The organism is Micromonospora lacuserhaii (assembly GCF_036902735.1).
In the GTDB taxonomy this organism is placed as follows: Bacteria; Actinomycetota; Actinomycetes; order Mycobacteriales; family Micromonosporaceae; genus Micromonospora.
The window spans coordinates 1-55,165 of record NZ_JBAKHO010000027.1 but is presented as its reverse complement, the minus strand read 5'-3'; the positions used below and the strand labels follow the sequence as shown (position 1 = coordinate 55,165).

The 55,165-nt window shown below is 74.1% G+C and carries 56 protein-coding genes, 10 tRNA genes, 1 pseudogene and 1 riboswitch (1 of these 68 cut by a window edge); of the genes and pseudogenes, 30 read left to right on the top strand and 37 right to left on the bottom strand.

Annotated elements, in window-relative coordinates; genetic code table 11:
• Positions 1-49 carry the 5' portion of a spore photoproduct lyase family protein gene (locus V6U81_RS17905; protein WP_334490783.1) on the bottom strand. 1,145 nt of this gene lie to the left of the window's left edge, so only the first 49 of its 1,194 coding nucleotides appear in the window; it begins with the start codon at positions 47-49; its stop codon lies off the left edge, out of view.
• 59 nt (positions 50-108) lie between these two features.
• Positions 109-732, bottom strand: coding sequence for a phosphatase PAP2 family protein (locus V6U81_RS17900; RefSeq protein WP_334490781.1), 624 nt, complete (start codon positions 730-732; stop codon positions 109-111).
• A 74-nt stretch (positions 733-806) separates the two neighbouring features.
• On the opposite strand from V6U81_RS17900, the gene V6U81_RS17895 reads away from it, so the two are divergent.
• Together V6U81_RS17895 and V6U81_RS17890 are read left to right on the top strand one after the other, a co-directional pair.
• Positions 807-1,181, top strand: coding sequence for a BlaI/MecI/CopY family transcriptional regulator (locus tag V6U81_RS17895; RefSeq protein ID WP_334490780.1), 375 nt, complete (start codon positions 807-809; stop codon positions 1,179-1,181).
• Positions 1,178-2,098 (top strand): M56 family metallopeptidase, encoded by a 921-nt coding sequence (locus V6U81_RS17890; protein ID WP_334490778.1) that lies wholly within the window; start codon positions 1,178-1,180, stop codon positions 2,096-2,098. Before V6U81_RS17895 ends, V6U81_RS17890 begins: the two co-directional genes overlap by 4 nt.
• Positions 2,099-2,136: 38 nt before the next feature.
• Here the strand turns inward: V6U81_RS17890 and V6U81_RS17885 are convergent, their stop codons facing one another.
• Positions 2,137-3,021: a phosphotransferase enzyme family protein gene (locus V6U81_RS17885; RefSeq protein WP_334490777.1), complete on the bottom strand. Its 885-nt coding sequence runs from the start codon at positions 3,019-3,021 to the stop codon at positions 2,137-2,139.
• Positions 3,022-3,352: 331 nt separating this feature from the next.
• Between V6U81_RS17885 and V6U81_RS17880 the strand changes: the two genes are divergently transcribed.
• From V6U81_RS17880 to V6U81_RS17830, 11 genes are all read left to right on the top strand, one after another.
• Positions 3,353-3,425: transfer RNA gene (locus V6U81_RS17880), tRNA-Trp, on the top strand.
• 134 nt (positions 3,426-3,559) lie between these two features.
• Positions 3,560-3,633: transfer RNA gene (locus V6U81_RS17875), tRNA-Glu, on the top strand.
• Positions 3,634-3,646: 13 nt separating this feature from the next.
• Positions 3,647-3,718: transfer RNA gene (locus V6U81_RS17870), tRNA-Gly, on the top strand.
• Between the two features lie 166 nt (positions 3,719-3,884).
• Positions 3,885-5,084 (top strand): RtcB family protein, encoded by a 1,200-nt coding sequence (locus tag V6U81_RS17865; RefSeq protein ID WP_334490775.1) that lies wholly within the window; start codon positions 3,885-3,887, stop codon positions 5,082-5,084.
• 38 nt (positions 5,085-5,122) lie between these two features.
• A tRNA-Arg gene (locus tag V6U81_RS17860) sits at positions 5,123-5,195 on the top strand.
• Between the two features lie 22 nt (positions 5,196-5,217).
• A tRNA-Gln gene (locus tag V6U81_RS17855) sits at positions 5,218-5,289 on the top strand.
• Between the two features lie 5 nt (positions 5,290-5,294).
• Positions 5,295-5,367 (top strand) — tRNA-Leu (locus V6U81_RS17850).
• Positions 5,368-5,379: 12 nt separating this feature from the next.
• Positions 5,380-5,454, top strand: a tRNA-Leu gene (locus tag V6U81_RS17845).
• 7 nt (positions 5,455-5,461) lie between these two features.
• Positions 5,462-5,537: transfer RNA gene (locus V6U81_RS17840), tRNA-Glu, on the top strand.
• Positions 5,538-5,542: 5 nt separating this feature from the next.
• Positions 5,543-5,615: transfer RNA gene (locus V6U81_RS17835), tRNA-Arg, on the top strand.
• Positions 5,616-5,630: 15 nt separating this feature from the next.
• A tRNA-Cys gene (locus tag V6U81_RS17830) sits at positions 5,631-5,704 on the top strand.
• Between the two features lie 107 nt (positions 5,705-5,811).
• On the opposite strand, the gene V6U81_RS17825 is transcribed toward V6U81_RS17830, so the two are convergent.
• The 12 genes from V6U81_RS17825 to V6U81_RS17770 form a co-directional block, all read right to left on the bottom strand.
• Entirely contained in the window at positions 5,812-6,306 is a 495-nt protein-coding gene (locus tag V6U81_RS17825) for a hypothetical protein (RefSeq protein WP_334490773.1), read from the bottom strand.
• A 126-nt stretch (positions 6,307-6,432) separates the two neighbouring features.
• Positions 6,433-7,389, bottom strand: a complete 957-nt coding sequence (locus V6U81_RS17820; RefSeq protein WP_334490771.1) for a cyclase family protein — start codon at positions 7,387-7,389, stop codon at positions 6,433-6,435.
• Positions 7,390-7,493: 104 nt separating this feature from the next.
• Positions 7,494-8,993: an MFS transporter gene (locus tag V6U81_RS17815; RefSeq protein WP_334490770.1), complete on the bottom strand. Its 1,500-nt coding sequence runs from the start codon at positions 8,991-8,993 to the stop codon at positions 7,494-7,496.
• A gap of 64 nt (positions 8,994-9,057) precedes the next feature.
• Entirely contained in the window at positions 9,058-9,660 is a 603-nt protein-coding gene (locus V6U81_RS17810) for a TetR/AcrR family transcriptional regulator (RefSeq protein WP_334490768.1), read from the bottom strand.
• Between the two features lie 120 nt (positions 9,661-9,780).
• Positions 9,781-10,704 (bottom strand): Gmad2 immunoglobulin-like domain-containing protein, encoded by a 924-nt coding sequence (locus V6U81_RS17805; protein WP_334490767.1) that lies wholly within the window; start codon positions 10,702-10,704, stop codon positions 9,781-9,783.
• The gene (locus tag V6U81_RS17800) at positions 10,701-12,116 is read right to left on the bottom strand and encodes an ATP-binding protein (protein ID WP_334490765.1); all 1,416 of its coding nucleotides are present in this window, start codon (positions 12,114-12,116) and stop codon (positions 10,701-10,703) included. The genes V6U81_RS17805 and V6U81_RS17800 overlap by 4 nt, the downstream gene beginning before the upstream one ends.
• Positions 12,117-12,127: 11 nt before the next feature.
• Positions 12,128-12,808, bottom strand: a complete 681-nt coding sequence (locus V6U81_RS17795; RefSeq protein ID WP_334490763.1) for a response regulator — start codon at positions 12,806-12,808, stop codon at positions 12,128-12,130.
• Positions 12,809-12,906: 98 nt separating this feature from the next.
• Positions 12,907-14,616 carry an AMIN-like domain-containing (lipo)protein gene (locus V6U81_RS17790; protein ID WP_334490761.1) on the bottom strand — a complete coding sequence of 570 codons (1,710 nt, stop codon included), beginning with the start codon at positions 14,614-14,616 and terminating at the stop codon, positions 12,907-12,909.
• 52 nt (positions 14,617-14,668) lie between these two features.
• Positions 14,669-16,963 (bottom strand): FtsX-like permease family protein, encoded by a 2,295-nt coding sequence (locus V6U81_RS17785; RefSeq protein ID WP_334490759.1) that lies wholly within the window; start codon positions 16,961-16,963, stop codon positions 14,669-14,671.
• A complete protein-coding gene (locus tag V6U81_RS17780; RefSeq protein WP_420884042.1) occupies positions 16,960-17,679 on the bottom strand; it encodes an ABC transporter ATP-binding protein in 720 nt (239 codons plus the stop codon). Before V6U81_RS17780 ends, V6U81_RS17785 begins: the two co-directional genes overlap by 4 nt.
• 14 nt (positions 17,680-17,693) lie before the next feature.
• Positions 17,694-18,218 carry a PadR family transcriptional regulator gene (locus V6U81_RS17775; protein ID WP_334490758.1) on the bottom strand — a complete coding sequence of 175 codons (525 nt, stop codon included), beginning with the start codon at positions 18,216-18,218 and terminating at the stop codon, positions 17,694-17,696.
• Between the two features lie 87 nt (positions 18,219-18,305).
• Entirely contained in the window at positions 18,306-18,917 is a 612-nt protein-coding gene (locus V6U81_RS17770; RefSeq protein WP_334490756.1) for a biliverdin-producing heme oxygenase, read from the bottom strand.
• Positions 18,918-19,173: 256 nt separating this feature from the next.
• On the opposite strand from V6U81_RS17770, the gene V6U81_RS17765 reads away from it, so the two are divergent.
• Positions 19,174-20,925, top strand: coding sequence for a M28 family peptidase (locus tag V6U81_RS17765; protein WP_334490754.1), 1,752 nt, complete (start codon positions 19,174-19,176; stop codon positions 20,923-20,925).
• A 115-nt stretch (positions 20,926-21,040) separates the two neighbouring features.
• Positions 21,041-21,454, top strand: coding sequence for a type II toxin-antitoxin system Phd/YefM family antitoxin (locus V6U81_RS17760; RefSeq protein ID WP_334490752.1), 414 nt, complete (start codon positions 21,041-21,043; stop codon positions 21,452-21,454).
• Between the two features lie 74 nt (positions 21,455-21,528).
• Here V6U81_RS17760 and V6U81_RS17755 read toward each other — a convergent pair whose 3' ends face one another.
• Complete coding sequence (locus V6U81_RS17755) at positions 21,529-22,491, bottom strand: anti-sigma factor RsbA family regulatory protein (protein ID WP_334490750.1); 963 nt, start codon at positions 22,489-22,491, stop codon at positions 21,529-21,531.
• Positions 22,488-23,318 (bottom strand): MEDS domain-containing protein, encoded by an 831-nt coding sequence (locus V6U81_RS17750; protein WP_334490749.1) that lies wholly within the window; start codon positions 23,316-23,318, stop codon positions 22,488-22,490. The genes V6U81_RS17755 and V6U81_RS17750 overlap by 4 nt, the downstream gene beginning before the upstream one ends.
• Before the next feature lie 95 nt (positions 23,319-23,413).
• Between V6U81_RS17750 and V6U81_RS17745 the strand changes: the two genes are divergently transcribed.
• Entirely contained in the window at positions 23,414-24,313 is a 900-nt protein-coding gene (locus tag V6U81_RS17745) for an alpha/beta hydrolase (protein ID WP_334490748.1), read from the top strand.
• On the opposite strand, the gene V6U81_RS17740 is transcribed toward V6U81_RS17745, so the two are convergent.
• Positions 24,291-25,598, bottom strand: a complete 1,308-nt coding sequence (locus tag V6U81_RS17740; protein ID WP_334490746.1) for an MFS transporter — start codon at positions 25,596-25,598, stop codon at positions 24,291-24,293. The two genes, V6U81_RS17745 and V6U81_RS17740, sit on opposite strands and share 23 nt — an antisense overlap.
• A complete protein-coding gene (locus V6U81_RS17735) occupies positions 25,595-26,170 on the bottom strand; it encodes a helix-turn-helix domain-containing protein (RefSeq protein ID WP_334490744.1) in 576 nt (191 codons plus the stop codon). The genes V6U81_RS17740 and V6U81_RS17735 overlap by 4 nt, the downstream gene beginning before the upstream one ends.
• 182 nt (positions 26,171-26,352) lie before the next feature.
• Between V6U81_RS17735 and V6U81_RS17730 the strand changes: the two genes are divergently transcribed.
• A complete protein-coding gene (locus tag V6U81_RS17730; protein ID WP_334490743.1) occupies positions 26,353-27,198 on the top strand; it encodes a hypothetical protein in 846 nt (281 codons plus the stop codon).
• A 19-nt stretch (positions 27,199-27,217) separates the two neighbouring features.
• On the opposite strand, the gene smpB is transcribed toward V6U81_RS17730, so the two are convergent.
• On the bottom strand, positions 27,218-27,709 hold the full coding sequence (smpB, locus tag V6U81_RS17725; RefSeq protein ID WP_334490742.1) for an SsrA-binding protein SmpB: 492 nt from the start codon (positions 27,707-27,709) through the stop codon (positions 27,218-27,220).
• 159 nt (positions 27,710-27,868) lie between these two features.
• Here smpB and V6U81_RS17720 point away from each other — a divergent pair, with 159 nt between their 5' ends.
• Positions 27,869-28,408, top strand: coding sequence for a DinB family protein (locus V6U81_RS17720; protein ID WP_334490741.1), 540 nt, complete (start codon positions 27,869-27,871; stop codon positions 28,406-28,408).
• Here the strand turns inward: V6U81_RS17720 and V6U81_RS17715 are convergent.
• On the bottom strand, positions 28,345-29,091 hold the full coding sequence (locus V6U81_RS17715; RefSeq protein ID WP_334490740.1) for a S8 family peptidase: 747 nt from the start codon (positions 29,089-29,091) through the stop codon (positions 28,345-28,347). The two genes, V6U81_RS17720 and V6U81_RS17715, sit on opposite strands and share 64 nt — an antisense overlap.
• A gap of 198 nt (positions 29,092-29,289) precedes the next feature.
• Between V6U81_RS17715 and V6U81_RS17710 the strand changes: the two genes are divergently transcribed.
• Entirely contained in the window at positions 29,290-29,961 is a 672-nt protein-coding gene (locus V6U81_RS17710) for a class I SAM-dependent DNA methyltransferase (RefSeq protein ID WP_334490739.1), read from the top strand.
• A 66-nt stretch (positions 29,962-30,027) separates the two neighbouring features.
• Entirely contained in the window at positions 30,028-31,926 is a 1,899-nt protein-coding gene (gene htpG / locus V6U81_RS17705; RefSeq protein ID WP_334490738.1) for a molecular chaperone HtpG, read from the top strand.
• A 43-nt stretch (positions 31,927-31,969) separates the two neighbouring features.
• Here the strand turns inward: htpG and V6U81_RS17700 are convergent, their stop codons facing one another.
• Both V6U81_RS17700 and V6U81_RS17695 read right to left on the bottom strand, forming a co-directional pair.
• The gene (locus tag V6U81_RS17700) at positions 31,970-32,845 is read right to left on the bottom strand and encodes a peptidoglycan-binding domain-containing protein (protein WP_334490737.1); all 876 of its coding nucleotides are present in this window, start codon (positions 32,843-32,845) and stop codon (positions 31,970-31,972) included.
• A 1-nt stretch (position 32,846) separates the two neighbouring features.
• Positions 32,847-32,975, bottom strand: a complete 129-nt coding sequence (locus V6U81_RS17695) for a hypothetical protein (protein WP_334490736.1) — start codon at positions 32,973-32,975, stop codon at positions 32,847-32,849.
• A 379-nt stretch (positions 32,976-33,354) separates the two neighbouring features.
• Between V6U81_RS17695 and V6U81_RS17690 the strand changes: the two genes are divergently transcribed.
• The 3 genes from V6U81_RS17690 (at position 33,355) to nhaA (ending at position 36,638) form a co-directional block, all read left to right on the top strand.
• Positions 33,355-34,101, top strand: a complete 747-nt coding sequence (locus V6U81_RS17690) for a hypothetical protein (RefSeq protein ID WP_334490735.1) — start codon at positions 33,355-33,357, stop codon at positions 34,099-34,101.
• Between the two features lie 141 nt (positions 34,102-34,242).
• A riboswitch (cyclic di-AMP (ydaO/yuaA leader) is annotated at positions 34,243-34,416 on the top strand.
• Positions 34,415-35,098: a transglycosylase family protein gene (locus V6U81_RS17685; RefSeq protein WP_334490734.1), complete on the top strand. Its 684-nt coding sequence runs from the start codon at positions 34,415-34,417 to the stop codon at positions 35,096-35,098. (Overlaps the previous riboswitch by 2 nt.)
• A gap of 211 nt (positions 35,099-35,309) precedes the next feature.
• A complete protein-coding gene (gene nhaA, locus V6U81_RS17680) occupies positions 35,310-36,638 on the top strand; it encodes a Na+/H+ antiporter NhaA (RefSeq protein WP_334490733.1) in 1,329 nt (442 codons plus the stop codon).
• 65 nt (positions 36,639-36,703) lie between these two features.
• Here nhaA and V6U81_RS17675 read toward each other — a convergent pair whose 3' ends face one another.
• The 11 genes from V6U81_RS17675 to V6U81_RS17625 form a co-directional block, all read right to left on the bottom strand.
• The gene (locus tag V6U81_RS17675; protein ID WP_334490732.1) at positions 36,704-36,868 is read right to left on the bottom strand and encodes a hypothetical protein; all 165 of its coding nucleotides are present in this window, start codon (positions 36,866-36,868) and stop codon (positions 36,704-36,706) included.
• Between the two features lie 17 nt (positions 36,869-36,885).
• A complete protein-coding gene (locus V6U81_RS17670) occupies positions 36,886-37,092 on the bottom strand; it encodes a helix-turn-helix domain-containing protein (protein ID WP_107256509.1) in 207 nt (68 codons plus the stop codon).
• On the bottom strand, positions 37,092-37,526 hold the full coding sequence (locus V6U81_RS17665) for a DUF2975 domain-containing protein (protein WP_334490723.1): 435 nt from the start codon (positions 37,524-37,526) through the stop codon (positions 37,092-37,094). Before V6U81_RS17665 ends, V6U81_RS17670 begins: the two co-directional genes overlap by 1 nt.
• Positions 37,527-37,634: 108 nt before the next feature.
• On the bottom strand, positions 37,635-38,714 hold the full coding sequence (locus V6U81_RS17660; RefSeq protein ID WP_334490722.1) for an ABC transporter ATP-binding protein: 1,080 nt from the start codon (positions 38,712-38,714) through the stop codon (positions 37,635-37,637).
• On the bottom strand, positions 38,711-39,481 hold the full coding sequence (locus V6U81_RS17655) for an ABC transporter permease (protein WP_334490815.1): 771 nt from the start codon (positions 39,479-39,481) through the stop codon (positions 38,711-38,713). The genes V6U81_RS17660 and V6U81_RS17655 overlap by 4 nt, the downstream gene beginning before the upstream one ends.
• A gap of 74 nt (positions 39,482-39,555) precedes the next feature.
• Entirely contained in the window at positions 39,556-40,335 is a 780-nt protein-coding gene (gene modA, locus V6U81_RS17650; protein WP_420884041.1) for a molybdate ABC transporter substrate-binding protein, read from the bottom strand.
• A gap of 2 nt (positions 40,336-40,337) precedes the next feature.
• The gene (locus V6U81_RS17645; RefSeq protein ID WP_334490720.1) at positions 40,338-40,763 is read right to left on the bottom strand and encodes a TOBE domain-containing protein; all 426 of its coding nucleotides are present in this window, start codon (positions 40,761-40,763) and stop codon (positions 40,338-40,340) included.
• Between the two features lie 154 nt (positions 40,764-40,917).
• Positions 40,918-42,963 carry a M4 family metallopeptidase gene (locus V6U81_RS17640; RefSeq protein ID WP_334490719.1) on the bottom strand — a complete coding sequence of 682 codons (2,046 nt, stop codon included), beginning with the start codon at positions 42,961-42,963 and terminating at the stop codon, positions 40,918-40,920.
• Between the two features lie 434 nt (positions 42,964-43,397).
• Positions 43,398-44,084, bottom strand: a complete 687-nt coding sequence (locus V6U81_RS17635) for an SDR family NAD(P)-dependent oxidoreductase (RefSeq protein ID WP_334490718.1) — start codon at positions 44,082-44,084, stop codon at positions 43,398-43,400.
• 37 nt (positions 44,085-44,121) lie between these two features.
• Positions 44,122-45,051 carry a diacylglycerol/lipid kinase family protein gene (locus V6U81_RS17630; RefSeq protein ID WP_334490716.1) on the bottom strand — a complete coding sequence of 310 codons (930 nt, stop codon included), beginning with the start codon at positions 45,049-45,051 and terminating at the stop codon, positions 44,122-44,124.
• Between the two features lie 121 nt (positions 45,052-45,172).
• Entirely contained in the window at positions 45,173-46,168 is a 996-nt protein-coding gene (locus V6U81_RS17625) for a helix-turn-helix domain-containing protein (RefSeq protein WP_334490714.1), read from the bottom strand.
• 186 nt (positions 46,169-46,354) lie between these two features.
• On the opposite strand from V6U81_RS17625, the gene V6U81_RS17620 reads away from it, so the two are divergent.
• Both V6U81_RS17620 and V6U81_RS17615 read left to right on the top strand, forming a co-directional pair.
• Complete coding sequence (locus V6U81_RS17620; protein WP_334490712.1) at positions 46,355-47,299, top strand: diacylglycerol/lipid kinase family protein; 945 nt, start codon at positions 46,355-46,357, stop codon at positions 47,297-47,299.
• Positions 47,300-47,330: 31 nt separating this feature from the next.
• On the top strand, positions 47,331-48,002 hold the full coding sequence (locus V6U81_RS17615) for a DUF998 domain-containing protein (RefSeq protein WP_334490710.1): 672 nt from the start codon (positions 47,331-47,333) through the stop codon (positions 48,000-48,002).
• An 18-nt stretch (positions 48,003-48,020) separates the two neighbouring features.
• Here V6U81_RS17615 and V6U81_RS17610 read toward each other — a convergent pair whose 3' ends face one another.
• The 3 genes and pseudogenes from V6U81_RS17610 to V6U81_RS17600 all read right to left on the bottom strand — a co-directional run.
• Positions 48,021-48,686: an aminoglycoside adenylyltransferase domain-containing protein gene (locus tag V6U81_RS17610; RefSeq protein ID WP_334490708.1), complete on the bottom strand. Its 666-nt coding sequence runs from the start codon at positions 48,684-48,686 to the stop codon at positions 48,021-48,023.
• 217 nt (positions 48,687-48,903) lie between these two features.
• Complete coding sequence (gene tnpB, locus V6U81_RS17605) at positions 48,904-50,277, bottom strand: IS607 family element RNA-guided endonuclease TnpB (RefSeq protein ID WP_334490706.1); 1,374 nt, start codon at positions 50,275-50,277, stop codon at positions 48,904-48,906.
• A 4-nt stretch (positions 50,278-50,281) separates the two neighbouring features.
• Positions 50,282-50,413, bottom strand: a pseudogene (locus V6U81_RS17600) (IS607 family transposase); the annotation flags it as partial.
• 293 nt (positions 50,414-50,706) lie between these two features.
• Between V6U81_RS17600 and V6U81_RS17595 the strand changes: the two are divergent.
• The 5 genes from V6U81_RS17595 to V6U81_RS17575 form a co-directional block, all read left to right on the top strand.
• Positions 50,707-51,480, top strand: coding sequence for a nucleotidyltransferase domain-containing protein (locus tag V6U81_RS17595; protein WP_334490705.1), 774 nt, complete (start codon positions 50,707-50,709; stop codon positions 51,478-51,480).
• 119 nt (positions 51,481-51,599) lie between these two features.
• A complete protein-coding gene (locus V6U81_RS17590; protein WP_334490703.1) occupies positions 51,600-53,615 on the top strand; it encodes a phage tail sheath family protein in 2,016 nt (671 codons plus the stop codon).
• Between the two features lie 12 nt (positions 53,616-53,627).
• Entirely contained in the window at positions 53,628-54,146 is a 519-nt protein-coding gene (locus V6U81_RS17585; protein WP_334490701.1) for a phage tail protein, read from the top strand.
• On the top strand, positions 54,143-54,844 hold the full coding sequence (locus V6U81_RS17580) for a hypothetical protein (RefSeq protein ID WP_334490699.1): 702 nt from the start codon (positions 54,143-54,145) through the stop codon (positions 54,842-54,844). Before V6U81_RS17585 ends, V6U81_RS17580 begins: the two co-directional genes overlap by 4 nt.
• Positions 54,841-55,165 (top strand): hypothetical protein (locus V6U81_RS17575; RefSeq protein ID WP_334490697.1); only part of this gene is annotated, 325 nt, incomplete at its 3' end. The genes V6U81_RS17580 and V6U81_RS17575, both read left to right, overlap by 4 nt.

The window sequence follows — 55,165 nt, the reverse complement described above, 5'->3', positions numbered from 1 at the left end:
CGGCGAGCGGCTCGTCGACGTCGATGCCGTCGGTCTGCTCCGGGCGCATCCGGTACGGATACCCCCTCGACGCCCGGACGCACGTCCGGAACGCCCGTGCCGGCCGGGCTACCGGGCCCCGCTGCCCGGTGGGACGGGCGGACCGGCGGTCGCCGGGCCGGTCGACGCGACCAGCGTGCGCAGCGGGGTGTGGCCGGCCGCCGTGACCAGCCGGCCGACCGCCGGCCGGCTGGCCACGGTGGCGAGGCTGGCCACCGCGGCGCCGAGGGCCAGGCCGGCCACGACGTCGTGCGGGTAGTGCGCGGCGATGTAGACCCGGGAGAACCCCATGATCAGGGCGGCGACCGCGGCGACCAGGCCGAGCCGGCGGGAGACGAACCACAGGGCGGCCGCGGCGGCCCCCGCCATCACCGAGTGGTCGGACGGGAACGAGAAGTCGCCGCCGCGGTCGGCGAGCACCAGGATGCCCGGGTGGCTGGTGTACGGCCGGGGCTCATGGAACAGCGCCACGAACGGCTGGTTGACCGCCACCGCGAGCAGGGTCACCAGCGGGGCGGTGAGGGCGGCCGCCACCACCGCCGGTTCGCCCCGACGGCGTGCACCCCACCAGCCCGCCAGCATGAGGAGAGCGAAGATCGCCACCCCGTACGCGGCGTAGTCCCGGATCGCGGCGTGCAGCCAGGGGGTGGCGACCGCGAAGCGGTTGGTCTCGTCGAAGAGCCCGATGTCCATGGGTAGCCCGTCCTCCTCCTACAATTCCTGTAGTAGAGGCTACTACTACAAATTTTGTAGTTGATGGGAGTCGGGTGAACGGGAACGGACGTCGCGGGCACGGCGACCTGGAACACGAGATCCTCGCCGCGCTCGCCGCGGCGGACACCGCGCTCACCCCCGCCCAGGTGCGCGAACGCCTCGATGCGAGGCTGGCCTACAACACGGTCACCACCGTGCTGGCCCGGCTCGTCGACAAGGGGCAGGTCACCCGGGAGCCGGCCGGCCGCGGCTACGCCTACCGACCCGTCCGGGACCGGGCCCAGGTGACCGCGTTCCAGATGCGCCGGCTGCTCGACGACGACACCGACCGCTCGGCCGTCCTCGCCCGGTTCGTCGGCACCCTCACCCCCGAGGACGAAGCCCTCCTGGTGGGCCTGCTCGGCCGGGCCGAGCGGGACCAGCCGTGATCGTCGCGCTGGCGGTCGTGCTCGCCGCCGCCGGGGCGTACGCCGGTTGCGGCCCCTGGCTCAGCCGGGCCCTCCCACCCGCCCCGGCCGTACGCCTGCTCGCCCCTACGGGCCTGCTGCTGACCGCGACCGTCTGGTTCGGCCTCGCGGTGGCCGCCTTCACCTGGATCGGCCAGGACGCCGAGATCGCTGCCCTCGGCCCATGGTCGGCGCAGGCGCTGCGCTCCCAGGCCCCGGTGCCCTGGGCGGTCTCCGCCGCCGCCGCTACCGCGCTCGCCGTCTCCGCCGCCGGCGCCGCCCTCTTCCTGGTCCGGCGGCTACGGGCGATGCGTCTGGCCCACCGCCACTGCGGCCGGCTCGGCGCCCCCGGGGCGCTGGTGGTGCTCGACACCGACGTCCCGGACGCCTTCACCACCCCCGAGGTCGCCGGCCGGGTGGTGGTCACCCGCGGCATGCTGCGCGCCCTGCCCGGCGACGAACGGGCCGCCCTGCTGGCTCACGAGCGGTCCCACCTGCGGCACCGGCACGCCTGGTGGAACCTCGCCGTCGACCTCGCCGCGGCGGCCAACCCGACCCTGCGTCCCACCCGGCGCGCCCTGCACAACAGCGTCGAACGCTGGGCCGACGAGGACGCCGCCAGCCGGCTCGGCGACCGGGCGCTGATCGCCCGGGCCGTGGCCCGCGCCGCCCTGGTCCGCCAGCGCCACGTCCGCACCGCCACCACCGGGGTGGCCGGCGGCGACGTCCCCGGGCGGGTGCGGGCCCTGCTCGACCCGCCCGTCAGCCGGTGGCCCCCGGCGGTCGCCGTCCTCGCGGTCATCCTGGCCGCGTCGACGCTCGGCGCGGCCACCCTCGACCACCAGGGCGAGCGGCTCTTCGAGCACGTCGCCGTCGGGCAGCAGGCGGCCCGGCACTGACCACGTCGGTTCCGCTAGCCGACCAGGAAGATCGACGATCAGCCGGTCCCGGTCAACCGCCGCCGCGCGTCGGCCAGCCCCCGCTCGTTGTCGGCCGGGCCGGCCACCCCGGTGCGGTCGTCGGCCACGATCCGCTGGGCGAAGTAGTCCGCCTGCACCGCCCACCGCAGCCGTAGCAGCACCGGCAGCCCCCGGTCCAGCTCGGCCCGGTCGAGCACGCCCTCGGCCAGGTACGCGTCGCGCAGCGCCGCGCCGCGCTCCGGTCCACCGACGTACATCAGGGCCGAAGCCAGGTCGTACAGCAGCGGCCCGGCCAGCCCGACACCCCAGTCGATCAGCCCGCACCGGCCGGTCTCCCGGTCCAGCCGGAACGCCTCCGGCGTTGGATCGGAGTGCAGCAGACCCCAGGTCAGGCCCGCCGGACGCAACCCCTCATACGCGCGCACCGCCGCCGCCACAGCCGGCCGCACCCATTCCCGTACCCCGAGGTGCGCCGCGGCCGGGTCGAGCCAGTGGAACCGGTCGACTCCCGGCAGGGACACCTCCCGCAGCGTTCGGTGCACGTGGCCGAGGGTGCCGCCGATGATCCGCTGCTCCGCCGGTGCGGCGCCGGTCAGCGGCTCCCCGGGCACCCAGCGCAGCAGCGCCAGCGCCCCGCCGTCCACGGCCACCACCGCATCCCCGTCCACCGTCGGTACGGCGGCCCCCGTCGCCACCCCCGTACCCTCGACCACCTGGGCCACCGCGAGGCCGGCGGCGAACCTCGCCGCCGCGCCCGCCGGCACCAGCTTCGCCACCCACCGTCGTTCGCCCTGCCCGACGAACCAGGTGGCCGAGTTCATCCCGCCGTGGTGCGGCGTCACCACCGAATCCGTCAACCCCCACTGTCGGGCCAGCACCGACCGGACCGTCGCCTCCGTCATCACCCGGGCAGTCAACCAAAGACTCCGTCGACCGGACCACCGACTTCTCCGCGAATATCCATTGCGGTCGCCGGGACACCTCGCCTACCTTCAACGGGCAACGTCAAGCCGATCACCCGGGGAGCCCGCCGTGCCGCAGCACACCAGCACCGAGACCACGCGGTCCATGCCGCGCGGTGGTGCCATGCTGCTGGCGGGCGAACGAGCCCGGGGCCTGCTCCAGGCCCGATGCGGCTGGCGACAAGGGTGGCGGCGCGGATAGCGCCAGCGCGACAGCGCAGCCGCCCACCCCTTCGGGGACCGGGCGGCTTTTTTGTCACCTGCCCCGCCTAGGGGTGTAGCTCAACTGGCAGAGCACCGGACTCCAACTCCGACGGTCGCAGGTTCGAATCCTGTCACCCCTGCATCGTGTCCCGGCTACGCCGGCGACGTCGCTTCTTCTCAACTCCACAGTGGATGGCATGAGCACGACCCCGGTCGGCGCCGAGACGCGCCGACCGGGGAGCACGACACGGGATGGCATACCGCCACCCCGCACGGGCCGTTGGAGCAATGGGCAGCTCACCCGGTTCTCAACCGGGAGGTTTACGGGTTCGAGCCCCGTACGGCCTACGCACGAGATCATGCGGTTGTAGCGCAGCGGTAGCGCGTCACCTTGCCAGGGTGAGGATCGCCGGTTCGAATCCGGCCAACCGCTCTCCGCCCCGGCACCGGGGCGCCACGCCCCATCAGGGCGCCACGGGCTGCGCGCTGGGCGCAGAGAGGCCTTGCACGCCACTCCCGCCGGGTTCGATTCCCGGGCGGTCCACGAACACTCCACCGCCCCCACGAAGGGCGACACCCCGACGACCAAGGAGACGACGATGGGATTCACCCCGCTGCCGGGCACGAAGGCCCCGGTACGGGTCTGGACCGACCCGTACGGCATCGAGCCGCAGGCCGCGCAGCAGCTGCGCAACATCGGCGCGCTGCCCTGGGTGCAGGGCGTCGCCGTCATGCCGGACGTGCACTTCGGCAAGGGCGCCACGGTCGGCTCGGTCATCGCGATGCGGCAGGCGGTCTCGCCCGCCGCGGTCGGGGTGGACATCGGCTGCGGGATGTCCGCGGTGCGTACCTCGCTCACCGCCGCGGACCTCCCCGACGACCTGGCGCCGCTGCGCTCGGCCATCGAGGCGACCATCCCGGTCGGCTTCGCCAAGCGGGACGACCCCGTCGACCCGCGCCGGGTGCGCGGCCTGGAGCAGGGCGGCTGGGACGCCTTCTGGAAGCGCTTCGACGAGCTGGACCGCAAGGTCGCGCAGCTGGAGAGCCGCGCCCAGCGCCAGCTGGGCACCCTCGGTGGCGGCAACCACTTCATCGAGGTCTGCGTCGAGCAGGACGGCCCCGACGCCGGGCAGGTCTGGCTGATGCTGCACTCCGGCTCGCGCAACATCGGCAAGGAACTCGCCGAGCGGCACATGGCGGTCGCCCGGAGGCTGCCGCACAACACGAATCTGCCCGACCGGGACCTGGCGGTGTTCCTCGCCGGCACGCCGGAGATGGACGCCTACCGCCGGGACCTCTGGTGGGCGCAGGAGTACGCCCGGCGCAACCGGGCGGTCATGCTCGCCCTGCTCTGCGGGGTGGTCCGGGACGAGTTCCCGCAGGTGACCTTCGGCGAGTCGATCAGCTGCCACCACAACTACGTGGCGGAGGAGAGCTACGACAGCGTCGACGTGCTGGTGACCCGCAAGGGCGCGATCCGGGCCGGGCGGGGGGAGCTCGGCATCATCCCGGGGTCGATGGGCACCGGATCGTACATCGTGCGGGGCAGGGGGAACCCGGACGCGTACTGCTCGGCGTCGCACGGCGCGGGGCGCCGGATGTCGCGGGGGCAGGCGAAGCGGACGTACAGCACCGCCGACCTGGCCCGGCAGACCGCCGGGGTGGAGTGCCGCAAGGACGCCGGGGTGGTCGACGAGATCCCCGGCGCGTACAAGGACATCACCCAGGTGATGGCGCAGCAGGACGACCTGGTCGAGGTGGTGGCGCACCTCAAGCAGGTGGTCTGCGTGAAGGGTTAGACCGATCGGCGCCCCAGGGGGGTGGGCGCCGGTCGTACGTCCCGGTGGCTCAGCGGAGAGAGCGTCGGCCTACGAAGCCGAAGAGCCCAGGTTCGAATCCTGGTCGGGGCACGTTCCGTCGCGACGGAACCCTTGCGAGCTGGTGCAATCGGCAGCACAACCGTCTCTGGAACGGTCGATGGAGGTTCGAGTCCTCCGCTCGCAGCACGAGCCCTCGTGGCCCAACGGGAGAGGCGGCGGCATGAGGTGCCGCAGGTTGCGCGTTCGAATCGCGCCGAGGGTACGCAGTGTTCACGCCCGGGTAGCCCAATCGGCAGGAGGCACGGTTTTCAGGAAACCGACAGTGTGCGTTCGAGTCGCACCCCGGGTACGCGAATGGCGCGGTGGACGAAGTGGGAGAGTCGCCCGGCTTTCACCCGGGACACGTTGCGGGTTCGAATCCCGTCCGCGCTGCTCATGCCCCCGTGGCGCAGTGGAGAGCGCACCAGGTTCCGAACCTGGAGGGCGCTGGTTCGAATCCAGCCGGGGGCACGGTTCCATCGCTGTGATCGAGTGCCCGAGTGGTCAGGGAACGGCCTGCAAAGCCGGCTACGTGGGTTCGATTCCCACCTCGATCTCCAGCAGCCATCCACTGTGGTCCTCCGCCGGAGGACGCGGGTCCAGCTGCTGCTCATAACGGCGGCCCGTCCGGTTCGACCCCGGGTCCGGCGACAGGCACCGTCGGCAGTCAGCCGTCGACCCCTACCTCGACCGGGTGCACCCGTACCGGGTCGAGGTGCATCTCGTACGACGTGTAGCAGTCCGCGGTGAGGGTGGCGAGGCGGTTGCCGCAGGCGCACGCCCGGTTCGGGCCGTCCGTGCCCGCCGGACCGCAGCACCCGGAGCTGTTCTCCCATCCCGGCAACGGGTGCAGGTCGGGCACGTCCTCGGGATGAGCGACGATGGTGTGCCGCGGGCCCGCGGAGATCAGGCAGGCGTCGTCGACGATCCGGATGTTGCCGCGCGGTTGGCACGGAACCATGGCGTCGGGGTCCTCGTGGGGGACGTAGGGCGCTCCCCACGGCTCCGCCTCAATGGCGTATCGGCCGCGGGGCACGGTGGAGGCCGCCCGCCGCGTCTCCGCGTCCCGCGCGGACTCGTCCGGGGGCTCGGGGACGGTGGGTAGCGCGGTCAGCTCCGGGGTGAGCGTGACACCGCAGCGGGCGCAGAGGAACGCGGTCACGCCCACCATTCTTCATGACGGAGGCCACCAGGGTGGTGAGGCCGGAGACCAGGATCAGCGCGGCGCCACCGCGTTCCAGGTGCGGGCCGGGCGGTTCATGGCATCGCACCCCCTCGTTGACCGCGGTCAGAATGTGGCGATCGGGTTGACCGGGCTGCCAGACGTACCGGCGAAGCGGACCGGCGCGACTGCGAGGTGGAAGTCCCACTGGCCGAGCTCGGCAGCCGTCGTCGCGCACACCTCCAGGTCGCAGTTGTCGAGCAGCCACAGACCCATCGCGACGAGACTCACGGCGTGAACCGGCATCAACACGTCTTCGTACCCCGACGGCTGAACGTCCTGGGGGGTGTCAGCGCCGATCAGCGCGACCTCCCGTTCATGCAGCCACGGCAGGCAGGACGCGTGCCAGCCGGCCTGCGTGAATCCACTCGCCTCACCGGCCTCGTGCCGGACGCGGCCATAACCGGTCCGCAGGAGTACCGCATCACCGGATCGCACCCGCACGCCCTGGCGACGCTCGGCCTCCTCGAGATCGTCGGGAAACACACCCTGCCCCGGTTCCAACCACGGCACATCGCGGACCCTCGCAATGTCCAGCAGGACACCACGCGTGATGATCCCGTTCGCCGCCGCCGTGACGGCCGCCCACGCCGATCCCGTTGCGGCGTCGACCAACGAGTGCGACCGCCCGTTGTACATCGTGCCGTCCCAGAAGATGTGGCACGGCGAGTCGACGTGGGTGAGGGTGTTGCCGTGGAACGTGATGCCGAGCCGCTCGGACGAAAAGCCCCAGCGCCGGTCGGCGTGGAAGCCGGGCACCGGCATGTTCTCGGCACCCGGCATGTCGGCGGCGCACGGGCACGTCGTCGTCGACCGCTCCATGTCTTCCGGTACGGCGACCTCCCATGCGCACGACACGCTCCTGCCGTGGCGCACGGCCCGCGCCGCCGCCAGCCGGACGTCGTCGGTGATGTGGTTCAGAGTCCCGAGCTCGTCTTCGTCGCCCCACCGTCCCCAGTTCGACAGCGTGTTGAAGTACCCGAGCACGTCGTCCTGTGTGGGCATCGGTCGCCCGGCCGTCATCCCAGCATCGACTCCTCCGGTCACGCGGTTCGAGGCACCGCAGGTAGGGTATCCCGCCGCTGGATCGAAGACCGCAATGACTGGTCGATCAGACGGTGCCGGGCTCAGCCCATGTGTACGGCCTGGCCGGCCGGGATGTCCTGCTTGCGGACCTTGATCAGCACCAGGGTGGTGAGGCCGGAGACCAGGATCAGCGCGGCGCCCCAGCCGAACGCGACCGTGTAGCCGTGCACCAGCGCCTTGACCTGGGTGACCGGGTCGGGAACGCGGGTGGCCAGGTAGGCGGTGACCGCGCTGGTGTACATGGTGTTGAGCAGGGCGGTGCCGAGCGAGCCGCCGACCTGCTGGGTGGCGTTGAGGGTGGCGCTGGCCGCGCCCGCGTCGTGCTCGGGCACCCCGACCAGGGCGAGGCTGGACAGCGGCACGAAGGTGAAGCCGAGGCCCAGGCCGAGGACGACCTGCGCGGGCATCAGGTGGCTGACGAAGGACGTGTCCGCGTCGATCTGGGTCAGCGAGAGCATGCCGCCGGCGGCGAGGATCGCTCCGGCGACCATCAGCGGCTTCGCCCCGAGGCGGGGCATCAGCTGGCTGGCCACGCCGGCGGCGACGAGCACCCCGGCGGTCACCGGCAGCGAGGCGAGTCCGGCCTTGACCGGCGTGTACCGGAGCACCACCTGGAAGTAGAAGGTGAGGAAGAGGAACGCGCCGAACAGGCCCGCGCCGATCAGGGTGGAGGCGAGGTACGCGCCGCCCCGGTTGCGGTCGAGCAGGATGCGCAGCGGCAGCAGCGGGTGGCTGGACCGCTTCTCGATCACCACGAAGGCGGCGAGCAGGACGAGGCCGGCGCCGATGAAGCCGATGGTGGCGGCGGCGTCCCAGCCGTCCTCGGCGGCCTTGGTGAAGCCGTACACGAGGGAGACCAGGCCGGCGGTGACCACGACCGCGCCGGGGATGTCGTACCGGGTGTTGCCGTGGGCGCGGCTCTCCGGCACCAGTGGGATGGCGGCGATCAGGGCGACGGCGGCGATGGGGATGTTGACCAGCAGGCACCACCGCCAGTCGGCGTACTCGGTGAGCACGCCGCCGAGGACGAGGCCGACGGCGGAGCCGCCACCGGCGATCGCGCCGTACACGGCGAACGCCTTGGCGCGCTCATGCGCCTCGGTGAACAGGACGGTGAGCAGGGCCAGCGAGGCGGGGGCGAGCAGCGCGCCGAAGGCGCCCTGGAGGGCGCGGGCGGCGAAGAGCATCCCGCCGGTGGTGGCGAGGCCGCCGACGGCGGAGGCGAGGGCGAAGCCGACCATGCCGACGAGGAAGGTGCGCTTGCGCCCCCAGTAGTCGGCGATCCGGCCGCCGAGCAGGAGCAGGCCCCCGAAGGTGAGGGTGTACGCGGTGACCACCCACTGCCGGTCGGCGTCGGAGATGCCGAGGTCGAGCTGCGCCTGGGGCAGGGCGATGTTCACGATGGTGGCGTCCAGGACGACCATCAGCTGGGAGATCGCGATGATCGCGAGCACCAGCCAGCGTCGCGGATGCGCCGTGGTCTGCGCCGCGGCGTGGGGCGCGCCGGGACCGCCGGTGGCGGTCGCGGTGGATCCGGGCATGGTGAAGCCTTCCGTGTGCCATGGGTGTCTGTTGCGGGTGAGAAAAGATCTGTGCGGCGGCCGGTCAGCCCGAGCGGTACCGGAGGACCGGGATGAGTACCTGGTCGACGAGGTGGGTCAGGAACTCCTCGTCGGCGGGCAGGCCGTGGGCGAGGATCCGCGACATCACCATGGCGGGGGCGAGGTCGTGGAAGAGGTTCCGTTCGCCGGCCTCTCCGGGGATCTCGCCGCGGGCGGCGGCGCGCACCACGACGGCGAAGCTGGCGACCCGGCCGGCCGGCATGACCTGCTGTCGGATCAGGTGTTCCAGTTCGGGGCTGGTCCGCATCGCCAACGTGAGAGCCTGCATGAGGTCGGCGTCGGCGGTGCAGATCGCGGCGGTGGTGCGGAGCAGCTCCAGCAGGTCGCCACGGAGTGAGCCGGTGTCGGCGGGGATCTGCACGCCGACGTGCCGATGGCGCAGCGCGGCGGCCACCAGCTCGGCCTTGCCGGGCCAGTGCCGGTAGATGGTGGCCTTGCTGACCCGGGCGCGGGCCGCCACCCCGTCGATCGTCAGCCGGTCGTAGCCGACTTCGCGCAGCAGGTCGAGGACGGTGTCGAGCACGTCCGGGCTGCGCGGCGCGCAGACCGGGGGACCGGTCCGCTCCGGGGCGCTTCCTTCACGCACGACTGCCTCCAACGAAACGATGCCGTACTCAGCCTAGAGCGGGCGACCGGAATCGTCCTCCCTTTAGACCTGCGTCCAACTCAGAGGTGGAAACGAGACCGTTCCGTCCGGATCGGGTGGTCAGCCGGTGGCGGCGAGGAGGACCGGGACGCTCACCACGTGCTGGCGGGAGCCGTCGCGCGGGGAGACCTCGTACACCTCGACCGTGCCCGGGCCGCCGGGGGTCGCCCGCCAGGCCACCGCGAACCGGTAGACGCCGCGGCAGCCGGTGCCGCAGCTGGCGGTGGTGAACCCGGTTCCGACCACCCGGCCGGCGCGGTCCAGGACGCGGACCGAGACGGTCGCCTCGTAGACGTCGGCGGTGCCGGCGACGGTGACCGGTGCGGTGACCCGCTGGCCGATGACCGGCGAGGTCACCACGATCGGCGCGAGCAGGTCGGTCAGGTCGGGGCGGCTCAGCACGACGTCCGCCCCGTCGCCGGTGAAGGCGACCCGGCGGACGGTGGGGAACTGGGTGAGGGTCCAGACCACCTGGGCGCGGGCCAGCCGCAGCGCGCGGGGGTCCGGCTCGGCGAAGGTGGCGGGTGGGACCACGGTGGCGGTGCCGTCGGTGATCCGGGCCACCTCGATGCCGGCCGGGACCAGGGTGGTCAGGCCGGCGGCGGCCTCCGGCGGGGTGGGCCCGGCGGCCAGCTCGGCCAGCGCCAGGCGGGAGGTGGCCACGGTGGCAGGCCGGCTGCGCCGGGTGAATGCCAGGGTGCCGTCCCGGACGAACCAGAGCTCCAGGTCGACCGTGCCGGTCGGGTTCTGCGGTCCCGGCGAGTCGGGGCGGGCGGATGACGGTGCCGGGGGAGTGCGGACGGGCGGTCGGTCGGTCGACGGCGACGGGGAGGTCGGAGCGGACGATGGAAAGGTCGGCGCGGACGGCGGGGGCACCGGTGGCGGGGCGGCGGTGGGGGCCGGCCCGAGGGCGCCCGAGCGCGGGCCGGCGCAGCCGGCGGCCAGCAGGGCGAGTACGGCGAGCAGGGCGGCGAGACGTCTCACGGGTCACCCCTGGTCGAGCGGTCGGATTCGTCGGCGGGAAGTGGCTGGACGGGCACCAGGGGCAGGGCCAGCCGGAAGGTGCTGCCCACGCCGAGCCGGCTCTCGACGCTGAGCCGGCCACCGAGCAGCCGGGCATTCTCCCGGGCGATCGCCAGGCCGAGACCGCTGCCCTGCCCGGACCGGGCCGGGTCGGCCTTGTAGAAGCGGTCGAACACGTGCGGCAGTTGGGCGGGGGCGATGCCCGGTCCCTCGTCGCTCACCTCGTACACCAGCAGGGCTCCCGCCCGGGTGACCCGCGCGCGCAGCTCGCCCTCGCCGTGGGCGACGGCGTTGCCGACCAGGTTGGCCAGCACCCGTTCCAGCCGGCGCGGATCCGTGCGCAGGATCGCGCGATCGCCGTCCACGAGGACCCGCGCCGCCCAGCCGTGCCCGGTGACCAGGTCGCGCAGCAGGCTCAGCGCGTCGACCGGCCCGACGGTCAGCGGCTCCTGGCCCGCGTCCAGCCGGGAGATCTCCATCAGCTCCTCGACCAGGGCGCGCAACCGCACCACGTCGGCGACCAGCAGCTCGGCGGCGCGCCGGGCGTCGTCGGGTAGCGCGTCGAGCTGGTCGGCCAGCAGCGAGGCCGCCGCCACCAGGGCGGTGACCGGAGTACGCAGCTCGTGCGCGACGTCCGCGGTGAACCGCCGTTCCCGCGCCTCGGCCCGGGACAGGTCGTCGATCTTCGTCTGCAACGCCTGCGCCATCTCATTGAAGGCGGCGGCCCAGTCGCTGAACTCGTCCCGGCCCCGGACCGGCAGCCGGGTGGCGAGCATCCCCTCGGCGACGGCGCGGGCGGCCCGGCTGGCCCGACCGACCGGTTCGAGGGTGCGCCGGGCCAGGGAGTGGCCGATCACGGCGGCGAACGCCACCACCGCGACCCAGCCGATCGCCAGCGCGGTGCGCAGCTGCTCCAGGCCGCCCATCAGGTCGTCCTCGTCGGTGACCGCGTACAGCTCGGCGGTGGAGCCGGGGATTCGGCCGCCCACCACCAGCAGGTCGCCGCCGGTGCGTTCGTACCCGAGCTGTCCGTCGGCCACGGTGGCCCGCAGGGTGGGGCCGGGGGTCGGGTCGTACGCCGGGTTCGACGCCACGGTGTCCCCGGCGATCAGCACCACGTGTCGTCCGCTGCCCTCGAAGCTGGCCAGCAGCTCGGCGCGCCGCCCGTCGGTCAGCGGCACGAACTGCCCGGCCAGCACCAGCTGGTAGCGGGCGTCGGCGGCGGCCCGTTGCACCGAGCCGTCGAGGCGGGCCTGCCGCAGCATCAGGTACGACCCGCCGGCGAGCACCCCCGCGGAGACCCCGGCGACCAGCACGAACGCCACCGTCAACCGGCGTCGCAGCCGCCCCGGCGGTACGGTGCCCGCGGCCATCGCGCCCCCTGTCAGGTCGTGGCGAGCTTGTAGCCCACCCCGCGTACGGTGTGGATCAGCCGGGGCGCGGCGGGGTCGTCGTCCACCTTGGCCCGCAGCCGCTGCACGGCCACGTCGACCAGCCGGGAGTCGCCGAGGTGGGAGTGGTTCCACACCCGGTCGAGCAGCAGCTCGCGGGTGAAGACCTGGCCGGGACGGCGGGCCAGCTCCAGCAGCAGCCGGAACTCGGTGGCCGTCAGGGTCAGCTCCCGCCCGTCGCGGCGGGCCACGAACCGGCCCGGGTCGATCTCCAACCCGCCGACGGCCAGCACGGCCTCCTCGACGACGGCGGTGGCCCGGCGCAGCGCGGCCCGCACCCGGGCCACCAGCTCCGGCAGGTCGAACGGCTTGCGCAGGTAGTCGTCGGCGCCGCACTCCAGCCCGACCACCACGTCGATGGTGTCGGTACGCGCGGTCAGCATCAGGATCGGTACCTGGCTGGTCCGGCGGATCTCGCGGCACACCTGGAGACCGTCCATGCCCGGCAGCATCACGTCCAGCACGATCAGGTCGACCGGTTGAGCCCGCCAGGCGGCGAGGGCGGCGCGGCCGTCGACCGCGGTGGCCACCCGGAAACCGGCCCGCCGCAGACCGAGGGCGGTGACCTCCCGGATGGAGGCATCGTCCTCGACCAGCAGCACCCGGCCGTCCATGATTTCCTGAGGGTAGCCCCGGGCGGGGCTGGGACGACCCGGCGCAACGGCCGGTGACGGGGGCCCGGTCGGCGCCGGGCCCCCGTCCCGGCGGGTGGTCACTGCTGCCACTGGTGGGCGACGTCGAGCACGATCCGGCTGTGCGTGCCGGGCCCGGCGAGCACCAGCACCCGGAACGGCAGCTGCGCGCGTACGCCGACGGCGAAGGTGCTGTAGCCCTCGAACGTCCCGCCGTAGACCACGTCCCGCAGCGTCCGGTAACCGACCACGTTGGCCACGTGGTCCCCGGACCGGTGCGGGTAGCCGACCGCCGGCTCGCGCAGCGACACCCGCAGCAGCGCCCCACCGGCGGTGTACGGCGACAGCGCCAGCCCCTGCCCCTCGGTCCACGCCGCGCCGTAGGCCACCGAGTAGCCGTTGGCCGCGCCCTCGAACTCGAAGACGAGCCGGTCGTAGCAGTCGTGCCGCCCGGTGCGGGTGGTCAGCAGCGACGCGGTGCGCAGCGTGCCGCCGGACTTGGCGGTGCTGCCCCAGGTAATGCCGCAGTACGGCGTGGTGGTCGTGGCGGCCAGCGCCGTGGCGGTGGGCCGGCCGGTCGCCGTGGCCGCGCCGGTCGCGGTGAGCAGCACGGCGAGTACGACCGTCGCCACCGCGCCCAGTGTCCTCGTGGATCGCATGGTTCCTCCCTGGTTCGTCCGGCCCGGATCGGGCGGGCCGCTCCAGGTCGACGGTGGGCCGCCAACTCCACAGCCGCCCCACCGGCGCGTAACAGCGGGGCAACAGCCGTCAGCCGCGCGCGCCGGGGTCGCCGATCCACCGCGCTGCGCGACGCCGGCCTGGTCGGCGCCCACCGGTCCGGCCGGTTCCTGCTCTACGCGAGGACCACCTCGGCGGAGGCGTTGCCGGCCGGCGCGGAGTGACCGGTCAGGCCACCCGGGCCACCGCGCCGGCCGGCGGCGCGGGCACCGCGTCGGGGTGCAGCACGGCGGCGATCGCCTCCACCCCGTCGACCAGCCGCGGACCGGGCCGGACCACCAGCGCGTCGGCGTCGACCGCCCAGACCGGGACGCCCGGGAAGTGCGGGGTGACCGTCGCGGCCTGCGCCACCGCGCCGTCGAGGTGGAAGCCGCAGGGGTGACCAGCACGATCTCCGGTGCGGCGTCGCGCAGCTCCGACCACGGCACCTGCACCGAGCGGGCGCCCGGCCGGGTGGCGACCGGCTCGCCGCCGGCCGCGCGCACCAGGTCGGGGATCCAGTGCCCGGCGGTGAACGGCGGGTCGGTCCACTCGACCACCGCCACCCGGGGGCGGGGTCGGCCGGCGACCGCCGCCGCGACCGCCGCGAGCCGGTCGCGCAGCGCGCCGACCAGATCACCCGCCCGCTCCGGTACGCCCGCCGCCGCGCCCACGGCGAGGACGCTGTCGAGCACCTCGTCCAGGGTGTACGGGTCGAGCGAGAGCACGTCGGCGCGGCAGCCCAGGTGGTCCAGGGCGTCGACGACGTGCCCGGAGGGCAGCGCGCAGACCCGGCAGAGGCCCTGGGTCAGGATCAGCTCCGGGTCGAGGCCGGAGAGCGCGTCGGCGTGCAGGGTGTACAGGTCGGCGCCGGCCGCGAGCTGCGCCCGGACGTGCGCGTCGATCTCGCCGGGGCTCATCCCGTGGGTGTCGGTGCCGCCCACCACGACGGTCTTGCCGGCCCGGTCGGCGGCCGGCACCTCGCACTCGAAGGTCACCCCGACCAGGTCGTCGCCGAGGCCCAGGGCGTAGACGATCTCGGTGGCGGAGGGAAGCAGGGACACCAGACGCATTGCCCCATCCTGCCCGGGGCCGCCCCACCCTCGGGAGCGGCCCCGGGCCACTTCACTCCGTACGCAGCCCGTCCGGCCGGGTGAGCCGCCAGAGCACCGGCAGGCTCAGCCCGGTGACCAGCAGCACGGTCGCCGCGCCGAGGGCCACCGACAGCCCGACCACCGGCCAGGCGACGGTCACCGGGGCCTGGACCATGCGCAGCAGGGCCGCGCCGAGCCCCAGGCCGAAGGCGACCGCCAGGCCCAGCCCGACGAGCACCGGCACGGCGGTCTGCCAGAGCACCGACCAGCCGAGCGTGCCGCGGCGGGTGCCGACGGCCACCAGCATGGCCAGCAGCCGGCGGCGCTCCCGTAGCTGTTCCAGGGTTCCGACGAGCATGCTCACCGCGATCAGCAGCAGGGTGACCACCGCGCCGAGGTAGAGCCCGCGCCGCACGTCGGTGAAGCGCGGGTCCTCGGTGGTCCGGGCGAGGACGCCGACGTACGCCGTCGGGTCGACCGTGGCGACGGTGTTCCGGACGTGCTCCAGGGCGTCCGGTTCGGCGGGGTCGAGTCGCACGAAGGCGTCGCCGCGCAGCGGGCCGAGGGACGCCGCGCGGGCCGCGCCGGGCGTGAGCAGTACCCCGCCGTGCGGCCAGCCGGCGGGGTCGGGCCGGGCCGGGGCCGGCCGGGCGGCCGCCGGTATCCGCCACCCTGCCGTGCCGTCCAGGCTCAACGCGGTGCCGGCCGCGACCGTGCCGGTGCCGCGCTCGGGGGCCGGGACCAGGAACACATCGCCGTCGGCGCACCGGTCGAGCCGGGCGAACTCGGCCAGCGCGGCGCAGTCACCGATCCGCAGTTCGGTGGGGACGCGCTGCGGATCGCCCGCGACGGCCACGGTGACCAGGGTGCCGATCACGCCGGTGACGCCGGTGGTGTCGCCGAGTCGGCGCAGCGCCCCCGCGGCGTCCGGGCCTGCGGCGAACTGCACCTGCACCTGCGCCCGGGAGGTGTCCTGGCCGGTGTCGGTGGTGAACTCGCCGGACACCCCGGCGAAGAGCATCTGCAGGCCGATGGTGCCGGCCACCGCCACCGCGATGCCGTTGACCAGCCGGGCCGAGGTGGCCGCGTCCAGCTGCATCCGCCGTACCGCGAGCTGCCAGGCCACCGGGCCGCCACGCAGCCGGCGGACCAGCAGCTCGGTCACCCAGGGCAGCAGCGTGACCGTGCCGACGAGCAGCAGGACCGCGCCGGCCGGCACCTGCCACCGGGTCACCTCTCCGCCGTCGGAGCGGATCCCGGTGAGCGGCAGCAGCAGGGCCAGCCCGGCGGCGGGCAACAGCAGCCGCCACCAGAGCCGGCGGCGTGCCGCCTCGCCCCGGCGGGTCACCCCGAGCGGCTCGACCACCACCGCCCGCAGCGCCACCATCGCCACCAGGACGGCGAGCGCCGGTACGGCGACGACCACGGCCGCCACCAGCGGCAGGGGCGGGTGGACGTCGTCGGCGTACACGCTGAGGTACATGAGGGTGACCAGCGGGACGAGCTGGCGGCCGGCGGCGAAGAGCAGGCCGCCGACGGCGACCCCGAGCAGCGCGCCGGCGGCCGCCTCGCCGGCGGCGATCCGCCGGACCATCGCGGCGTCCGCGCCGACCAGGCGCAGCGCGGCCAGCCGCCGGTCGCGGCGTTCGCCGCCGAAGCGCACGGCCGCGCCGAGGAAGACGGCGATGGGCAGCAGCAGGACGACGAAGATGACCGACACCAGCAGCATCAGCACCGGGCCGAAGCCCTCGCCGGGCAGCCCGCCACCGTAGGCGTCGAGCCGGGTGGCGCCCAGGTCGGCGCGGAGCCGGTCGCTGCCGGCGTAGAAGGCGTACTCGGTGGGGCCGGCGAGCCCCTGCTCGGTGATCGTGCCGGTGATCCGGGCCCCGGCCAGGCGGGGGGCGAACAGCGCGCCGTCGGGGGAGTCGAGCAGGTCGCGCAGCGCGGGGGAGACCACCACCTCGCCCGGCGCGGGCAGCTTGCCCAGCCCCGGCGGGACGGGCGCGTCGGGCCCCTCTGGCCGGACCAGCCGGCCGCGCACCGGGCGGCCCCGGAACTCGGTGTCCACGGTGGCCACCAGCAGCGTGTGCGGGCCCGCGGTGAGCTGCTCGCCGATCCGCAGGTCGTCGCGGGCGTCGCCGCGCGCCCGGCGGTCGTCCAGTGCGCCGGGTACGGCGGCGGCGAGCAGCAGCAGCGCCACGCCGATGCCCACGCCGACGGCGGTGAGCAGTGCCCGGGTCCAGCCGTCCCGCCCACCGGTGACCGCCATCCGGGCCCCCATCGCGAGGTCGGCCGTCGCGCCCCGGACGCGTCGCAGCGGGCTCACGCGACCGACTCCAGGTCGCGGGTACGACCGTCGCGCACCACCACCTCGCGGTCCGAGTACGCGGCCACCCGCGCCTCGTGCGTCACCAGCACCACCGCCGCGCCGGTCTCCCGGGCGGCGCCGGTGAGCAGCCGCATCACCCGCTCGCCGTTGAGCGAGTCCAGCGCCCCGGTCGGCTCGTCGGCGAAGATCACCCGGGGGGTGGTGACCAGGGCCCGGGCCACCGCGACCCGCTGGCCCTGACCGCCGGAGACTTCGCCGGGGCGCTTGCCCGCGACGTCGGCCACCTCCAGCCGAGTCAGCCACTCGGTGGCCCGTCGCTCCGCCTCCCGGCGGCCGAGGCGGGCCAGCCGCAGCGGCAGCGCGACGTTCTCCAGGCAGGTCAGTTCCGGCACCAGCTGGCCGAACTGGAACACGAACCCGAACGCCTCCCGGCGCAGCGCGCTGCGCGCGGCGTCGGAGAGCGCGGCCAGGTCCCGGCCGTCGAACCGGACCCGCCCGCCGTCGGGGCGGACGATGCCGGCGAGGCAGTGCAGCAGGGTGGACTTGCCGGAGCCGGACGAGCCCATCACCGCCACCACCTCGCCCGGGTCGACCCGCAGCGACGCGCCGGCCAGCGCGACGGTTCCGCCGAACCTGCGGTGCAGGTCCTCGGCCACCAGCAGCGGGGTGGCGGCGGACGCCGTGCCGCCGTTCATCGCCGCACCGCCGTTCATCGCCGTGCCGCCGTTCATCGCCGCACCGTCGCGGACAGCTCGTCGAGGCGGGCGGCGGTCAGCTCCAGCCAGCGCAGGTCGGCCTCCAGGTGGAACAGCGCGTGGTCGCAGATCAGCTGCTCGGCGAGGTCGCCGTCGCGCTTGCGGCGGGTCAGCTCCCGCATCAGCCGCAGGTGCTCGGCGCGTTGGACGTCCAGCAGGTCGGCGGCGTCGCGCCCGGTGAGCAGGGCGAGCACCACCTTCGTGTAGAGGGTGCTCTGGAGGTAGGGCTCGGGCTTCTCCGGAGTGGAGAGCCACCGCCGGACGTCGGTGACGCCCGCGTGGGTGATCGCGTACCGCTTGCGGTCGGGGCCCTCGCCGGGCTCGACCGCCTCGACCTCGACCAGGCCGCCGCGCAGCAGCCGGGACAGGGTGGCGTAGACCTGGCCGTAGGCCAGTGGGCGGGCGTGGCCGAAGCGTTCGTCGTAGAGGCGTTTGATGTCGTAGCCGTGCCGGGGGCTGGCTTCGAGAAGGCCGAGGAAAGTCTGACCGATGGACACGCGGACGACTATACACACCGTGTATACGCGCGGTGTGTACACGAGGTGCCTACCGGTCCGCGACGAGGATCCGGGCCGCGACGTCGGTCAGTCGGGGCGGCGCGCGGCGAGGGTACGGGCGGCGGCCCGGCCGATCGCGTCGAAGGTCTCGACGGCGGCCACCACCGCCTCGGCCCGCTGCTCGGGGTGCCACCGGTGGTCGGCGACCGCGGCGCGGAAGGCCGCCCAGTCGCCCTCCGGGTCCAGCCCGGCACGGCGGAAGAAGCGGGTCGCGCCCGGGCCGAGGCGGCGGTCCACCACCGGGGCGATGATCCGGCCCCCCAGCGCGCTGCCGAGCAGCACGTACCGGCCGCCGACCGCCCGGGCGAGGGTGCCGAAGCGGGGCGCCGCGGCGCCGGTCCCCGGGTCGCCGCCGGCGGGCGGGGCGTCGCCGGAGGCGGCGAGTTCCCGCAGGTCGGCGCGGATCAGGTCGGCGGCGGCGCCGAGCCGGTCGGCCAGGCCCAGCGGACGCCAGTCGACGGCGGCGAGGGCGTCCTCCACCGGCTGCCAGCCGGCCAGCATCCCGGCCAGCGTGGCCGCGAGGTCGGCGCGCGACCGGATCCGCCCGGGCAGGCCGAGGACGCGCTCCACCTCATGATGCTGGCGGCGCGTCCCGGCGCGCAGGGCGGCGAGCAGGTCGGGCTCCGGCGGCGGTGGCATCGGGGCAGTATGCCCGGCTCGGACCGATCCATCACCCGGCCCGGGGCCCGCCGTGACATCGGTCGCGCGGAGCCCGGAAATGTGACGCCGTCCGACCGATTGACCACGACATTGATACATGTCAGTGTTTCATTCCCGGCGTGACCGCCGCGACCCCACCCCCGGGCCGCGGGCGTCCCGTCCACCCCGTCCACCCCCACCGGCGGGACGTGGTGACGCCGGGCGTACGCCCCGTCGACCCCCACGAGGAGCCCCCATGAAGCGCAGACCCCCGACCACGGGCATCGCGCTCGCCGCCTTCGCCGCGGTGACGCTGACCCTGGCCGCGCAACCGGCCTCGGCCACCACCACGGCCCGGCCGGGCACCGCGGCGCCGGCCGTCGCCCCCGTCGCCGCGCTCGCCGCCCCGGACATCTCAATCACCAACGTCCAGGCACACCTGACCCAGCTCAACACCATCGCCACCAACAACGGCGGCAACCGGCGGGCCGGCTCGGCCGGCTACACCGCCTCGGTCAGCTACGTGAAGTCCAAGCTCCAGGCCGCCGGCTACACCGTCAGCGAGCAGTACTGCTCCACCTGCACCTACCCCGGGAACAACCTGATCGCCGAGTGGCCGCAGGGCCCCACCGACCAGGTCGTCATGTTCGGCGCGCACCTGGACAGCGTCTCCGCCGGACCGGGCATCAACGACAACGGCTCCGGCTCCGCCACCCTGCTGGAGAACGCCCTGGTGCTCGCCGCGCAGAACCCGACCATGAGCAAGCGGGTCCGGTTCGCCTGGTGGAACGGCGAGGAGCAGGGCCTGCAGGGCTCGAAGTACTACGTCAGCCAGCTCAGCACCACCCAGAAGGGCTACATCAAGGGCTACTACAACTTCGACATGGTCGGCTCGCCCAACGGCGGCTACTTCATCAACCGGGTCACCTCCACCACGGCCGCGCCGCTGAAGGCGTACTGGGACTCGTTCGGCCTCCAGCCGGAGGAGAACGTCGAGGGGCAGGGCCGCTCGGACGACTACTCGTTCCAGAACGCCGGCATCCCCACCTCCGGCTACGCGGCCGGCGCCAGCGCCACCAAGACCTCGGCCCAGGCCAGCAAGTGGGGCGGCACCGCCGGGGCGGCGTACGACTCCTGCTACCACCGCTCCTGCGACACCACCAGCAACATCAACGCGACCGTCCTCAACCGCAGCGCGGACGGCGTCGCGTACGCCATCTGGCAGCTCGCGGTCGGCGGCACCCCCACCAACGACTTCTCCGTCGCGGTGAGCCCGACCTCCGGCAGCGTCGCCCGCGGCGCCTCCACCACCGCGACGGTCAGCACCGCCACCACCAGCGGCAGCGCGCAGACCGTGGCGCTGTCGGCCAGCGGGGCGCCCAGCGGCGTCACCGTGTCGTTCAGCCCGTCGTCGGTGACCTCCGGCAACTCCGCCACGATGACCGTCAGCGCCTCGTCGACGGCCACCACCGGCACCTTCACCATCACGGTGACCGGCACCGGCTCGGCCACCCGGACCGCCACGTACAGCCTGACGGTGACCGGTACCGGCGGCTGCGCCGGTGGCCAGGTGATCGGCAACAGCAGCTTCGAGTCCGGCACCGCCCCATGGACCGCCACCTCCGGCGTGATCACCAACTCGACCAGCCAGGCCGCCCGGACCGGCTCGTACAAGGCGTGGCTGGACGGCTACGGCAGCACCCACACCGACACGCTCTCCCAGTCGGTGACCGTGCCGGCCGGCTGCTCGACCTACACCCTCGCCTTCTACCTGCACATCGACACCGCCGAGTCGGGCAGCACCGTCTATGACAGGCTGACCGTCCAGCTCGGCACCACCACCCTGGCGACGTACTCGAACGTCAACGCCGCCAGCGGGTACGTGCTGCGCTCGTTCAACGCCGGCGCGTACGCCGGGCAGACCGTCACCCTGAAGTTCACCGGCACGGAGGACGCGTCCCTGCAGACCAGCTTCGTCATCGACGACGTGACCCTGCAGGCGAGCTGATCGGCCGGGGCGGGGTGGGCGACCGCCCACCCCGCCCCGGGCGCGTCAACCCGACGTACCGCCGGGCGGGACCGTCACGACGGTAAATGTCGTACCCGGGTCGCAGCATGTCGGCATGGCTGCCCCCGCGCTGACCCACCACAGTGGGCGACCCCGTTCCGTGCCGCTGCGCGAGCTGCGCACCCGGCTGACCCCGCTGATCGCGATGGCCGAGCTGACCGACACGGTCACCCTGGTCACCCGCGACGGCGACACCCGTCCGGTCGCGGCGATCGTGCCGGCGACCGCGGCCCGCACCGCGGCCCAGGCCCGCGCCGACGCCGAGCGGCTGGCCGCCGTCACGGCGGGCTGGGCCCGCCGGCTGGAGGAGTCGCACCGGCAGGGCGCCCGCCGGCACGCGGCCGAGCTGCGGGCGGTCACCGACGCGCTCGCCGAGGTCTGGGCCGAGCTGGACCGCCGGGTCCCGCCGGGCACCGACCGGGAGCTCGACCGGCTGCGCGCCGTCCACGCCGACCTGCTGCGCGACTGACCCGTCGGCCGCCCGGGATCGGTCCGGTCAAGGCGACGGGACCAGCTCGGTCAGGGGCGTGGGGATCGGCTCGGTCAGGCCGTGAAGTGCGGGTTCCCGGCGGTCAGTCGCAGCGTGCAGCCGTCCGCGCCCCGCTGCATCGACACGTGGCTGCAGGACTGGTGGGTGATCCAGAGTCCCAGCCCGCCGGCCGTCGCGCCGCGCACCGGCAGCATCCCGGCGAACGGATCGCTCGGCCCGGTGCCCCGGTCGCTCACCGTCACCACGATCCGGTCCGCCCCGGTCCAGAGCCGGAACCATACCGGCGGCAGCCCGTGCCGCTCGGCGTTGGTCACCGTCTCGCTCACCGCGACGGCCAGGTCGTCGAGGTCGTCCGCGGGCAGCCGGTCGGCGCCGGCGAGATGGACGGCCTGTCGGGCCTGCGCCGGCGTCGGGTCCACCAGCTCCACCGCCGGGCTGGTGTGCTGCAACGGGTCGAGGACCATCGGCCGGTCCTGCCGCAAATAGTCGACGGGCGGGAGGTAGTCCGCGTTCGGCACGTGCCGGCCGTCCGGCCTGGCGGTCCGCGGATGGGTGCGGACGACGTCGGCCAGCGCGGCGGACGGCGTGACCCGGGTGTCGTAGCCGCACATGCTCCACAGCGGGAAGTCGTCGTACGCGTGGTTGATCGCCGACTCGTAGCGGGCCCACCAGTCCCAGGTCGGCCCGAACAGCACGGGTTGCAGCTCACCGATGATCCGGATCTGGGTCGCCCCCGCCGCCACATGGTCGGCCAGCAGCTGCCGGTACGACCGGATCGCCGTCGCCGGCCGGGCGTACACGTCGCCGCCGGGCAGGAAGGTGACGCCGGAGTTCCGGGGCAGCGCGGAGCGCACCAGGTCGGCGTTCCGGTCGCCGAAGGCCACCATCGTCGGCTCGCCGGCGGCGACCCCGCCGGTGAGGAAGGGCAACACGACGGCGAGCAGCTCCTCGTCGGAGCCGTAGAGGACCGCCTCGTGGTAGTAGCCGTGGTGGTCGGCGGCGGCACCGGTCCTCATCGGATCGTCTCCACCCTGATCCCGCGCAGCCCCAGCAGCTCGACCAGCCGGGCGGCGGGGCCCAGCGTGGTGCGCAGCAGCACGGTCGTGCCGCGCCGTTCGGCGTGCCGGTGCAGGTGTACCAGGCTGCGGTAGTCCACGAAGCGCAGCCCGTCGCCGTCGAGCACCAGTTCGGTGCCGCCCGGTTCGGGGTCGACCCGGCGCAGCGTGGTGGCGAAGAGCTCCTGGTTCGAGGTGTCGAGTTCGCCGGTGAGGACGAGGCGCCCGTCGACCTGTTCGGCGGCGTGGAGGTGGAACAGCGTGCTGCCCGGGTCGGCCGCCGGGTGCACGCTGGCCAGCTCCTCGACCGCCCGGTCGTCGAGCAGCCGCCGGTCGTACGCGCAGGCCGCCGACATCGGCCGGCCGCGCATGAACCGGTCGACCAGGTGCTCGTACCGCGTGAACGTCTCGCGTTGCGCGGCGGTGCGGACCAGCGAGGAGGCCTCGGCGACCACCCGCAGCCCGGTGTGCCCGTCGGCCAGCGCCGCGTCCGTCATCGCGGCGTACACCGCGACCTGGGCCGTCGGGTCGACCGTGCCGTCGCCGTAGGTGTCGGCGATCGACACCACCTCGGCCGCGCCGGTACGCAGCGCCTCACGGAGCCGCGGATCGGCGCTCCACCGCCGTACCACGTCCCCGGCCGGCTCCGCGCTGGCGTATTGCACCCGCTCGCCGACTGCGAGCCCGGCGAGGAGATACTCCCGAGCGCGGGCGTCGAGGGTGGCCGGGTCGTCGTAGCTCCAGCAGACGTGACCGGACGGCCCCTTCGGCCGAGACCCGCTGGTCACGTTGCTGTCCTCATTCCGGCAGTCTACCCGGACGGGCCGGCACCGCCCGGCGGCGCGGGACCACGGCCGTGACCTGCGCGGTCTACCGTGACTCCATGCCGATCACCCGCCGTCGCGCGCTGACCTTGCTGGGCGTCGCGGTCGGGGTGACGGCGGCGTCCGCCGGTGGGATCGGGCTGGTCGGCGCGGGGGTGCTGCCCGGCCGGTCGGTGCTCGACCACGCCCTCGGCCGGTGCGACGCGTCCCGCCCGCCGGACGGGCTGCGCGGCACGCCGCAGGCGCCGGTCACCGGCCGCTTCCGCTCCGTGGCGCGCCGCCGGGAGGTCGGCTTCGCGCTCTCCTACCCGCCCGGGTACGCCCCGGGCGCCCGGTTGCCGGTCTGCCTGGCCCTGCACGGGTACGCCAGCGACGCCGCCGCGGCTGTCGGCAACGGGGACTATCCGGCGTTCCTGGCCGGGGCGGTCGCCACCGGCGCGCCGCCCTTCGTGCTGGCCGCGGTGGACGGTGGGGACGGGTACTGGCATCCGCACGCCGGCGACGATCCGCTGGGCATGCTCACCGACGAGTTCGTGCCGCTGCTGGCGGCGAAGGGGCTGCGGACCGACCGGCTCGCGGTGGCCGGCTGGTCGATGGGCGGCTACGGCGCGCTCCTGGCCGGGGTGACCCGCCCGGACCGGTTCCGACTGGTGGTGGCCACCTCGCCGGCAATCTTCCACTCCTATGAGGACGCCCGCGCGGTGAACGCCGGCGCGTACGACTCGGCGGCGGAGTGGGACCGCTACGACGTCTCCGGCCGCACCGCCGAGCTGGCCCGGTTGCCACTGCGGGTGGCGATCGGCGCCGCCGACCCGTTCGCCCCGGCCGTCCGCGCGGTCCGGGACCGGCTGCCCGACCCGGGGCTGGTGCAGATCTCCACCGGCTGCCACGACGGCCGGTTCTGGGTGTCGGTCGCGCCTCAGCAGGTGCGCGCGATCAGCTTCGCGCTGGCGGACTGACCGGTGTCGGTGGGCCCGTCGTTGCCGGCGCCGGTTCGGGCTGACGCGGCGGCGCGGCGGCGGGTCGGCGCATGGTGCGCCACGGCCCGCCCAGCAGCGGGGTGAGCACCACCAGCAGGTAGCAGGCGCCGACCGTGACCAGGGTGGCGGTGGTGCCGTACCGGTCGGCGGCCAGGCCGGCGCCGAGCGCCCCGAGCGGCATGGCCGCCCAGCAGCCCGCACCGATCACCCCGTAGACGCGGGCCCGCATGTGGGCGGGCACCCGTTCCAGCTCGATCGCCCCGATCAGCGGGTTGATCGCGCCGGCGGCGAAGCCGGCGACCGCGAAGATCGCGACGACCACGGGGAGCGGGGGAGCGGCGGCCAGGGCCCAGAACGGGGGCCCGCCGGCGACGGCGAACGCGGTGACGAGGGTGGCCCGCCGGGGCAGCCGGTGGCCGACCGCGCTGAACAGCAGCGACCCGACCAGCGCTCCGCCGCCCATCGCCCCGACCAGCAGGCCGAACGCGGTCGGCCCGCCGAGTTCCCGGTCGGCGACCACGGGCAGCAGCACGCTGCTCTTGGCCGCGTCGAAGCAGTTGGTGACCAGGATCAGCAGCACCATGGCGCGCAGCAGCGGCTCCCGGGTCAGGAAGCGCAGCCCGGCGGCGAGGTCCCGCCAGTAGCCGGCGGATTCCTCGACGGCGGTGTCGGCGGGGCGCAGGCTCCGGGGCACCAGCAGCGCGACGGCCAGCGCGGAGACCGCGAAGGTGGCGGCGTCCACGGCGAGCACGGGCAGCGCACCGATCGCGGCGACCAGCAGCCCGGCCACGGGCGCGCCGAGCAGCCGGGCGCCGCGCTCGGTGGCCTCGAACCAGCCGATCGCCCGCTCGATGGGGATCCCCGCCGCGCTCGCGGCCTCGGGGAGCAGGGCGGTGCGCGCGGTCTGTCCGGGGGTGTCGAGCAGGCCGCTGACGAAGACCAGGCCGAGCAGCGCCCAGAACGGCAGGCCGACGGTGGCGTCGAGCAGCGGTACGGCGGCGACCGTGCCACAGGAGACCAGGTCGGCAAGGACGCTGGACCGCCGGTAGCCGATCCGGTCGACGAGCACCCCACCGAGCGCGCCGCCGAGGACGACCGGCGCGGTGGCGAAGGCGCCGGTCAGGCCGGTCGCCGCCGGGGAGCCGGTCTCGGCGAGGACGTAGAGCGGCAGCGCGATGAGGGTGAGCATGTTGCCGGTCAGCGAGACGGCGTGCCCGACGAGCAGACCGGTCAACGGCCCCCGGCGGCGAGGTCCGGGGGTCATCGCGGGTCCCGGAAGGCGTGGTACATCAGCGTGACGGTGCGGGCGTCGGGCCGGTCGGGGTCGCTGCGGGCCTGCCAGCGCGCCGTCAGCGCTTCCAGGTCGGCCCGCAGTTCGACCAGCTCGTCGCTGGTCAGGTGCAGCCAGGAGTCGCTGCTGGTGGTGCCGCGTACCCATTCGGGTTCGAGAGTGGACTCGGCGTCGAGGTAGCCGCGCAGCCGGTCCACGTACCGCTCGAGGACGGCCCGCCGCAGCAGGTCGGAGGCGGCCCGGCGTTCGGGGTCGGCGAGGACGTCCATCAGCTCCCACTCGGTGCGCTCGTGGGCGGCACGCCACCATCGTTCGCGGCGGCTGCGGGCCAACTCGGGGGCCTCCCGGACGAAGCCGTGCTCGGCGAGCCGGCCCAGGTGGTAGCTGACCGACCCGACGGCCTCGTCGATGACGTCGCTGAGCATCCCGACGGTCTGCGGGCCGCGCCGCCGCAACTCGCCGAGCAGGCGCAGCCGGGTGGGGTGGGCCAGCGCGCGCATCGCCCGTGGATCGGTGAGGTGCAGGGTCGTCGGTTCCTCCGCCATGCGCGTCACGCTACACGTACAAGAAATGTCGTACAAGACTTCTTGTGATCGCCGGGAATGCGGGCGGCGCAGCGGTGGGGTGACAATCCAGCGGTGACGCGAAACCGGGGTGGGGCGGTCCGCCACGTCGCCGCCCCGGCACCGGTCGTCCGGCATCGCGGGCGCATCGCGGACGGGCACCGGTGACCGCCACCGTCGCGCTGGTGTTCGCCGTCGCCGCCGCCGTCGGCTACGGGCTCGGCTCGGTCCTCCAGGCCGTCGGCGCCCGGCGCGGCCGCAGCACCCTGCGCGCCCTCGGCCACCCCCTGTACCTCGCCGGGCTGGCCTGCGACACGCTGGCGTTCCTCGCCTCGCTGGTCGCCCTGCGACGGCTGCCGGTCTACGAGGTCCAGTCGGTCACGGCCGGCTCCCTGGCGGTCACCGCCGTGCTGGCGCGGGTCGTCCTGGCGGCCCGGCTGCGTCGCCGCGACACCGCCGCCATCGTGGCGACCGTCGCCGCCCTGGTGGTCATCTCCCTCTCGGCGGGTGCCGAGCGGGCGGTCGTCCCGTCCGTGGCGTTGGCCACCGGGCTGGCGGCCGCGGCGCTGGTGACCACCGTGGCCGGCGTGCTGGCGGCACGGCGGGTGTCGCCTGTGCTCAGCGCGGCGCTCGCCGGCGCCGCCTGGGCCGTCACGGCACTCTGCGCCCGGGCCCTCGTGCTGCCGGCGGACCCGCTGGGCCGGCCGGTGGCGGCGGTCTGGGAACTGGCCCTGGACCCGATCCTCTGGGGCCTGCTGGTGTCGGGGGTGGCGGGGACGCTGCTCTACGCCCACTCCCTGCGGTACGGGCAGGTCGGGCCGGTCACCGCCGTGCTCTGGGCGGTCGAGGTGGTCGCCCCCTCTGTCGCCGGCGTGCTCCTGCTCGGCGACGGCGTCCGCGCCGGTTGGCTGCCGTGGGTGGTGGCGGCGATCCTGGTGACGGTGGTCGCCGCGGTCGTCCTCGCCACCGCACCGGCGACCGTCGACACGACACGGGAGGCGGCGGGGTGACGTGGGGCGCGAGCGCCGGTCAGGCCGGACGGCCGGGACGGCGGCCCTTCAGGCGGCGGCCCAGCTCGCGGGCGATCTCCCGGTTGGCGTCCCGCTCGGCGAGCACCTGGCGCTTGTCGTACGACCTGCGGCCCCGGGCCAGCGCGATCTCGACCTTCGCCCAGCCGTTGCTGAAGTACATCGACAGCGGCACCAGGGTCACCCCGCCGTCGCGCAGCTTCTCCAGGATCCGGTCGATCTCCACCCGGCGCAGCAGCAGCTTGCGGGTCCGCCGGGGCTGGTGGTTGGTCCAGGTGCCGTAGCCGTACTCGGCGATGTGCAGGCCGTACAGCATGAGCTCGCCGTCGCGCTCCTGGGCGAACGCGTCGACCAGCGACACCCGTCCCTCGCGCAGCGACTTGACCTCGGTGCCGGCCAGCACGATCCCCGCCTCGTACGTCTTGAGGACGGTGTAGTCGTGGCGGGCCTTCTTGTTGGCGGCGACGACCTTCCGCTCGGTGTCCCGCGACACGACCACCACCCCTTCCGGACGACCCGTTGCCCCCGGTGCACCCTATCCGGGGCGGTTCCGCCGGCGGCGGCGACCGCGCACGACGGCCCTCCCCGCCCCGGTGCGGTTCTCGATCAACCAGGGGTGCCCCCGACGCCGCCGGGGTGGCAGACTCCTCCCATGCCGCAGCCGCACGTCATTCCGCCCGAGACGGCCGACTGGACCTTCGTCATCGAGGACGGTTGCGCGCAGTGCGGGTTCTCCCCGCAGGACGTGGCGACCACCGGCGACCGCCTGCGGGGCACCGTCCCGGTCTGGCGGGAGGCGCTCGCCCGCGCCGACGCGGCCCGGCGCCCGGCGCCCACCGTCTGGTCCCCTGTCGAGTACGCCTGCCACGTCCGGGACACCTGCCGGATCTTCCGAGGCCGGCTGGAGCTGATGCTCGGCCAGGACGACCCGGTCTTCCCGAACTGGGACCAGGACGCCACCGCCGTCGAGGACGACTACTTCCACCAGGCGCCGGCGGAGGTGGCCGACCAGTTGGCCACCGAGGCGGCGGCGACCGCGGCGGCCTTCGACGCGGTCCGCACGGAGCAGTGGGACCGGCCCGGCCGGCGCAGCAACGGCTCGGTCTTCACGGTACGGACCTTCGCGGTCTACTTCCTGCACGACGTCGCCCACCACGTACACGACATCCGCCGTCCCCGGCCGGAGCGCTGACGCCGGCCCGCCGCGCGGCACGCCGGCCGGCGCCGCCGGGTGTCCCCGCAGTCGCCGGGCTCCTCCCAGTCGCCGAGGTCGGTGGCGTCGGGGTCGCGCCCGTCGCCGTCGCGGGCCCCGGCGGGGTCGCTGACGAAGTCGTAGCCGGGCAGCAGGTTCGCCGCCAGGTCGCGGTGCGCGGTGGCGCCGGTGTCCAGGACCGCGACGGTGATTCCCGCGCCGTCGGCGCCGGTGGCCCAGGCGGGTTCGGCGTAGACGCCGCCGAGCGGGTCGTGCAGGTCCCACTGGTCGTCCCACCGGGCGTCGTCGGGGCGGGAGTCGGGGCGTACCCGCGTCTCGGGGCGGGCCCAGGCGACGTCGGCGCGGTCGGCGAGCCGGCCGGTCACCGCGCGGGTGGTGGCGGCGGGCAGGGGGCGGTCGGCGGCCACCAGCAGGTCGCCGGTGGCCAGCACCCGGCGGACGGTGAGCCGCGCGCCGCTGGCCCGCCCGACGGCGACCAGGTCGTCGGTGAGCCGGGCGAGGTCGGCGCCGTGGCCGGCGCGGGCGCCGGGGGCCGGCCGGGCCCCGACGAGGAACGTGGTCCCGGTGTCGCCGGGGGGCGCCGCCGCGGCGGAGGCCGTGGGGAGCAGGGTGGTGACGGTGGCGAGGGCCACCGCCAGGTGCATCGGGGTACGGATGGACACGTCTCTTCCTTCGCACTCGGACGCGGGCCCGCGCACCGCAGGCCCGGGACCACGCTAGAAGTCTCTGCAAGAAGGTGGAAGATCGTTGCAATATCAGTCATGAGAAGAAAGACTTTCCACATTCTTGCGAAAGAGAACGATGTCCCGGTCGCTGGGATCCACAATGGTCGGACGCCGCGGACGGTAGGGTGCCGGACCGTGACCGAACGGGACTTCCTCACCGCCACCCGCGCCTCGTACGACACCATGGCCGCCGAGTACACCGCGCGGCTGCGCGACGAACTCGCCGGCCGGCCGTGGGACCGGGCGATCCTGGCCGGCTTCGCCGAGACGGTCCTCGCCGCCGGCGGCGGGCCGGTGCTCGACGTCGGCTGCGGCCCGGGCCGGATCACCGGCCATCTGCGCGACCTCGGCCTCGACGTCGCCGGCCTCGACCTGTCGCCCGGCATGGTCGCGCAGGCCCGGGCCGCCCACCCCGACCTGCGATTCACCGAGGGATCCATGCTGGACCTCGACCTGCCCGATGGCGCGCTCGCCGGCCTGGTCGCCTGGTACTCGGTCATCCACGTCCCGGACGAGCTGCTGCCCCGGGTCTTCGCCGGCTTCCGCCGGGTCCTCGTCCCCGGCGGGCACGCGATGCTGGCCTTCCAGGTCGGCGACGAGGCCGTGCACCGCACCGACGCCTGGGGCGATCCGGTCTCGCTGGTCTTCCACCGGCGCCGCCCCGAGCGGGTCGCCGAGCTGCTGACCGATGCCGGGCTGGAGGTACGCGCGACGATGTGGCGGGCGCCGGAGGAGCTGTTCGGCCGCCCCGAACCCACCCCGCAGGCATACCTGATGGCCCGCCGGCCGGCCGACGACCGGGTGTGACTCCGGTGGCCACGGATGCTCGTATCCTGTCCCGCGGAACCGTGACGTACGCATGAGGAGGTTGGTGTGAGCGGTCGGACCGAGACGCTGGAGTTCCAGGCGGAGACGCGCCAGCTGCTGCAGCTGATGGTGCACTCCATCTACTCGCACAAGGACGTCTTCCTGCGCGAGCTGATCTCCAACGCCTCCGACGCGCTGGACAAGCTGCGGCTGGAGTCGCTGGTCGACAAGGACCTCGACGTCGACACCTCTGACCTGCACATCGAGCTCGACGTCGACGCCGAGGCGCGGACGCTGACCGTACGGGACAACGGCATCGGCATGTCCCGCGACGACGTCGTCTCGCTGATCGGCACCATCGCCCGCTCCGGCACCGCCGAGCTGCTGCGTCGGCTGAAGGAGTCCAAGGAAGCCGCCAGCCAGGACCTGATCGGCCAGTTCGGGGTGGGCTTCTACTCGACGTTCATGGTCGCCGACCGGGTCACCCTGCTGACCCGCCGCGCCGGTCAGGCCGAAGGCACCCGGTGGGAGTCCACCGGCGAGGGCACGTACGTCGTCGAGACCGTCAACGACGCCCCCCAGGGCACCGCGGTGACCGTGCACCTCAAGCCGGCCGACGACGAGGACAACCTCTTCGACTACACCGACCGGGCGAAGATCCGCGAGATCGTCAAGCGGTACTCCGACTTCATCGCCTGGCCGATCCGTACCACCGCCCCCGGCGCCGACGGCGCCGAGCCGACGGTCGAGACGCTCAACTCGATGAAGGCGCTCTGGGCGCGGCCCCGCGACGAGGTGGCCGAGGAGGAGTACCGCGACTTCTACCGGCACGTCGCCCACGACTGGACCGACCCGCTGGAGACCATCCACATGCGGGGCGAGGGCGTCTTCGAGTACGAGGCGCTGCTCTTCATCCCGTCGCACGCCCCCTTCGACCTCTTCATGGCCGACGGCCGGCGCGGCGTGCAGCTCTACGTCAAGCGCGTCTTCGTGATGGACGACTGCGCCGCGCTGATGCCGAACTACCTGCGCTTCGTCAAGGGCGTGGTGGACGCGCACGACCTGTCGCTGAACATCTCCCGGGAGATCCTGCAGCAGGACCGGCAGATCCAGATCGTCCGCCGGCGGCTGGTCCGCAAGGTCCTCGCCACCGTCAAGGAGCTGCGCACCGCGCACGCCGAGCGCTACCGGACCTTCTGGGCGGAGTTCGGCCGGGTGGTCAAGGAGGGCCTGCTGGAGGACCCGGACAACACCGAGGCGATCCTCGACGTCGTCTCCGTCGCGTCCACCCACGACCCCGCCGAGCTGACCACCCTGCACGACTACGTCGCGCGGATGAAGGAGGGCCAGCGCGAGATCTACTACGCCACCGGGGAGACCCGGGCGACGCTGGAGAACTCGCCGCACATGGAGGCGTTCCGGGCCCGGGGATACGAGGTCCTGCTCCTCACCGACCCGGTCGACGAGGTCTGGGTGGAGCGGGTCGGCCAGTTCGACGGCCGGCCGCTGCGCTCCATCGCCAAGGGCCAGGTCGACCTGGACGCCGCGGCGGAGGGTGCCGACACCGCCGAGCGGGAGCAGCGCGCCAAGGAGTACGGCGCCCTGCTCGCCTTCCTCGGCGAGGCGCTCGCCGACAGCGTCAAGGAGGTCCGGCTCTCCTCCCGGCTGACCACCTCACCGGCCTGCGTCGTCGGCGACGCCCACGACATCACCCCGACGCTGGAGAAGATGTACCGCGCGATGGGTCAGGAGCTGCCGCAGGTCAAGCGGATCCTGGAGCTCAACCCCACCCACCCGCTCGTCAGCGGGCTGCGCGCCGCACACGAGCGGGGCGACGACAGCGCGGCGCTGGCCGAGACCGCCGAGCTGCTGTACGGCATGGCGCTGCTCGCCGAGGGCGGCGACCTGGCCGACCCGGCCCGGTTCGCCCGGGTCCTCGCCGACCGGCTGGCCCGCGCCCTCTGACCCGACCGGCCCCGACCGGGCGTCCACCCGGTCGGGGCCAGGCTCAGAAGCCCACCCGTACGCCCATCGCCGCCCAGGTGGCCCGCCCGACCACACCGTCGACGGCCAGGCCGCGCATGCCCTGGTACCAGCGGACGCCGGACTCGGTGGTCGCGTCGAACCGCCCGTTCGCCGGGCCGCACCGCGTCGCCCCGACGAAGCGCTGCACGAACGCCACGTCAACGCCGGTGGCGCCGACCCGCAGCAGCCGGGAGCCCGGCGCGTGGGCGGGCACCGGTTGCGGCCCGGGGCCGGCCGGCGTTGGGCGGCCGGCGGCGCGCAGCGCGGCGACGGTGCGGGGCCCCACCACGCCGTCGGCGGTGAGCCGCCGGGCGGTCTGGAAGGTACGCACCCACGCGGCGGTGGCCGCGCCGAACGCCCCGTCCACGCTGAGCCGGGCATCGAGGGCGTTGGCGAGGGTCTGCAGCTCACGGACGTCGCCGCCCCGGCTGCCGTCCCGCAGCACCCGGTCGCCGAGCCGCACCGCCGGGGCGGTGGCGATGCCCCAGGGCTGCCGGCTGTCCTCGAGCGCGCGCTGGTGGCTGACGCTGACGTGCAGGTGCTTGTCGTGCGGGTTCGGGCCGGTGTAGCGGGCCGGCCGGAAGCTCCTGCTGCGGCTCCAGATCACCCGGTTGTAGATGACGTACTGGGTGGCCGGGTGCGCCACGCACTGCCGGACGACCAGCAGTGGGTCGATGCCGTCGATGTCCACATCGACCGCGTTGACCGACTGGTCGTCATTGTCCGGATTATGATCGCTGCGGCGCGCCTGATGACCGGCGTCTCCCAGCCAGCCGTCTGAAGTGTGGTCCCGGTGCGGCCAGCGGGTGTCGATCTCCTCGCGCAGCACCCGCAGCGCGGGCGCCAGGTGGACGCCCATCTCACTCCTCCTCTTCGAGCGCGGCGGCCAGGTCGAGGTCGACCTCCTCGCCGGCGAGGGTCTCCGGGTCGTCGTCCTCGACGAGCGTGGCGACCAGGTAGTCCATGTCCTCTGTGCTCTGTCTGTCCACGGTTCCTCCGGGGGTTGCTCAACCGGCGCCGGCGAGCGGGTGGCTGGGGACGGCGACGTCCGCACCGGCGTTGGTCCAGATGTCCGGGAACGGTCGGCGGTCCGGCGTCTCCCTCACGGTGCGACCGGGCGCGTCGGCTGCCCAGGGGTGAGTCGCCTATCGGCGGCAACGCTGCCCGACCGGCGGGCCTGGCCGCCGATCGAGGCGGCGGCCCACCGAGGTGGTCCACCGGCGACGGTTGATCCGGTGGACCGGGGCCGGGTGTACGGTCCAGCTCGTTGACCTTCGGGCGCGGCGCCGCCGTCCTGCTGTCCGGAAACGGTCACTCCGAGATCCGCGCCGGACGGTGCCGGTGGCGGCCTGGCGGCAGAATGCGGCCATGCGGGGGATGACGGGGCGAGGGGCGGCCGTGGCCGCGGGAACGATGCTCGCGGCGGCGCTGCTAGCCGGCTGCGGCTGGGCCGAGGGGGAGGACGCGGAGACGCTGGCCCGGCGGGAGGCGCGCGGGCGGCTGGACGAGGTGATCACCGTGATCGAGCGGGTGCGACCGTGGGAGGCCGACGAGTTCGGCCGAATCGTGCACGGCCGCACCGGGTTGGAGCTGATGTCGTTGGAGGGCGTCGACCGGGCCGGGGGAGTGTCGCTCGTGGTGCGTACCCACGGCGAGGCCACCACGACCGACTGGTCGGGCTCGGACAGCGGACACGCCGACGTGACCCTCTGCCACCGGCTGGTGTACCGGACCGATGAGGTCCAGCCGGTGACCGAGGTGGACTGCCCGACGACCGCACCGGTGACCCCTCGGCCGGCTGCCACGCTCCCGCCGGACCTCACCGAGCGGCTGCGCCGGGAACTGCCGACGGGTCCCGCGGCGACCGAGGCGTCCGTCGGCGCGTACCTCGACCGACCCCGCCTCGACTCCCGGGTCCGCCGGGACGTCGCGTCGTACGGCGGCAGCGTGGGGCTGGCGCTGCGCGCGGACCGGCGGGGTAGCTGCCTGTTGGCCAGAGTGGTCGGTGACAAGGTGGAGGTCTGGAGCCCGAGCCCGGTGCAGCTCCAGCCGGGGGAGCTCACCTGCTCGGGGCGGACTGCGGCCGCCGGGCAGGGCCAGCGCTCACCGCACTGAGCAGGGCATTGTCCGACGTTGTGGCAGTTGCGCAAGTGGAGAGAGCCGGCCCCCGCCCGACCGGGTGAAGAACTTCACAAGAAGTGGGCAAATCGCCGAAACGCCTCCTAACGTCGATCCGGTCCGCCTTCGTGGACACCACGGTCGGTAACGCCTAATCCATGCCGCCGACGGTGGGACCTTGTCAGCTGGGCATGGAGCGGGGGACCCACACGTTCCTCGGTGCACGTCACCTCGGGGTGAAGCCGCCTGTGGCGGCCGGGCTCCTCGGCCCGAACCCGACAGCTCACCTCGCCGGCGTGGAGGAGCACAGATGTCAACTGAACACACCGCCCGTCACCGACGGGTCAGCTCGCGCCGCGTCGCCGTCGGTACGCTCGCCGTCGGTGCCGTGACCGGGGTCGCCGCCGTCCTGGCGCCGGCCGCCCCGGCGAGCGCCGCCAGCGTCAACTGGGACGCGATCGCCCAGTGCGAGTCCGGCGGCAACTGGCACATCAACACCGGCAACGGCTACTACGGTGGCCTGCAGTTCTCGGCGGGCACCTGGTCCGGCTACGGCGGCAAGAAGTACGCCTCCCGCGCCGACCTGGCCAGCCGCAGCGAGCAGATCGCGATCGCGGAGAAGGTGCTCGACGGTCAGGGCATCGGCGCCTGGCCGGTGTGTGGCAAGAAGGGCGGCTCGACGAAGAGCTACTCCACCTCGGAGAAGTCGTCGTCGCGCAAGTCCGAGCGGTCGGAGAAGTCCGAGCGGCGCACCGAGCGGGCGACCACGAAGTCGGAGCGCTCGTCCGACCAGCGGCGCACGAGCCGCAGCGAGCGGCGTAGCGCCCCGGCGTCGAGCGGGGACAAGTACGTGGTGCGCGCGGGTGACACCCTGTCGGAGATCGCCGACGCGAAGGACCTCGCCGGTGGCTGGCAGGCGCTGTACGAGCGCAACAAGCGCGTCGTCGGCGCCGACCCGGGCCTGATCTTCCCGGGTCAGCGGCTCAGCCTCTGACGCTCGTCCCTCCCCGAGGGCGCACCACCGCGCGAACGACGACGCCCGGCCGGATCCACCCGGCCGGGCGTCGTCGTGTGCGGCGATGCTGGAGGGGCGGCCTGCCGGCTACGGGGCGACCACCCGCCCGGCGGCGGATAAGGTTGACCCTGGTGTGCCGGGAAGTCTGGTCGGCGATGGATGACGCGACCCCTGCCGACGAGGAGTTTCCGTGACCGACGCCGACCGGCGCCGTGCCAACCTGTTCGCCCGCCGATCCTGGGGCGAGACCAGCCGCATCTCCGCCATTCTCCGCAAGGAGACCGTCGGTGGGGCGCTGTTGCTCGCCGGTGCGCTGCTCGCCCTGGTCTGGTCGAACTCCCCCTGGTCCGACGGATACCAGTCGGTGCGGGACCTCCGGGTCGGTCCGGCGGGCCTGCACCTCGACCTGACCCTCGCCACCTGGGCCGCGGACGGCCTGCTGGCGATCTTCTTCTTCGTCGCCGGGTTGGAGCTCAAGCGCGAGTTCGTCGCCGGTGATCTCCGTGATCCCCGCCGGGCGGCGGTGCCGGTGGCGGCCGCGGTCGGGGGGGTGACCGTACCCGCGCTGCTGTTCACCCTGATCGCGGCGGGCGCCGGTGGTGGCGCCGCGAAGGGGTGGGCCATCCCGACCGCGACCGACATCGCCTTCGCCCTCGCCGTGCTCGCCGTGGTCGGCCGGTTCCTGCCCTCGGCGCTGCGCACCTTCCTGCTCACCCTGGCCGTCGTCGACGACCTGCTGGCGATCGTCATCATCGCCATCTTCTACACCTCGGACCTGTCGGTCGCGCCGCTGCTGGCCGCGCTCGTCCCGCTGGCCGTGTTCGCCCTGCTGGTGCAGCGCCGGGTGCGGTCCTGGTGGTTGCTGCTGCCGCTGGCGGCGGTCACCTGGGTGCTGGTGCACGAGTCGGGTGTGCACGCCACCGTCGCGGGCGTCCTGCTCGCCTTCACCGTCCCGGTGATCCGCAGCGAGGCGGCCGGCGGCCCGGACGCCGGGCCGGGGCTCGCCGAGCACTTCGAGCACCGGTTCCGGCCGATCTCCGCCGGCGTCGCGGTGCCGATCTTCGCGTTTCTCTCCGCCGGGGTGGCCATCGGGGGACTGGCCGGCCTGGCGACCGCGCTCTCCGACCGGGTGGCGGTCGGCATCATGGTCGGCCTGATCGTCGGCAAGCCGGTCGGCATCATGGTCGCCACCTGGTTGGTGTCCCGCTTCACCCGGGCCGACCTCGACGAGGGCCTGAACTGGCTGGACGTGCTCGGGCTCGCGCTGCTCGGCGGGATCGGCTTCACCGTCTCCCTGCTCATCGGTGAGCTGGCCTTCGGCCTGGGCAGCGAGCGCGACGACCACGTGAAGGTGGCGGTGCTCGCCGGTTCGCTGCTCTCCGCGCTCCTCGCCACCGTGATCCTGCGCGCGCGCAGCCGGGTCTACCGGCGGGTGCACGAGGTCGAGACGATCGACCGTGACCAGGACGGCGTACCGGACGTCTACCAGCCGCACCCGGACCGGCCCGACGGTCACTGATCGGAACGGCGGCCGGCCAGCGGCCTACCGCAATCGTCGGCGGCCGGGCGACGGCGGCTGTGCCGCTAGCTGCCGCGCCGAATGATCCGCACGCCGAGCGCCACCGCCCCGATCACGAGCAGGCCGCCCAGCAGCTGCAGGCCCGGCGAGTCGTCGGCCTCCCCGTACACGACGCCGGCGACGCCGACCGCGACGGCGAGGATGGCGAGAACGGCGAGGAGGTACTTCATCGGTGACCTTCCATGGTTCATTCCTCGACCCACTCGAGCAGGTCGCCGGGCTGGCAGCCGAGCACCCGGCACATGGCTTCCAGGGTGCTGAACCGAACAGCTTTCGCACGACCGTTCTTCAGGACCGCCACGTTCGCCGGTGTGAGCCCGACCCGCTCGGCGAACTCGCCCACACTCATCTTGCGTTTGGCCAGCTCGACGTCGATGCGTACGACGATGGGCATCAGATCACCGCTTCCATGTCGGTGCGCAGGGTGGTGGCCTGCCGCAGCAGCGCCCGCATCACCACCATCAACAGCCCCAGCACGGCGACACCGATCAACATCAGGAACAGCAGGAGCGGCAGCCCGGGGTCGTCGGCGCGGAAGCCGATGTAGAGGAACACGCCCAGGAGCACCACCCACGCGGCCGCGATGGCCCACACGATCGCGTCCACCCAGCCCAGCGAAGCCTGGGTGAAGATGCGGTCCTTCTTGACCAGCGTGAGCAGCTTCCAGGTGGAGACGATCACCACCTGCACGCAGAGCACCCAGAACACCGACACGGCGGTCAACGGCCACCTCAGGTACGCGAGGTCCGGGGACTCCTCGGCCATGTACCTGAACTGCCCGGGTAGCGAGAAGGTCTGGAACATGACCAGGATCCCGAACAGCAGCACGAGGAAAACTCTGAGCGGGCCTACCGCTCGATGCTCGGTCAACATACATCGAGTCTCGCTCGCAACCTATCGAAAGTCAATCGATCCGGCCGACATGTGCCGGGGCCGCTACGACGACGGGCGCGATCCCGCCGGGTACGCCCGGGTCTCGGCCGCCTTCACCGCCGCCCACACCGGCTGCCCGGGCGCCAGCCGCAGCTGCGCCGCCGCGGCGGGGGTGACGTCGGCGGCGGCGGTGACCGGGCCGGTGAGCTGGACCCGCAGGTTGTCGCCGTGCCGCTGCACCCCGGTGACCGTGGCCGGCCAGGTGTTGCGCGGGCTGCCCTCGGGGCGGTGCGGGTGCAGGGCCACGGCGGTGGGCGGGAAGACCACGAAGGCGTCCCCGTCGAGCCGGTCGGCGGTGGCGACGGCGAACCCGTCGGCGAGGTGCACCACGGTCCCGTCGGCGCGCCCCCGATAGAGGTTCAGCCCGACCAGCCGGGCCACGTAGTCGGTGCGCGGGCGGGCGGTGACCTCCGCCGCGTCGCCCTCCTGCACCACCCGGCCGTCCTCCACGATGACCAGCCGGTCGGCCAGCGCCAGGGCGTCCAGCGGGTCGTGGGTGACCAGCAGGGCCGCGCCGGTGTGGTCGGCCAGGTGCCGGTGCAGCTGGGCGCGGGTGTCCAGCCGGGTCCGGGCGTCCAGCGCCGCGAGTGGCTCATCGAGCAGGAGCAGAGCCGGGCGTACGGCGAGCGCCCGGGCGAGGGCGACCCGCTGGGCCTGCCCGCCGGAGAGCTGCCGGGGCCGGTGCCGGGCGTGTGCCGCCAGGCCGACCCGGTCCAGCCAGCCGGCGGCCCGGTCCCGGGCGGCCCGCCGGTCCAGACCCTGCCGGCGGGGCCCGAACGCGACGTTGTCCAGCGCGGTGAGATGCGGGAAGAGCAGGTAGTCCTGGAAGACCACGCCGACCCGGCGGTGCTCCGGCGGCACCCACGACCGCCGGTCCGGCCGGTCCAGGTCCACCGCGTCGAGGCGGACGTGCCCGGCGGTGAGCGGCTGCAACCCGGCGAGCGCCCGCAGGGCGGTCGTCTTGCCCGCGCCGTTCGGGCCGAGCAGCGCGACCACCTCGCCGGCGCCGACCTCCAGCCGCACGTCGAGCCGGAAGCCGCCCCGGTCGACCACCAGGTGCGCGTCGAGCAGCGGGCCGGTCACGGGCTGGTGATCCAGCGGTCGCGCAGCCCGGCGAGGATCGCCACCGACACGGTGAGCAGGATGAGGCTGAGCACGATGGCGGCGTCCAGGTCGGTCTCCAGCGCCAGGTAGACGGCGAGCGGCATGGTCTGGGTGCGCCCGGGATAGTTGCCGGCGAAGGTGATGGTGGCGCCGAACTCGCCGAGCGCCCGGGCCCAGCAGAGCACCGCGCCGGCGGCCACGCCGGGCGCGACCAGCGGCAGCGTGACATGGGTGAAGGTGGTCCAGCGGCCGGCGCCGAGGGTGGCCGCGGCCTCCTCGTACCGGCTGTCGGCGCCGCGCAGCGCCCCCTCCACCGCGATGATCAGGAAGGGCATCGCGACGAACGCCTCGGCGAGCACCACCCCGGTGGTGGTGAACGGCAGGGTGACGCCGAAGGTGGCGTCCAGCCAGCCGCCGAGCGCCCCGTTGCGGCCGAACACCAGCAGCAGCGCCACACCACCGACCACCGGCGGCAGCACCAGCGGCACGGTGACCAGGGCGCGGACCACCCGCCGGCCAGGAAACTCCACCCGGGCCAGCAGCCAGGCCAGGGGTACGCCGAGCGCCAGGCAGAGCAGCGTGGCCAGGGTGGCGCACTGCAGCGAGAGCCGCAGTGCGGTCAGCACGCCCGGCGCGGCGAGCCGCTGGGGGAGTGCGGCCCACGGGGCGCGCAGCAGCAGCCCGGCCAGCGGCAGCACCAGGAAGAGCAGCCCGAGGGCGGCCGGCACGAGCAGCGCGACCGGCACCCGGCGCCCGGGTACCCGGCGGGGTCGGGTCGGGGCTGCCGGCGGTGCGGCGGTGTCGTCGACGGGGAACACGGCTACGGGGCCTGGAAGCCGGCGTCGGTGAGCACCGTACGGCCCTGCGCGGACAGCACCAGGGCGACGAAGGCGCGCGCCCCGGCCGGGTTGGGGGCGTCGGCCAGCACGACGATCGGGTAGTCGTTGACGGCGCCGGCGGACTCGGGGAACTCCACCCCGTCCACGTCGCCGGCGGCGGCCCGGGCGTCGGTGCGGTAGACCAGCGCGGCGTCGACCTCGCCGAGCCGCAGCTTGGCCAGCGCACCTCTGACGTCCTGCTCCAGCGTCACCGGCGTGAGGTCGACCTGTGCGGCGTCGAGGGCCTTGCGGGCGGCCGCGCCGCACGGCACCTGCTCGGCGCAGACCGCGACCTTCACTCCCGGCCGGGCCAGGTCGGCCAGCGCGGCGATCCGCTGCGGGTTGCCCTTCGGCACCGCGATCACCAACCGGTTGCGGGCGAAGGTGGTCGGACTGCCGTCGCCGTTGCCGGCGTCGGTCACCGTGGCCATGTTCTTCGGCGCGGCGGCGGCGAACACGTCGGCGGGGGCACCCTGGTTGATCTGGTTGGCCAGGGCGGAGCTGCCGGCGAAGTTGACGGTCACCGTCGTCCCCGGGTGTGCTGCCTCGAACCGCTCGCCGAGCCGGGTGAACGACTCGGTCAGCGAGGCCGCCGCGAACACCGTCACGGTCCCGGTCACCCGGTCGGTGCCGCCGCCGGGCGCGGGGGCGGCGGTGTCGTCGCCGCAGCCGGAGACGCCCGCCACGGTCAGGGCGACGACGGCGGCCAGGGCGGCGCGGATCCTCACGGGCTGGTCCTCCCCTTGGCGCCGCCGGGGGGAGCGGGCCGCTCCACCACGACGGTGGTCGACTTGATCACGGCCACGACGACGGAGCCGACCCGCAGGTCCAGCTCGTCGACGGCCTCCCGGCTCAACAGCGAGACGATCCGGAACGGCCCGGCCTGGATGTCGACCTGTGCCATCACCGTGTCGCGCGTGACCGCGGTGACGATGCCCCGCAGCCGGTTGCGGGCCGACGAGAACTCCGCCCCGCCGTCCGGCGCGGCGGCCTGGGCCCGGACGAAGCCGGCCAGGTCGACGCCGTCGATCAGCCGGTGACCGTGCTCGTCGCGGCTGGCGGGCAGCCGCCCGGCGTCGACCCAGCGCCGCACGGTGTCGGTGCTGACGCCCAGCAGCTCGGCCGCCTCGCTGATCCGGAACACGGTCACCCGGTCAGGGTAGTGCCTCGCATCCGCGAGGGTAAAGGCGGCGGAGGGCTCGCGTACCAGAGGAAGGGTGGGGATTGGGGCCGCAACTGCGGGGGAAAGCGAACGGCCGGCCGTCGCGGACGCGACGACCGGCCGTTGCCGGTGCTGGTAGGGATCAGCTCAGGGTGAGCGCGGTGTCGTCCACCACGAACGAGGTCTGCAGCGAGCTGTCCTCCACCCCGCTGAACGAGATGGAGGCGGTGGTGCCGGCCAGCGAGGAGACGTCGAACGACTTCAGCACGTAGCCGCTGGCGGCGTTGACGTTCGAGTACGTCGCCAGGGTGGTGCCGCCGGCCTTGACGGTCAGCCTGTCGTACGCGGTGCTGCCCGACTCGGCCGTGTCGATGTGCAGGTAGAAGGAGAGCGTGGCCCGGCAACCCGCCGGGATGCTCACCGACTGCGACAGGGTGTCGGTGTGGGTCGAGCCGTACCCGTCCATCCACGCCTTGTACGAACCGCCGTGCGCGGCCTGGCTGGTCGAGTTGGTGATGACGCCCGAGGTCGCGGACCAGCTCACGTTGCCGGACTCGAAGCCGGGGTTGGCCAGCTTCTGGCCGGAGCAGCCGGTCGGCGGCGCGGTGGTCGTCGTGGTCGGGGTCGGGGTGCTGCTGGTGCAGGTCGGGTCACCGGTCTGGGCCGGGACGCTGACCGCGTTCCAGGCCGCCTTGACCGTGTTGAACTCGGTGCAGCTGGTCGGGTACAGGTTCTTGGCGGCCTGCAGCGTCCAGGTGCGGTACTTCAGGTACGACGCGCCCGTGGTCTTCATCAGCATCGCGTTGTACATGATCTTGGTGGCCTTCTGGATGCCCAGACCGGTCACGGTGCTGCTGTTGCAGGTCGAGCTGGTCGGCTGGCCGTTGGTCGGGTTGCTGCCCATGGCCAGCAGGTAGAACCAGTGGTTGCCCGGGCCGGCCGCGGCGTGCACCTCGGTGCTGGGGATGCTGCTGGAGTAGCAGTTGGGGTCGCCCAGCGCCGACGGGTTGTACATGTTGCGGATCGGGCCGGAGCCGACCAGGTTGATCTTCTCGCCGACCAGGAAGTCGGGAGCGTCGTAGGTGGACGGCTCGTTGGCGAACCACTCGGTCGCCGCGCCGAAGACGTCCGCCACGAACTCCTGGGTGCCGTTGCCGGAGATGCCACCCGGGGTCTTGTCGTCGATGCCGTGGCCGATCTCGTGCGCCACCACGTCGAGCGAGCCGATCCACTGGCCGGCGGTGTTCTTGCCGATCTGCACCTGGGTGCCGTCGTAGTAGGCGTTCTGGTCGTTCAGGCCCACCCGGATCGGCCAGTAGCCGCCGTTGCCGTCCGCGCCGTTGCGGCCCAGCCACTGCGACAGCATCTTGTGCTCGGTCTGCGCGGCGAAGAGCGCGTCGACGCAGCCGGTCTCCTTGTTGGTCCCGGTGCCGTTGCCCCAGACGTCGTCCGAGCCCGTGAACGTCGTGTTGGTGGCGGCGTCCTGGCAGCTCAGGTTGGTGGCGCTCGGGTCCTTCATGGAGTACGTGCTGCCCGACAGCGTGGTGTTGAGGGTGACCGGCCCGTTCCAGGCGCCGGTGCCGCTGCCGTGCACGATGTGCTCCTGCTTGCCCAGCACCGCGCCGGTGGTGGCGTCGACGTCGACGGTGAGCCGGCTCGGGCCCTCCGCGTCGGTGCCCCGGACGGTGGTCTCCCAGGCCAGCGCGGGCTTGGCGCCCAGGGTGTAGACGACGAGGTTGGTGCCCTCGACGGTGGTCACGGTCTTGAGCTGGGCGCGGGCCGTCTTCGCGGCGGCCGCCGAGGTCAGCTTCGGGGTGGTGGAGAGGTCGCCGATGGCCTGCTGCTGGGCGACCGACGCGTAGGTGACCTCACCGCTCGGCTTGGTGGCCAGGACGAAGTCGCCACCGGTGACCGGCAGGCCCTTGTACGTGCGCTCGTACGGCACGTACTGGGTGCCCTCGGAGGAGATCACCGGCTGCTGGACGAACGCGTCGTCCGCGCTGGCGTGCAGGTAGGACGGACGGCTGGCGACCAGCGAGCTCGCCGCGTTGGCGGCGATGGCGCGGGCCTGGGCCGGGTTCGGGGCGGGGCTCGGGGGCGCGGCCTGGACTGCCGCGGCGGTACCCGCGGCGATCAGGCCGGCCGCGGCCGCGCCGGAGAGCGCGACGAGGCGGGGTGAGAGCTTCAAGAGGGGCGCTCCTGTTCTCGGGCGGCGTCGCGATGCCCTGTGGGGTCGCGCGCCGATGCTGCGTCGAGGCATGCGACGTCGGGTCTTCCAGAGCTGCCGGCGTGCTCGGGGGTGGTCGACCTGCCGTCGCGCGTCGCCGGGGGTTGGCGACGTGCTGGAGGCACAATCACACGAGGTGCCATCGATATCAATGGGTTGACTGGGGCAACGACTGGTGATCCCGGTCCGCCGGTTGTTTCGGTCAGGTGAACGTCGGTCGTCCGTCCGTGTCTGAACAGGTGATCCACAATGGCGTACCGACCGGTAGGTGTCCGACTTGATCTTTTCGCCGGATCGTGCGGCCCATGCGCAATGTCCCGGTAGGGCAGCAGCGGGACATGATCGTCATGTCCGTCGTGGCGGCCGGGACCCGGCCCCGGCGCGGGCGGCGCCGGCTACCAGGGGATCGGGTGCCCGTCGCGGAAGAAGCCGCCGGTCGGGGCGTCCGGGCCGAGGGTGGCCGCCCACACCACACCGGCGGCCCCGTCGGCCACCGGCCGGCCGCCCGCGCCGCCCATGTCGGTGGCGACCCAGCCCGGGCAGACCGCGTTGACGGCGATCCGGCGGTGCCGCAGCTCGGCGGCGAGCTTGACGGTCAGCATGTTCAGCGCGGCCTTCGACACCGCGTACGCCGGGGTGCCGGCAGCCCCCGCCGTCTCGGCGAACGACCCGGCACCGCTGGAGACGTTCACCACCCGGCCGCCCTCGGCCATCAGCGGCAGCAGCGCCCGGCAGACGCGCCAGGCCCCCAACAGGTTCACCGCCAGCGCCTCGCCGACCACGGCGAGGTCCGCGGAGACCGCGTCCTGCCCGGCGTCGTAGTGCCCGCCGGCGTTGTTCACCAGCACGTGCAGGGTGCCGTACCGGTCGCGCAGCCACCCCTGGAACCGGTCAACCGACCCGTCGTCGGCGACGTCGACCACCCCGTGCGCCGCGCCGATCCGCTCCGCCGCCGCCCGGGCGCGGGCGGGGTCGCGGGCGGTCAGCACCGTCTCCACCCCGCGCGCGACGAGCTGACGGGCCACCTCCAGGCCGATGCCCCGGTTCGCGCCGGTCACCACCGCGACGGGCCGCTCGGTCAACAGATCCCTCCTCGATCGGGTACGGGCGGAACGCCGGTCAGCGGTCCTCGGTGCCGACGGGCGCCATCACGCGTAACGCGTTGGCGTCCAGACCGATCCGCAACGGCGTGCTGCCGCACAGCTCCCCGTCGACCTCCACCCGCGCCGGCCGATCGGTCTCCACCCAGACCTCACCGCCGGCCAGAAAGGGCCGCTGGGCCAGCGTCCGGCTGCCGCCGGTGGCCGCGTTACGGGCCGCGTGCCGCAGCAGGTCGTGCCGGGCCGGCCCGCCGACCGGGTACGCCACCAGCAGCCGGTCGTCGGCGTCGGCGTCGGCGGTGATCGGCCGGCCGGCGTGGAAGCCGCCGTTGGCCACGTACAGCTGGTGGGTGACCAGCTCGTGCGCGGCGCCGTCGACGCGCAGCGAGACCCGCAGCGGCCGGTGCCCGACCAGCAGCGCCAGCGCGGTCGCCGGGTACGCCAGCCGCCCGGTGAGCCGCTTCAGCCGGGGTGGCGTCCGGCGCATGATGTCGGCGGAGAGCCCGACGCCCACATGGTTGGCGAACCGCATCCCACCGGCCACCCCGAGGTCCACGTCGACGACCTTGCCGTCGGTCAGCACGGCGACCGCCCCCGCCGGGTCCAGCGGCACCCCGACGGTACGGGCGAAGTTGTTGGTGGTGCCCAGCGGCAGCAGGCCGAGCGCGATGTCCCGGTGGGCGAGCAGGCGGGCGGCGGCGCTGAGCGTGCCGTCCCCGCCGCCGGCCACGAGCAGGTCCGGCCCCAGGTCGGCGGCCTCGGCGAGACAGCGCTCCAACTCGCCCGGGTGCTCCACCGGACAGCAGGCGACCAGGTCGAACCCGGCCGCCAGCAGCCGAGCCCGGACGTGCTCGTAGCGCTGGCGACCCCGGCGGGAGTGGGCGTTGACGACCAGCGCCGCCCGCCGGTCCCGCCGGACGGCCTCGGTCAGCTCCTGCTTGCTGCGCATGAGCGCGACCTTATCCCCGGCGTGCCTCCGCCCCGGGTGGTTCGCCCGCCGCCGCGCGCTCCCGGCCGCTCCTCGCCGCCGCTCCCCGGGCCGCCCGATGCGCCCGGCGGCGGGCCCACGGTCAGCAGGCCGTCGCCCGGGAGGCCGGCGCAGCCTCCGGGGGCGCCAGCACGTCCGCGCCGCCCAGCGCGGCCCGCGGGTCGGCGTAGCGCCAGTGCAGCCGGTACTGCCCCCGCAACCGAGGGCGCGGCACCGCCCACTCGTACGCCACGACACCCTCGCGTTCCCGCCGCTGCGGGGTCACCTCGGTGGTGCTCTCCGAGGTGAACGAGGTTTCGCTGCCCCAGACCGTGGGCCGGGTGGCGGCCGGGAAGTCCAGCCGGATCGCGAGGTGCCGGGTCGGCAGCCGGATGTCCCGCTGCAACCAGTCGCCGAACTTCCACACCGGCACCCGGTAGGCGTAGTCGACCACGGTGCGCTGCCCGGGATAGAGCGGCAGCGGCGTGCCGCCGGAGTCGAACATCAGCGCGATCTTCAGGAAGGCGTCCCGGCTGCGGGTCACCCGCCACCGCATCGGCTCCGGCTGCTCGCCGCCGATGGTCGCCCGGAAGTCCACCTCGTCCAGAATGAGCGGGTGCCGACCGTGGAACGCCGTCGAGCGGGCCGGGTCGTCGGGGAACCGGTCGATGTCGATCTGCACGGTGTGCCGGGTGATCGGCTCGGTGCCGACGCTGTGCAGGGTGCGGCGGAACCGGCACTCGTACCAGCCGTCGACCAGGCTGAGGGTGGCCTGCTCGTCCTCGATCACCAGATGCGAGCCGCTCGGCGGTGGGACGGCGGTCGGGCCCAGGGCGGAGAGCCGGCCGCCCTGGCCGCGGCTTTCGGCGAAGACGACGTACCGCTGCCAGATCCGGTTGCCGCTGTCGAGGACCACCTCGACCCGGCGGGCGAACTCCTCGGTGGGCTGGTGCCGGCCGTTCTCTATGTGACTGACGTACGAGGGGTCGAAGCCGGTCCGCTCGGCCAGCTCCTTCTTCGACAGTCCTCGCTGGTGGCGCCAGTGGGTCAGTTCCCGCACGAAGGCCGCCGCCGCATCGTCCTGTGTGGAGGTGCCCATGCCCCCGTCCCTGGAGTGTCGGGCCTCAAGTCTGGCGCACCGGACGCGGGTACGCCAGCACAGGTCGGTCATGTCGGGACGGTCAGGAGCAGAGTTCGGTCGCCGCCGACGCGCCGCCGCCGGACGTGCCCCGGGCGCCCGCCGGCCAGGCGTGGGAACTTCGCCGCCTGGGTATCACCGGAGGCCATGAGCAGGAGCGCAGTCACCGATCCGGACACCCGGGCCGCGACCACCCCGGCGGTGGGCACCGTCGCCGTCGTCGCACACCGGAAGAAGACCCTCGGCGGGGGTCTCGACGAGCTGCGGTCGACCCTCGTCGCCGCCGGGGTCGAGCACCTGCTCTGGTACGAGGTGCCCAAGAGCCGCAAGGCCCCCGCGAAGGCCCGCACAGCGCTGAAGAAGGGCGCCGACCTGGTCTTCGTCTGGGGTGGGGACGGCATGGTGCAGCGGTGCGCGGACGCCATGGCCGGCTCCGACGCCGCCATGGCGATTTTGCCGGCCGGCACCGCCAACCTCTTCGCCACCAACCTCGGCATCCCCGCCGACCTCGCCGAGGCGGTACGGATCGGCCTGCACGGCCGGCGGCGCCGGCTCGACCTCGGCAAGCTCAACGGCGAGCACTTCGCGGTGATGGCCGGCGCCGGCTTCGACGGGGACCTGATCCGGGAGGCCGACCGCAAGCTCAAGGGCAAGCTGGGCCGCGTCGCGTACGTCTGGACCGGCCTGCGGCACGTGCGCGGGGAGTGCGTGCGGACCCGGATCCGGGTCGACGGCGCGGACTGGTTCGACGGCGAGGCGAGCTGCGTGCTCTTCGGCAACGTCGGCACCATCACCGGGGGAGTGCCGGCCTTCGACGACGCCCGCCCCGACGACGGCGCGCTGGAGATCGGCGTCTCCACCGCCAGCGGCGCGATCGACTGGGCGCGCACCCTCGGCCGGATGGCGACCGGCCGCTCGGAGGACTCGCCCTTCGTCCGGATCACCCGGGGCCGGAAGGTGACGGTGCGCTTCGCCGTGCCGAAGACCTACGAGCTGGACGGCGGCGCGCGGACCACGGCGACGAAGCTCAAGGTGAAGGTGGTGCCGGGGGCGCTCACGGTGTGCTGCCCGGAGCCGGACGTCAGGGGTTGACGCGGGTCCCGCGATGGCATCGACTGGAGTCGTGGATCCGGGGCCTCCGTCGCAGGACATGGTGACGGTACGCCGGCTGCGCCGGGGCATCGGCGTGGTCGGCATCGCGCTGCCGTTCGTGGTGACCATCGGCAACGCGCTGCTCGCCGGCCGGTTCACGCTGCTGGAGTCGATCAGCGGGGCGTACCACACCGGGATGCGGGACATCTTCGTCGGCAGTCTCTGCGCCATCGGCGTCTTCCTGATCTGCTACCGGTACCGTCGCCTCGACGACGTGGCGAGTTCCGTCGCCGGGGCGCTGGCGATCGCGGTGGCGCTCTTCCCCACTGCCGCCGGCGCGGCGGCGAGGACCGTGAGCAGCACCGACGTCCTGGCCGGGCGGGTGCACCAGGTCTGTGCCGCCGCGCTCTTCGTGATCCTGGCCGGGTTCTGTCTGCTGCTGTTCACCCGTACCGAGCCCGGCGAGGCGCCCACCCCCGAGAAGCTGGTCCGCAACCGGATCTACCGGGTCTGCGGCTGGCTGATCGTCGCGGCGATCGTGGCCACCGTGGCCAGCACGTTCCTCCCCGAGTCCGTTCAGGAGGCGGTCAAGCCGGTCTTCTGGGGCGAGACGGTGGCGGTGCTCGCCTTCGGCGTCGCCTGGCTGGTCAAGGGCGAGGCCATCATCGCCGACGGCAGCCTGACGAAGCCCTCGTCGACCTGACGGCGGGCCGGCGCGCCGTCACGGGGTGGTGTCGCGCCGCACGGTGCCGAGCACCTCGGCGATGCCGTCCCGGTCGATCGGCATCGCCGGATCCGTCTCGTACTGGTGCAGCGCCTGCCGGACCGCGGTCAGCGAGGGATCCCGCCGCAGCGCCCAGCGGGCGGCCCGCGCCTTGGCGCTGTGCTCGCGCTCGACAGCGAAGCGCCAGATCCGGCAGGCGGTGAGCACCATGAACGCCGCGTTCTCCGCGTCGCCGGTGCGGGAGCGCCACGTCGTCAGCCAGTGCCGGCCGCGTGCCACGATCCACTCGGCCGGCACTGGCCTGAGCACCTCGTCCGGTCGGGCACCGCGCAGGGCCCGCCCGTGTGCCCGGGCCGCGGACAGCTCGGTGGACAGGTCGGGGTCGCCGGCCACCCGACGGGCCACCTCGACCCCGACCGACGATCGGTCGTGTCGGCCGACGTGCAGTTCCAGCGGTGGGCGGCGCGACGGTGAGCCGGCGACCGCGGCGGTGACGACGTGCAGGTCGATCCCGGTCGCGTCGCCGACGTCGGCCCGGCGGATCAGGTCCGTCACGGCCTCGGCCCGCGCGTCGGAGAGCTCGTCGTCGACGACGACGAGTACGTCGATGTCGCTGCGCCCGGGTCGGAAGTCGCCGGACGCCAGGGAGCCGTGCAGCAGCACCGACCGGAGCGGGGCGCCGACGACGACGGCGAGGGACTCGGCGAGCCCGCGCGCCGCCGTCAGGGCCGGTACGGGCGTCGGCGTGCTCAGATCAGCAGGTCCTTGTAGTAGATGCTGGCGTAGCGGGCGCCCGAGTCGCCGCCGGCGAAGCCGAAGCAGAGCCGGGCCGAGTTCGGGTCGCCCGCCGTCGGCAGGTGCAGTCCCATGCCGTTACCTTTCAGTGTGCTCTGGGGAGCATGTGATTGGCAGTCCCGCCTTGCGGGACGGTCCCGGCCTTACCCACCTGGGCGGTGCCGGGTTGACGCTTCACGGCCACCGGCCCGCCGGGGCGGGTCTTACGGTCGGCTCCCCGTCCTGCCACCGGGCCACTCCCGGCAGTTGTCGCCTCACGTGCGAACGCGGCGAGGTTGCGTGCGGCGTTGACGTCCCGGTCGAGGACCAGGCCGCAGGTGGCGCAGGTGTAGGTGCGCGCGGACAGGGCAAGCTTGGCTTTCACCGTGCCACAGGCCGAGCAGGTCTTGCTGGAGGGATACCAGCGGTCAGCCACCACGAAGTGGCCGCCGTTCCATGTGGTCTTGTACGCCAATTGCCGGCGTAGTTCGCCGAAGCCGGCGTCGGCGATGCGCCGAGCGAGGCGCCGGTTGCGTAGCATGCCGGCCACGTTGAGGTCTTCGACCGCGATGGTGCCGTACTCGCGGGCCAGCCGGGTGGTGAGCTTGTGCAGGCCGTCGCGGCGCAGGTTCGCCACCCGCGCGTGCGCCCGGGCCACCTGCCTGCGCGCGCGTTCCCACCGGTTCGACGGCTGCTGGCCGCTACGCCGATCCGGGCCGACACGCCGTGACAGGCGCCGGGCGAGACGCCGCATTCGACGGGCCGCGTCCTCAAGGTGGCGGGGGTTGGGCTCCATCATGCCGGTGGACAGCACCGCCAGGTGCTTCACCCCGACGTCCACGCCGACCACCGCCTGCGGGCGCGCCGGTGTGCGCTCGACCCGGTCGACCTCGACGGTGAACGCGACATGCCACCGCCCGGCGTCACGGCGCAGGGCAGCCGACATGATCCGGGCCGTGCCCGCTTCCAGGCGGCGGGCGAGCTTGCGGGCGGACTCGTGCAGCTTGAGCCGGCCCAGCCGGGGCAGCACGACGTACCTGCGGTCCGGCTCCACCCGGATCGCGCCCGTGGTGAACCGCACGGACGGCGTGCTGCGGCGACGGGACTTGAACCGGGGAAACCCCACCCGCCGCCCCGCCCGCTTACCCGTACGCGAATCGGACCAGCTCCTCAAACCGCGGGCCAGGGCGTCGAGGCCGGTGTTGAATGCCTCCTTGGAGCACTCGGCCCACCACGGCGCCACGTCCGGCTTAGCTGCGTTCCACGCCTTGCGCAGCGCCGGCAACGACCACCCGATCGTCGGCGTCAAGCCCGACTCCGCGATGCCGTAGGAGCGTTCGGCGGCACGCTGCTCCATGGCCGCCTTCACCCGCGCGAGGGCCCAGTTGTACGCCACCCGACCCGCGCCCGCGTGCGCCTGCACCGCCCGTTCCTGACGCGGCGTCAGGTCCAGGGCGAACCGGTACGCCTGCACGACCATCACATCAATCACCATCGTCCGTTGCCGCCGCGACGGCCCGCCGAGCCCGGTTGACGCCGGCCCGACGCCCATACAGACGGGCGCACAGGCTGGTCAGGATCTCGGTGACATCCCGCACCAGGTCGTCGTCCACCGAGCACGGTGTTGTTGTGCAGGTTCTTCTCGCGGATCAGCATGTCCGACGGGTCGCTGAGGTCGAACCGCTTCGACGTCGGCACCGCGGCCAGGGCGGGGCGGGCGACCGCCGCGCCGAGGGCGGCACCCGCGGCGACGCCGCCGGCGGTGTGCAGCACGGTACGGCGGCTGACGACAGCATCCATGGAAGTCGCCCCGTGGTAGATCGATGATCGCCACACACCCTATCGATGGATCGCTGCGGGCAGGGGCCGCCGGCCGGCCGCCCGGTGGGCCGCGGGCAGGATGGCGGGCATGGACCCGACCGTACGGCGGTATCTCGACGACCTGGTCGCCGCGGCCCGCGACGTCCTCGGCGACGACCTGGTCGGCGCGTACGCGGCCGGCTCGGTCGGCCTGGACGCCTACCAGCCGGGCCGCAGCGACGTCGACGTGGCGCTGGTCGTCGCCGACCGGCTGGACGACCGGCGCAAGCGTGACCTGGTGGCCGCACTGCGGCACGAGGCGCTGCCCTGCCCGGCGCGCGGCCTGGAGCTGGTCGGCTACACCCGCGCGGTGGCAGGCTCCGGCACCGCCGAGCCCGGCTTCGAGGTCGAGCTGAACACCGGGGCGCGGATGCCGTTCCGGGTGACCTGGGACCCGGCGGAGCGGCCCCCCGCCGACGGCCGCTTCTGGTACGGCCTGGACCGCAGCATCCTGCACCAGCGCGGGTACGCCCTGCTCGGTCCGCCCGCCCCCGAGGTCTTCGCCGACCTGGCCCCGGACGACCTGCGCCGGCTGCTCGCCGACGCGCTGCGCTGGTGGCTGGAGCTGCCGGCGCCACCCGGGGACGGGCCCGCGCTCGGCGCCGAGGACGCGGTGCTGGGCGCCTGCCGCTCGCTGGTCCGACTCTGCGACGGGCTCTGGCTGTCGAAGGTCGACGCCGGCCGCCGGGTCGCCGCCGCCGGGCCGTACGCCGGGTTGATCGCGCGGTGCGTGGCCGCCCGCGCCGGGGGCCCTCCACCGACCGGCCCGCAGGCGCGCGCCTTCCAACGCTGGGTGCTGGACCGAGTGGTTGACCAGGGGTAGCCGAACCGACACGGTGTGTCGGGTTCCTGTCTCGTCGGAGTCGGGTCGGCGCTAGGGCGGCACCCGCTCGGGGGCGGAGGGTGGCAGCAGCCGACCCACCACTGCGAGACGAGGTAGTCATGCCCGTGACTCCCAGCTACCCCGGCGTCTACATAGAGGAAGTCCCGAGCGGGGTGCGTCCCGTCATCGGCGTGGCCACCGGCGTGACCGCCTTCGTGGGATACGCCCGCACCGGCCCGGAGCACCGCGCGGTGCGGGTGAACTCCTTCGGCGAGTTCGAGCGCCGGTTCGGCGGGGTGGACCGGGACTCCGAGCTCAGCCTCGCCGTGCAGCAGTTCTTCCGCAACGGCGGCTCGGCCGCCGAGATCGTCCGGGTGCCGCGCGGCGACGCCCGCGCCGCGTCGGTGACCCTGTTGGACAAGGTCGGCGCGAGCCCGAAGGCCGCCCTGGTGCTCGACGCCACCAGCACCGGCCTGTGGGGCAGCGGCCTGCTGGTCGACGTCGACCACGACGACGCCGCCGACGCCTCGTCGTTCAACCTGAGCCTGCTGGACCCGGCGACCGGGGTCGCCGAGCGGTTCACCGGGCTCTCGGCCGACCCGACGAGCGCCGCGTACGCCGTCGCCCGGCTCAACGACCCCGACCGCGGCTCCGCCCTGGTCCGGGCCCGGGCCGGAGCGAGCGGCGCCGGCCGGCCGGTGCCCAGCGGCACCGTCGGGGCGGCCCTCGGCACGCCCACCGTGGACGCCGCGAAGAACTACCGGCTCACCGTGCAACCGGACCGCCCCACCAAGCCGGACCCGGCGGACGCCACGAAGACCGTCCCGGCCGTCAGCCCGGTCACCGTCACCGTCCTCGACAAGGGCGAACGGCTGCCGTCGTCGCCCGCCGGGGTGGCGGCGCTGGTCCAGCGCAAGATCAACACCGCGCTCGGCGCCACCGACGGGGCCGCCGGACTGCGCGTCCGGGTGCTGCCCACCGCCGCCGGGGGACTGCGGATCGTCGGCGACGTGGACCCGCTGGTCGCCCCCGCCGCCGTCGACGCCGCGTTCAGCGTGGCGGGCGTCTCCGCCTCCGGGGACGTCGCCGACGGCGCGACCCTGCTCAAGCTCAACGGCACCACCGCCAACGTGGGCCGCTACACCCCGCTCGGCGCGAAGCGGCTCGGCCAGGGTGACCTGGTCACCGGCTCCGACGGCAGCACGCTGCCCGGCACCGCCGCGCTGATCGGCTCCGAGGCCGCCTACTCGGGCATCTACGCGCTGCTCAAGACCGACCTGTTCAACCTGCTCTGCATCCCCGACGCCACCCGGGCCAAGCCCGGCGACCCCACCTCGGTGGACAGCGGACTGGACCCGGAGGCGGTCTGGTCGGCGGCGTACGACCTGTGCGCCCGGCGCCGGGCCGTGCTCCTGGTCGACCCGCCACCCGGCGTCGACGACCCCGACCGGGCGCTGGACTGGATCAACCAGCTGGGGGTGAAGGGCCCGAACGCGGTGGCGCACTTCCCCCGGCTGCGCGTCCCCGACCCGACGGACGGCTTCCAGCCGCGCACGGTCGCGCCCGGCGGCACCCTCGCCGGCCTCTACGCTCGGCAGGACGCCGAGCGGGGGGTGTGGAAGGCGCCGGCGGGGACCGAGGCGCAGCTGCGCGGCGTGACCACCCTGGTCTACCCGCTGAGCGACGCCGAGAACGGGGTGCTCAACCCGCTCGGGCTGAACTGCCTGCGGACCTTCCCGGTGGTCGGCACCGTCAACTGGGGCGCCCGGACGACCGCCGGCGCCGACCTCCTGGCCAGCCAGTGGAAGTACACCCCGGTCCGCCGGCTCGCCCTCTACATCGAGGAGAGCGTGTTCCGGGGCACCCAGTGGGCCGTCTTCGAGCCCAACGACGAGCCGCTCTGGTCCCAGCTGCGGCTCAACCTGACGTCGTTCATGCAGGACCTGTTCCGCAAGGGCGCATTCGCCGGGCGGACCCCGCGCGAGGCGTACCTGGTGCGCTGCGACGCGGAGACCACCACCAGCGATGACCGGGACCGCGGCGTGGTGAACGTGGTCGTCGGGTTCGCCCCGCTCAAACCCGCCGAGTTCGTGATCATCCGGATCCAGCAGCTCGCCGGCCAGAACCCGTCCTGAGAGGTGTGAGTCATGGTCCAGTTCGCGGTCAACCCGACCCGCTTCGACCCGTACAAGAACTTCAAGTTCCGGGTCAAGTGGGACGGCCGGTACGTGGCCGGGGTGAGCAAGGTCAGCGCGCTGAAGCGGACCACCGAAGTGGTCAAGCACCGCGACGGCGGGGACCCCTCGACCAGCCGCAAGTCGCCGGGGCGTACCGAGTTCGAGGCGGTCACCCTGGAGCGGGGCCTGACCCACGACCCGGAGTTCGCCCAGTGGGCCGGCCGGATCTGGGCCCTGCACGCCGGCCTCGGCTCGGAGGTGTCGCTGGCCGACTTCCGCCGGGACATCACCATCGAGCTGCTCAACGAGGCCGGGCAGGTCGCCCAGTCGTACCGGCTGTTCCGCTGCTGGGTGTCGGAGTACCAGGCGCTGCCGGAGCTGGACGCCAACGCCAACGCGGTGGCGATCGAGCACATCAAGCTGGAGAACGAGGGCTGGGAGCGCGACGAGGCGGTCGCCGAGCCGGCCGAACCCCGGCTCGGGTCGTGACTGCGGGGCGGCCGCTGACCGAGGCGGAGCTCGTCTCCGCGTGGGACGACGCGCTCGGGCGGCCGGCGGCGCAGCGTCCGCTCGCGCTGCTCGGCCGCGACGACACCGACCGGCTGCCCGTCGGCGCGGTGTCGGCCCTGCTGCTGGCCACCGCCGAGGGCTGGACCGGCGGCCGGGTGGAGACCACGCTGGACTGCCTGGCCTGCCCGGAACGCCTCGAGGTGGGCTTCGGCGTGGCCGAGCTGCTGGCCGCCGCACCCGAACCGACCGACGGGCCGTTCACCCTCGACTGGCGGGGCCACCGGCTCACCCTGCGCCTGCCCACCCCCGCCGACCTGACCGCCGCGGCGGCGACCGGGGACGCGGCGGCGGCCGAGCGCTCGCTGCTGCGGGCCTGCCTGCTCGCCGCCGAACCGCCGCTGCCCGACCCCGAGGCCGCGCTGCCCGACGTGTCGGCCGCGATGGCCGCCCGCGACCCGCTCGGCGTGGTCGCGGTGGCGCTGACCTGCCCCGGTTGCGGCACCGCCACCGAGGCCCTGCTCGACGTGCCCGGCTGGGCCTGGCAGGCCGCCGACGTCCGGGTCCGGCGGCTGCTCGGCGAGGTGCACCGGCTGGCCCGCGCCTACGGCTGGTCCGAGGCGGAGGTGCTCGGCCTGGGCCCGCACCGCCGCGCCGCGTACCTGGAGCAGGTGCCATGACCGGCTACCTGGCCGCGCTGGCCGCCCTGGCCGTGGGCACCGCGCACCGGCTCCAGCCCCGCACCCTCGGCCGCTTCGAGCCGGAGCAGCCCGAAGCGGGCGGCGGCTTCGACGCGTACGACGTCGAGCGGGACGCGCCGGCCGCCCCGGTCGCCCCGCCGGCCGCGTCGCCGCCAGTTCCGGCTCCCGCGCTGTCGCGTCCCCCGGCGCCGGTCGCCGCGCCGGCGTCCGTACCGGTGCCGCCGGCCACCGCGCCGCCGGCCGAGCCGGCCCGGCCGGTCACCCCGGTCGCCGTCACCGCGGACCCGACAAGTCGGAGGC

What these genes read in the sequence shown, in the direction of transcription:
- V6U81_RS17900 (WP_334490781.1), bottom strand. Translation starts at nt 732, where the DNA reads ATGGACATCGGGCTCTTCGACGAGACCAACCGCTTCGCGGTCGCCACC.
- V6U81_RS17885 (WP_334490777.1), bottom strand. Translation starts at nt 3,021, where the DNA reads ATGACGGAGGCGACGGTCCGGTCGGTGCTGGCCCGACAGTGGGGGTTG.
- V6U81_RS17865 (WP_334490775.1), top strand. Translation starts at nt 3,885, where the DNA reads ATGGGATTCACCCCGCTGCCGGGCACGAAGGCCCCGGTACGGGTCTGG.
- V6U81_RS17820 (WP_334490771.1), bottom strand. Translation starts at nt 7,389, where the DNA reads ATGACGGCCGGGCGACCGATGCCCACACAGGACGACGTGCTCGGGTAC.
- V6U81_RS17815 (WP_334490770.1), bottom strand. Translation starts at nt 8,993, where the DNA reads ATGCCCGGATCCACCGCGACCGCCACCGGCGGTCCCGGCGCGCCCCAC.
- V6U81_RS17800 (WP_334490765.1), bottom strand. Translation starts at nt 12,116, where the DNA reads ATGGCCGCGGGCACCGTACCGCCGGGGCGGCTGCGACGCCGGTTGACG.
- V6U81_RS17795 (WP_334490763.1), bottom strand. Translation starts at nt 12,808, where the DNA reads ATGGACGGCCGGGTGCTGCTGGTCGAGGACGATGCCTCCATCCGGGAG.
- V6U81_RS17790 (WP_334490761.1), bottom strand. Translation starts at nt 14,616, where the DNA reads ATGCGTCTGGTGTCCCTGCTTCCCTCCGCCACCGAGATCGTCTACGCC.
- V6U81_RS17780 (WP_420884042.1), bottom strand. Translation starts at nt 17,679, where the DNA reads ATGAACGGCGGTGCGGCGATGAACGGCGGCACGGCGTCCGCCGCCACC.
- V6U81_RS17770 (WP_334490756.1), bottom strand. Translation starts at nt 18,917, where the DNA reads ATGCCACCGCCGCCGGAGCCCGACCTGCTCGCCGCCCTGCGCGCCGGG.
- V6U81_RS17765 (WP_334490754.1), top strand. Translation starts at nt 19,174, where the DNA reads ATGAAGCGCAGACCCCCGACCACGGGCATCGCGCTCGCCGCCTTCGCC.
- V6U81_RS17760 (WP_334490752.1), top strand. Translation starts at nt 21,041, where the DNA reads ATGGCTGCCCCCGCGCTGACCCACCACAGTGGGCGACCCCGTTCCGTG.
- V6U81_RS17755 (WP_334490750.1), bottom strand. Translation starts at nt 22,491, where the DNA reads ATGAGGACCGGTGCCGCCGCCGACCACCACGGCTACTACCACGAGGCG.
- V6U81_RS17745 (WP_334490748.1), top strand. Translation starts at nt 23,414, where the DNA reads ATGCCGATCACCCGCCGTCGCGCGCTGACCTTGCTGGGCGTCGCGGTC.
- V6U81_RS17740 (WP_334490746.1), bottom strand. Translation starts at nt 25,598, where the DNA reads ATGACCCCCGGACCTCGCCGCCGGGGGCCGTTGACCGGTCTGCTCGTC.
- V6U81_RS17735 (WP_334490744.1), bottom strand. Translation starts at nt 26,170, where the DNA reads ATGGCGGAGGAACCGACGACCCTGCACCTCACCGATCCACGGGCGATG.
- V6U81_RS17720 (WP_334490741.1), top strand. Translation starts at nt 27,869, where the DNA reads ATGCCGCAGCCGCACGTCATTCCGCCCGAGACGGCCGACTGGACCTTC.
- V6U81_RS17700 (WP_334490737.1), bottom strand. Translation starts at nt 32,845, where the DNA reads ATGGGCGTCCACCTGGCGCCCGCGCTGCGGGTGCTGCGCGAGGAGATC.
- V6U81_RS17690 (WP_334490735.1), top strand. Translation starts at nt 33,355, where the DNA reads ATGCGGGGGATGACGGGGCGAGGGGCGGCCGTGGCCGCGGGAACGATG.
- V6U81_RS17685 (WP_334490734.1), top strand. Translation starts at nt 34,415, where the DNA reads ATGTCAACTGAACACACCGCCCGTCACCGACGGGTCAGCTCGCGCCGC.
- V6U81_RS17675 (WP_334490732.1), bottom strand. Translation starts at nt 36,868, where the DNA reads ATGAAGTACCTCCTCGCCGTTCTCGCCATCCTCGCCGTCGCGGTCGGC.
- V6U81_RS17670 (WP_107256509.1), bottom strand. Translation starts at nt 37,092, where the DNA reads ATGCCCATCGTCGTACGCATCGACGTCGAGCTGGCCAAACGCAAGATG.
- V6U81_RS17630 (WP_334490716.1), bottom strand. Translation starts at nt 45,051, where the DNA reads ATGCGCAGCAAGCAGGAGCTGACCGAGGCCGTCCGGCGGGACCGGCGG.
- V6U81_RS17625 (WP_334490714.1), bottom strand. Translation starts at nt 46,168, where the DNA reads ATGGGCACCTCCACACAGGACGATGCGGCGGCGGCCTTCGTGCGGGAA.
- V6U81_RS17620 (WP_334490712.1), top strand. Translation starts at nt 46,355, where the DNA reads ATGAGCAGGAGCGCAGTCACCGATCCGGACACCCGGGCCGCGACCACC.
- tnpB (WP_334490706.1), bottom strand. Translation starts at nt 50,277, where the DNA reads ATGGTCGTGCAGGCGTACCGGTTCGCCCTGGACCTGACGCCGCGTCAG.
- V6U81_RS17595 (WP_334490705.1), top strand. Translation starts at nt 50,707, where the DNA reads ATGGACCCGACCGTACGGCGGTATCTCGACGACCTGGTCGCCGCGGCC.
- V6U81_RS17590 (WP_334490703.1), top strand. Translation starts at nt 51,600, where the DNA reads ATGCCCGTGACTCCCAGCTACCCCGGCGTCTACATAGAGGAAGTCCCG.
- V6U81_RS17585 (WP_334490701.1), top strand. Translation starts at nt 53,628, where the DNA reads ATGGTCCAGTTCGCGGTCAACCCGACCCGCTTCGACCCGTACAAGAAC.